The following is a 56,195-nucleotide window of genomic DNA, read 5'->3' as shown; positions in this document are numbered from 1 at the left end:
CTCACGTCTCACGTCTCGCGTCTCGTAGGGAGCACCCCCCATGCCCTCCGTACTCTTCGTCCTCACCGGTGCCGACCACTGGACCCTCAACGACGGCACCACCCACCCCACCGGCTTCTGGGCCGAGGAACTCGCCGCCCCGCACCGCGTCTTCACCCAGGCCGGCTTCGACATCACCGTCGCCACGCCCGGCGGGGTCGCCCCCACCGTGGACAACGCCAGCCTCGCCGCCGAGGCCAACGGGGGCCAGGAGCAGGCCGACGCCGTGGCCTCGTACCTCGCCGCGATCGACGAGACACTCCGCATCCCCGCCCGGCTCGAGGACGTCGTGCCCACGTCGTACGACATCGTCTTCTACCCCGGCGGCCACGGCCCCATGGAGGACCTGGCCGTCAGCGAGGTGTCCGGCCGGCTGCTCACCCAGGCTCTGGACTCCGGCACACAGGTGGCCGTCCTGTGCCACGCGCCTGCCGCCCTGCTGCCCGCCCGCCGTGCGGACGGCAGCTGGCCGTTCGCCGGCTACCGCATGACCGGCTTCAGCAACGCCGAGGAGACCCAGGCCGGCCTGGCAGCCAAGGCGCCCTGGCTGCTGGAGAACCGCCTCGTCGAGCTCGGCGCCGACTACGCCGCCGCCGAGCCGTGGGCAGTGCACACCGTGCACGACCGCAACCTGCACACCGGCCAGAACCCGGCCTCCTCCGAGCAGCTGGCCCGCGAGATCGTGGCGGCCCTGTGAGCTCCGGGACCGTGCGGGAAACCCCGGCCGACACCGTCGCCCGGCTCCGCGCCACCTTCCGCACCGGCCGCACCAGGGACGTCGCCTGGCGCACCAACCAGCTGACGCGGCTGCGCGCCCTGCTCACCGAGCGCGGCGACGAGCTGGCCGACGCACTCCGGGCCGACCTCGGCAAGAGCCGCAAGGAGGCCTACCGGACCGAGATCGACTTCACGGTCCGCGAGATCGACCACACCCTGGAGCGCCTGGAGGCGTGGCTGCGGCCCGAGCCCGCCCCCGTACCGGCGGTCCTCGCGGGGGCCACCGCCCACACCGTGCAGGACCCGCTCGGGGTCGTCCTCGTCATCGCTCCGTGGAACTACCCGGTGCAGCTGCTGCTCGCGCCCGTCGTGGGTGCGCTGGCCGCGGGCGACGCGGTCGTCGCCAAGCCCAGCGAGCTGGCGCCCGCGACCTCCGCCGCCGTGGCCCGGCTGCTGCCGCAGTATCTGGACACGGACGCCGTTGCCGTGGTGGAGGGTGCGGTCCCGGAGACCACCGCCCTGCTCGCCGAGCGCTTCGACCACATCTTCTACACCGGCAACGGCACGGTCGGCCGGATCGTGATGGCCGCCGCGGCGAAGCACCTCACGCCGGTGACGCTCGAACTGGGCGGCAAGTCGCCCGCGTTCGTGGACCGCGACACGGACCTGAAGACGGTGGCCTCCCGGCTGGTCTCAGGAAAGTTCCTCAACACCGGCCAGACGTGCGTCGCCCCCGACTACGTCCTGACCGACCCGGAGACCGCCCCGGTGCTGGCGGACGCGCTCGCCGCAGCGGTCGAGGAGCGGTTCGGGCAGGATCCGTCCACCAGCCCGGAGTACGGCAGGATCGTCAACGAGCGCCACTTCGACCGGCTGGTCGGCCTCCTGGACTCCGGCCGTACGGTGACGGGCGGCGCCCACGACCGGGACGAGAAGTACATCGCTCCGACCGTACTGGCCGATGTCGCCCCGGACTCCCCCGTGATGCGGGAGGAGATCTTCGGCCCCGTCCTGCCGATCCTCACCGTGGACGGACTCGACGAGGCCATCGGCTTCATCAACGACCGTGACAAGCCTCTGGCCCTGTACGCGTTCACCCACGACCCCTCCGTACGGGAGCGGCTGCTGTCCGAGACCTCGTCGGGCGGGGTGGGCATGGGGCTGCCCCTGGCCCATCTGACCGTGTCGGACCTGCCGTTCGGCGGCGTCGGCGAGAGCGGCATGGGCAACTACCACGGCCGCTACTCCCTGGAGACGTTCAGCCACCGCAAGGCGGTCCTGGACACCCCTCTGGGCTGACGCCCGTACATGCGCGAGGGCGCGACCGCACCGAAGCGGTCGCGCCCTCGCGGTGGTGCCGGTCAGACTCCGGCGTAGGAGTGCTTGCCGGTGACGAAGATGTTCACGCCGTAGTAGTTGAAGAGCCAGCAACCGAAGGCGGCCAGCGCCAGGTACGCCGCCTTGCGCCCCTTCCAGCCGGCCGTCGCGCGGGCGTGAAGGTAGGCGGCGTACGCGACCCAGGTGATGAAGGACCAGACTTCCTTGGGGTCCCAGCCCCAGTAGCGGCCCCAGGCGTCGCCCGCCCAGATCGCGCCCGCGATGATCGTGAACGTCCACAGCGGGAAGACGGCGGCGTTGATGCGGTACGAGAAGGTGTCCAGGGTTTTCGCGGCGGGCAGCCGCTCCAGGACGGAGGTCGCGAACTTTCCGGGCGTGATGCCGTTGGCCAGCTTGTTCTCGTAGCTGTCACGGAACAGGTAGAGCAGGGTGCCGACAGCACCGAGGTAGAAGACCGCGCCGCAGATGATGGCGGTGGAGACGTGGATCCACAGCCAGTAGGAGTGCAGCGCGGGCACCAGCTGGTCGCTGTCGGTGTACAGCGTGGTGGTCGCGATACCGAGGTCCAGCAGGACCGTGGTGACCAGCATCAGGCCGATCCAGCGGACGTTCTTCCTCAGCACCAGCAGGGTCAGGTAGGCGCCGACGGCCACCGTGGAGAAGGTGATCGAGAACTCGTACATGTTGCCCCAGGGGGCCCGCTGCACCGACAGGGCACGCGCGACGACTCCGGCCGCCTGGACGGCGAAGGCGACGACGGTCAGGGAGATCGCGATCCGCCCCCACAGGTCGCCCTTGAAGGTACCGCCCGCGGCACCGGGGCCGTCCGGGACGTCACGCGTCCCGGCGGCGGACCGGGTGATGACCTTGGGGCGCTCCAGCACGGCGGTGCCGCCCTGCTGTGCGACCTGCACCTTCACCGTGGAGCCGCCGGTGGCCGAGTCCTTCTTCAGCGCGGCGGCGGTGCGGCCGACCTTGCTGCGGCTGCCGAGCACCCACTCCGCGATGTGTGCGAAGAAAGCCAGGGTGTAGACGGCCATCGACGAATAGATCAGCGTGTTGCTGGCGTTCGCCAGGCTCTCGTTGGTTGCGGCGGCGAGATTCACTTCTCAGCCCCTTCGGCAGGCTCTTCGGCGGGTTGTTCGGGCTCGGGGTCGGGGTCGGGCGCGGTGGGCGCCACGGTGTTGAGCGCGATCGCGAGATCGGCCAGCTCCTCGGGGAGCTTCGCGGACTCGCTGCGGCCCAGACCGGACATCTCGACGACGGTGACCCCGTCCGGCCCCTTCACGGCCCGCATCCACACGCGGCGGCGCTGGATGAAGAGCGAACCGGCGAGCCCGGCGATGGCGGCGACGGCACCGGTGAGGGCCCAGCCGCTGGCGGGCTGGCGCGTGATCTGGAAGCTGGCCCATTCGTCGACGCTCTCGAAGGTGATCGAACCCGCGCCGTCGGGGAGCTTCATGGTCTCGCCGGGGCGCAGCCGCTTCTTGAGCTGGTCCCCGTTGCTGTCCTTGAATTCCTTCATCTTGGACGTGTCGAGCTGGTACACGTTCTGCGGCAGCCCGGAGTCGACGCCCAGGCTGCCGTGGTAGCCGTTGAGCGCGAGGACCGGATAGTCGAGACCGGGGTACTGCGAGAACATCGTGCCCTGTCCGTCACCGGCGAACGTCGGTACGAAGAAGGCCTGGAAGCCCAGCTGGCTCTTCTTGCCGCTCTTGTCCTTGTAGCCGTCCATCACCTTGATCGCACCGGTCGAGGTGACGTTGTTGTCGATGGGCAGCAGGGGCACGGAGGACCTGTAGACCTCCTTGCCGTTGCCGTCCTTGACCGAGATGACCGGGGCGTAGCCGTGGGCGTTGAGGTAGACCTTCGTGCCGTCGACGACGAGCGGCTTGTTGACCTCGATGACCTTCTTCTTCGCCGGCCCGTCCGCGCCCTCGGAGTACGTCACCCGGGCCTCGTAGGTCCGGGGCGTACCGCGCTGGGGACCGCTGCGCTCGTACGTACCGACGAAGTCCTGCAGATCGAAGCTGAAGGGGGCGAGCTCGTCGTTGTCGAAGAGCGTGCCGGACTTGAAGTCGTCGTACTGGGTGATCGTGTTGGCGAAACCGTCGCCCTCGACGACGAGTTTGCCGCCCTCGGACTTGAAGAGCTGCCCACCGGCGAAGGCGACCAGCATGACGATCAGCGCGATGTGGAACAGCAGGTTCCCGGTCTCGCGCAGGTAGCCCTTCTCCGCGGCCACCGCGTCACCGACCACGTGCGAGCGGAAGCGCCGCTTGCGCAGGATGGCGAGCGAGGCCTCACGGACCTGCTCGGGTTCGGCGTCGGTGCGCCAGGTGGTGTACGCGGGCAGCCGGGTCAGCTTCTTCGGGGCGCCGGGCGGGCGGCCGCGCAGCTGTCCGACGAACTGGGTGGTGCGCGGGACGATGCAGCCGATCAGCGAGACGAACAGCAGGATGTAGATCGCGGAGAACCACACCGAGCTGTAGACGTCGAAGAGCTGCAGCTTCTCGTAGACCGGGGTGACGGTGGTGTGGGCTTCCTTGAAGGTCTGCACCTTCAGTTCGTCCACGCTGTTCTGTGGGATCAGCGATCCGGGGATGGCGCCGAGCGACAGCATGAAGAGCAGGATCAGCGCGACCCGCATCGAGGTGAGCTGCCGCCAGAACCAGCGTGCCCAGCCGATGACGCCCATGGCCGGTACGGAGGCGGCGGACTCTTCGCGCGGAGCGGTGGAGAGCTGCTCCCCGGCCTGGCCGAGGTCGCGCTCGTCCGTGGTGTTCGTGTTGCTCATGAAAACTCAGATCCCCACAGTGAAGCCGTCGGACCAGACTCGCATCTCCTGCATGAGCATGTCCCAGGCGCCCGTCAGCAGGAGTATCCCGGTCACGATCATCATGCCGCCGCCGATCCGCATGACCCACGCGTAGTGGCGCTTGACCCAGCCGAAGGCGCCCAGCGCCTTGCGGAAGGCGACCGCTGCCAGGATGAAGGGGATGCCGAGTCCGAGACAGTACGCCACGGACAGCACCGCTCCTCGGCCGGCGGTCCCCTGGTCCACGGCGAGCATGCTGACGGCGGAGAGCGTGGGGCCGAGGCACGGCGTCCAGCCGATCCCGAAGAGCGCGCCGAGCAGCGGCGCGCCTGCCAGTCCGGTCACCGGCCGCTTGTGGATGCGGAATTCACGCTGCGTCATCCAGGGCATGAGGCCCATGAAGAAGACGCCCATCGAGATCATCAGCACACCGAGGACCTTGGACAGGACCCCGCTGTAGTCCTGGAGGGTCTGGCCGAAGTAGCCGAAGAGCGCCCCGCCGGAGACGAAGACGGCGGTGAAGCCCAGGACGAAGAGGGAGGCGCCCGTCACGGTTCTGCCCCGCCTGCCCTGGGCGAGGTCGGTGCCGCTGACGCCGGTGACGTAGCTCAGGTATCCGGGGACGAGCGGCAGGACGCACGGCGAGAAGAACGAGACCAGTCCGCCGAGCAGCGCGATGGGCAGAGCCACCAGCAGGGCGCCGTTGAAGACGGTGTCGTTGAAACCGGACGCCGCGGCCAGTTGGAGCACGGCGTCACTTCTCCGCGATCAGCGGGTCGATCATCTTCCGCAGCTTCTCCCCGTCGAGAGCGGCGAGCGTGCGGGCGGCGAGCTTCCCGTCCCGGTCGACGACCACGGTCGACGGGATGGCCTGAGGGTTCAGCGTGCCCTTGGGGAAGCGCAGGAGCAGCTTCCCGGTCGGGTCGTAGATGCTCGGGTAGGTGACCCCGAAGTCCTGCTCGAAGTTGACCGCGAGGGACTTCTGGGGGTCACGGGTGTTGACACCGACGAACTGGACGCCCTGGTCCTCGGTCTCCTGCGACACCTTCTGGAAGTGCTTGGCCTCGGCGCGGCAGGGGCCACACCAGGATCCCCAGAAGTTCAGGACGACGACCTTGCCCTTGTAGTCGGTGACATCGAGCGCCTTGCCGTCCAGGGTCGTGCCGTCGAGCTTCGGCGCGTCCGTGCGTTCGCCCCTGGCCACGGTGGAGATGCCACCGCTGCCGGTGACGAAGTTCGTGTTGCCGCCGCCGCCGGCCTTGGTGCCGCCACTGCATGCGGACAGGACCAGGACACCGGCCACGACTGTGGCGGCGAGCAGGGTGGAGCGGCTTCGGAGTGCGCGGCCAGAACTCATGTGAAAAGTTTCGCATGACAGTTCCAGGGATCTTGGGCACCCCCCTCGGTGCCCGTAAAGCCCCTTGTCAGGCCTGTTTAAAGAAGGTGTTCCAGCCGCCCTGGGGGGACTGTCCCACCTGGAGCGTACGGAGCTTCGCCAGCACCGCCGGATCCTGTACGTCGAGCCAGTCGACGAACTGCCGGAAGGAGACGAGGCGCACATCGGGCTTGCCCGCGATGTGTGTGAGCGCGTCCTCGACGGCGTCCATATAGATGCCGCCGTTCCACTCCTCGAAGTGGTTGCCGATATAGAAGGGCGCGCGATTCGTCTCGTACGCGCGGTCGAATCCGGCGACATACGCCTCAGTGGCCTGGGTGCGCCACCCCGGATAGCGGGACGGCATTCCTTTGGTCGAGTTCTTCGACTGGTTGGCGAGGATGTTGTAGTCCATGGAGAGGACTTCGAAGGTGTGACCGGGGAACGGAATACCCTGCAACGGAAGATCCCAGACGTCCTGGCGTTTCACGGGCCACACCTGACGGCCGCCCGGCGAACTCGCGTCGTAGCGCCAGCCCAGCTGCTTCGCGGTGGGCAGCAGATTGTCCTGGCCGAGCAGGCAGGGCGTGCGGCTCCCGACCAGTTCCTTCCGGTAGTCGAACGGCAGCGGGTCGAGATCCTCCCAGCCGGTGTTCGTCCGCCATTCGGTGACGAACGAGACCGCCTGATCGATCTCGCTCTGCCATTGCGCGGGCGTCCAGTCGCCGACCGAACCGGAACCGGCGCAGAAGTGTCCGTTGAAATGGGTGCCGATCTCGTGACCGTCGAGCCAGGCCTGGCGTACGTACGTGAGGGTCTGCTTGACGTGGTCATCGGTGAGATAGCCGATGTCGGAGGCGCCCCGGGGGTTGTTGGGCGGGCGGTAGAGGGACTTCTTCGACTCGGGAAGCACATAGACCCCGGAGAGGAAGAAAGTCATCGCCGCGTCGTGTTCCTCGGCGAGTTCGAGAAAGCGAGGGAAGAGCCCGTTGCCGACCTCCCCTGCCCCGTCCCAGGAAAAGATCACGAACTGCGGCGGCGTCTGGCCGGGTTCGAGCGGAACGGGGGCGGCGGGCTGATTCGGCTGCTTGCCGGTGTCCGCCGTGGAACCGTCGCCGATCAGTCTGATCTGTTTTCCGGGAGCGCCTCCGCCATTCCCGTGCGTCCCTTTACCGCCCTTGGAGCCCTTCTCGGGATCCGTCCTGCCGTTGTCCGAGGAGCCGAGGGAGCCGCAGCCGGTCATCGACAGTGCGGCTGCGGCTCCGAGTCCGGCCCCGAGCAGACCTCTTCGGTTGATTTCACGCATAGCTTCCCCATCTGCTGTCGTATTACCTCAATGCCATACAAACTGGCGATGGCCTAGATGAGGAAAACAACACGACGGTTCCACTGATAATCGCAAAAATTGTGACGTGCACAGCCCCTTGCAGGCGCTGCACACGACACACAGGACGGCGGGGCGCACGGGGCTCGATGCGCGGCGTACGGACGGCTACGCCCCGAACGCCTTGGACTTCCCCTTGGCCGGCTTCGCACCCGCGAGCAGATGCGCCGGCACCAGGTCCCGGGCGGGCTCGGTGTACCCGACGGACACGATCTCGTCGCCCTGGTACGTGAACGTCGTCAGCGAGGCCAGCGTGCACTGCCGCTTGCGCGGGTCGTGCCACAGCCTGCGCCGCTCCACGAAGCTCCGCACGATCCAGATCGGCAGCTGGTGGCTGACGCAGACCGCCTCGTGCCCGCGCGCGGCGTCGCGCGCCGCGTCCAGGGCGCCCATCATCCGTACGACCTGCTCGATGTACGGCTCCCCCCAGGACGGCTTGAAGGGGTTGGTGAGGTGCTTCCAGTTCTCGGGCCTGCGCAGCGCGCCGTCGCCGACCCCGAAGGTCTTGCCCTCGAAGACGTTGGCGGCCTCGATGAGGCGCCCGTCGGTGGCCAGGCCCACGCCGTGCGAGGTGGCGATCGGCGCGGCCGTCTCCTGGGCGCGCTCCAGCGGGGAGGCCACGACATACGTGATGTCGCGCTTCTCCAGGTGCTCGGCGACCCGGTCGGCCATCCGGCGGCCGAGGTCGGACAGGCTGTAGCCCGCGCGGCGTCCGTAGAGCACGCCGTCCGGGTTGTGCACCTCACCGTGGCGCATCAGGTGGACGACGGTGATGTCCTTCTCCGTGCTCTCGCTGGTCCCACTCATGCGACGGCCTCCGCCGCGGCACGGGCGGCGGTGGGCAGCGCCGCCGCGATCCGCTCCAGGGCCGTCGCGTCATGGGCCGTGGAGACGAACCAGGACTCGAAGGCGGACGGCGGCAGATACACGCCCTGTTCCAGCATCGAGTGGAAGAACGCGGTGAAGCGGAAAGCTTCCTGCTTCTTCGCGTCCTCGTAGTTCCGGACGGGCTCGCCGGTGAAGAAGACGGAGAACATGTTGCTCGCCGCCGACACCGTGTGCGCGACGCCCGCCTTGGCGAACGCCTCGCCGACCAGGGAGCGCAGCTCCGCGGAGACCGCGTCGACCTTCGCGTACGCCGTGTCGTCGAGCAGCCGCAACTGGGCGAGCCCGGCCGCGGTGGCGACCGGGTTCCCGGAGAGGGTGCCCGCCTGGTAGACGGGACCGGCGGGGGCCAGGTGAGCCATCACGTCGGCCCGGCCGCCGAAGGCCGCGGCAGGGAAGCCGCCGCCCATGACCTTGCCGAAGGTCATCAGGTCGGGCCGCACCCCGTCGATGCCGAACCAGCCGGCCTTCGACGTACGGAATCCGGTCATCACCTCGTCGGAGATGTACAGCGCGCCGTTGGCCGCGCAGATCTCCTTCAGCCCGGCGTTGAAGCCGTCCAGCGGCGGCACGACGCCCATGTTGCCCGGCGACGCCTCGGTGATCACGCAGGCGATCTCACCCGGCTGCGCGGCGAACGCGGCGCGCACGGCCTCCAGGTCGTTGTACGGCAACACGATCGTGTCGCCCGCCTGGGCGCCGGTCACGCCGGGCGTGTCGGGCAGGCCGAAGGTGGCGACCCCCGAGCCGGCCGCGGCCAGCAGCGCGTCGACGTGGCCGTGGTAGCACCCGGCGAACTTCACGACCTTGGCGCGCCCCGTGAAACCACGGGCGAGGCGGATCGCGGACATGGTCGCCTCGGTGCCGGACGACACCAGCCGCACCTGCTCCACGGGCTCGATCCGGGCCACGATCTCCTCGGCGAGCGCGACCTCGCCCTCACCCGGCGTACCGAACGAGGTACCCCGGGCGACGGCGTCATGGACGGCCGCGGTGACCTCAGGGTGCGCGTGGCCGAGGATCATCGGCCCCCACGAACACACGAGGTCGACATACTCACGGCCGTCGGCGTCGGTGAGGTACGGGCCCGTACCGGACACCATGAACCGGGGCGTACCGCCCACGGCCCGGAAGGCCCGCACGGGGGAGTTCACGCCGCCGGGCGTCACGAGGGACGCACGGTCGAAAAGCGTCTGCGAAACTGGGGCTTCGTATGAATACGCCACTTTGGTCCTGATCTGCGATTCGAGGTTCGAGGGGCCGGGCCGGACTTCCCGGCCGCCGGTGAGCAGGGAGCGCGCTCTTCCCGTATGAGGTGCGTACAACGAAAGGGCGTCAGTCTCCTCGCGTCTGCAAAACTGGGGCGTCATAGGGAAAGCTCACACATGCCATGGTGTCAGAGGCATCGGCGGTCTTGCGGACAGGTGTTTCACCGCACGCCCGTGGGGGAGGTCACTGACGATGATCGGGTTGCGCGGCGGGGCTGTGTCTCCTAAGAAGTAGTCGGGTGGATGAGATATGCATCGCGGTGGCGGAGTGGGCGAAGGGACCGACGACCTGGGGCCCGAGCCTGCCCGGCGAGGGCGGCACCGGCGCAGGGCGGAGCGCGAGGCCGAGCGTGCACGTGACGCGCGGGCCGGTGGGGCCGACGGTTCGGAGAGCAGGAGCAGTGGACGGGTGGGGGTGACCTACAAGTACTTCGGTGCCCCTGACGGGGCGACCGCCGCACGTGTGCCTATTTCCATGCGCCCCGAGGAACTGGGCGGCGACGAGCTGGGCATGGGCGGCATGTTCAGCAAGATCAAGCCCGAGACGGTGGCGGCCATGGTCCTCACCGGCATACAGGGCATACCCCTGAACAAGGTCCCTCCACTGGAGCTGGTCGTGCTCCACCCCGACTACGCGGTGGTCAAGCTGCCGATGACGGTGGTCGACCCGCTCCGGGACGTCGGCGAGGAATCGGTCGGCGCGGCGGCCTTCATCTGGTCCACGGTCCCGGACCGCGGCGGCCCGCGCGACGCGTTCAACGTCTACCAACTGCTCCACGAGTGGCAGGACTTCTCCCACCGGCTGCACGACGCGGGACACCAGGCGTACTGCCTGGTGTGGCCCTGACCCGGCGGCGAGGTGCTCCGGGCGGCGGCCCGGGCGGCGGGGGAGGACGGGGCCGCCCCGTAAGAGCTGGCACGTGTGCGCGTTCCACCCCTCCGTTCGGGTGCAGGAACGTATGGCACACGACGGCAAATGAACCGCGTGTGGTCGTGGTGGCCACGGAAGACGGTGTCGCCCGATCCGAGCCCGGGGGAGCCTGGACGGGTGGTCGGGGGGCTTTCGGACCGGTCGAGGCGCTGGAGGAGGCCGCCGGGAGCGGTGGACGGCGGACCGTGGCCGGCAGTTTCGCGCGGTGCGATGCACCGGACCAGGGAGCTCGCCCCACCACCCCCAGCCGGCGCGGACCGAGGAGTTCGCGCTGCCCCTGCGCACACACCTCGACCGGAGGCGGAGGGACATCCTTCGGCCATTCATTGACCGAAGAGTGATCTCCAGCCGCACCGCCGGGCCTGCCGATGCAAGGAGCACGGTATGCAAGGAGCACGACTCCCGAGGAGGCACCCGCATGGATGACCTGCTGCTGGCCCTGACCGTCCCGGCCGTGGTCGTCGCGAGCGGGGTGTACACCGTCGTCGACTGCCGGCGGCAGCGCCGGCACCCGCCGTCGCCGCACACCCGCCGGGCGGCCCGTCTCGCGGCGCGCGACGCACTGGTCCTGGCCGAGGCCGTCGTCGACAGCGCGTACGCCGCCCTCGGCAGGCTCTACGCCGACCCTGCCACCCCGCACCCGGCCGCGGACTCCCCCGCTGTCAGCCGCGAGGCGGACGCCGGCCCGGATCACGGCCCGTCGCGGGAGGCAGCCGCTCGAAGGCCGTAGCCCCGGGCGACACGGGGAACAGCTCGCCGAACACCTTCATCCCCGCGCCTGCGGGGCCGTCGCGGCCGGCCCCGGCTCCAGCTCCGCCACCACGACAGGGTCCGGCTCCGAGCCCTGGCCTGCCGCCCGGACCCAAGTGGGTCATCCTCCGCCAGCGCACCCACGAGGCGCTGCGGCACGCCGGGTCGGAGCCGGCGCCCGACCGGGCGGAACTCGCCGCCGATCTCGGCTACGGCGACCGGGCGCACCTGGTCAGGCACTTCGCGGCCACGGTCGGCGTGCCCTCGAAGGCCGCCGCGCGGCGCTGACCCCGGCCGCCGGCGGCCGGGCCGGCGCCCCTGGCCGCCACAGCCGGAAACCCCTCGCCGACGCGTCCCGCACAGTGGCATCCTGACCGGGTGAACGGACCCGAGATCACCCTCGAAGTAGCCCCGGAACTGCGGCTCTTCATCGCCCACGACCGCCGCCAAGGGCGCACCGCCGTCACCACGGACGGCTCCTCGACCCTCGGACACGTCGTGGAGTCCCTCGGTGTTCCGCTCACCGAGGCCGGACAGCTCCTCGTCGACGGCCGCCCCGTGCCCGTGTCGCACATCCCCGGCGCGGGCGAACTGGTCGAGGTGCGGGCGGTACGACGCCCCCAGCAGGTCCCGGGCGCACCGCTGCGTTTCCTGCTCGACGTACATCTGGGCACGCTCGCCCGGCGGTTGCGGCTCCTGGGTGTGGACGCCGCGTACGAGAGCGAGGACATCGGCGACCCGGCGCTCGCCGCCCTCTCGGCGGAGCAACGACGCGTCATGCTCTCCCGCGACCGGGGGCTGCTCAGGCGCAGGGAGATCTGGGCGGGGGCGTACGTCTACAGCGACCGGCCCGAGGAGCAGCTCCGCGACGTCCTGGGCCGCTTCGCCCCCGTGCTCGTGCCGTGGACCCGCTGCACCGCCTGCAACGGAGAGCTCGCGGAGGCGGACAAGGACTCCGTGCGCTCCCACCTGGAGCAGGGCACGCAGGCGGCCTACGACGTGTTCGCGCAGTGCACCGCCTGCGGCCGGGTGTACTGGCGGGGCGCCCACCACGCCCGCCTCGAAGCCGTCGTGGCGGAGGCCGTACGCGAATTCGGCGGGGCGGGAAGCCAGGCGCCCACGGCCTGAGAGGCCACCCGGCCCCGGACTCAGAAGACGGAGGCGTCACCTGTGGAGAGGGCCGGCACCTCGTGCGTGTCGTTCCGCCGGTTCCGGTCGCTCGCACCGCCGTTCCACACGGTGTCCACCCGCACCACGACCTCGGCCGGTCTGCCCACGAGGCGCAGGCCGAGGCTGATGCGCCGCGCCTCCCCGGCCACGCTCAGCGGACCGGTCCCGCACAGCACCGTCCGGCTGCCGCTGCGCAGACAGGCCTCGGGCAGTCGCTGCCCGGCCACGAGGGGGACGGAGAAGCGCAGCCGCACGGTGGCGTCCGCGAGTGGTGACGGCCCCCGGTTCCCGGTACGCAGCTGGACCTCGATCCGCTCCTCGCCGAGCGAGACGCGTCCGTGGTGGAACACGTCCGCCTCCGGCGCGATCCCCCGCGCTGCCGGTTCGGCCACGGCGGACAGCCCCGGGCCCCCCACGACAGCCACTGCCGCAGCGGCGGCCACCTTCAGCACTGCTCCACGCATCACTCGCATGCGCCGGAACATACCGATGACCCACGAGACGTCCCTGCATGACGGCTGGTTCGCACGCCTCCCCCACTCGCACGGCCCACCGCGCCCGCGTGGCACGCTGCCCCCATGCTCCTCGCCCGTTCCGTCGCCCTCTTCGTCGTAGCCGCCCTCTTCGAGATCGGGGGCGCCTGGCTCGTCTGGCAGGGGGTGCGCGAGCACCGCGGCTGGATCTGGATCGGCGCGGGCGTCATCGCCCTCGGCGCGTACGGCTTCGTGGCCACCCTCCAGCCGGACGGTGACTTCGGCCGCATCCTCGCGGCGTACGGCGGAGTGTTCGTCGCGGGTTCGATCGCCTGGGGCATGGTCGCCGACGGCTACCGCCCGGACCGCTGGGACGTGACCGGAGCGCTGATCTGCCTGGCCGGCATGGCGTTGATCATGTACGCACCCCGCAACCACTGAACCCACCCCGTCCGGAGCGACGGAGCGCCCGCCTATCCTGGCCACGTACCGATCAGCTGTCCGAGGAGTTCGCATGGCCGCCACCCCCATCGCCGTCATCACCGGTGCGAGCAGCGGCATCGGCGCCGCGACCGCCAGGCAGCTGGCCGCCGCCGGATACCGCGTGGTGCTCACCGCACGCCGCAAGGACCGCATAGAGGCCCTGGCCGCCGAGCTCGCCGAAGCGGGCCACCAGGCGACGGCCTACCCCCTGGACGTCACGGACCGCGCGGCGGTCGACGAGTTCGCCACCGCGTTCCGGTCCTTGGCCGTCCTGGTCAACAACGCCGGCGGAGCACTGGGCGCCGACCCCGTCGCCACGGGCGACCCGGCCGACTGGCGCCAGATGTACGAGACCAACGTCATCGGCACGCTCAACGTCACCCAGGCCCTGCTCCCCGCTCTCACCGCGAGCGGGGACGGCACGATCGTGATCCTCTCCTCGACGGCCGGCCTCTCCACCTACGAGGGCGGTGGCGGTTACGTCGCCGCCAAACACGGCGAGCACGTGCTGGCGGAGACCCTCCGGCTGGAGATCGTCGGCACGCCGGTCCGGGTGATCGAGGTCGCCCCCGGCATGGTCAGGACCGAGGAGTTCGCCACCACCCGCTTCCGCGGGGACACCGAGAAGGCCGCCAAGGTCTACGCGGGCGTCGACGCACCGCTCTCCGCCGACGACGTGGCCGACACGATCACCTGGGCCGTCACGCGCCCCAGCCACGTCAACATCGATCTCCTGGTGGTCCGCCCCCGCGCCCAGGCCTCCAACTCGAAGGTCCACCGCACCCTCTGAATCATCCGGTGGGACGGAGCCGACTCAGCCCTTCACGCACACGACCTGCTTGAGCTTCGCGACGACCTGGACGAGGTCCCGCTGCTGGTCGATGACCTGCTCGATCGGCTTGTACGCCGCAGGGATCTCGTCCACGACGCCGGAGTCCTTGCGGCACTCCACACCCCGCGTCTGGTCCTCCAGGTCCTGCGTCGAGAACTTCCGCTTGGCCGCGTTCCTGCTCATCCTCCGGCCCGCACCGTGCGAGGCGGAGTTGAACGACTTCGCGTTGCCGAGGCCCTTCACGATGTACGAGCCGGTCCCCATGGACCCGGGAATGATCCCGAACTCCCCCGACCCCGCCCGGATCGCGCCCTTGCGGGTGACCAGCAGGTCCATGCCGTCGTACCGCTCCTCCGCCACGTAGTTGTGGTGGCAGGAGATGACCGGCTCGAACGTGACCCTGGCCTTCTTGAATTCCTTGCGGACCACGTCCTGGAAGAGGCCCATCATGATCGAGCGGTTGTACCCGGCGTACTCCTGAGCCCAGAACAGGTCGTTGCGGTACGCCGCCATCTGCGGGGTGTCGGCGATGAAGACCGCCAGGTCACGGTCGACCAGCCCCTGGTTGTGCGGAAGCTTCTGAGCCTGCCCGATGTGGAAGTCGGCGAGTTCCTTGCCGATGTTCCGGGAGCCGGAGTGCAGCATCAGCCACGCCGATCCGGCCTCGTCGAGACAGAACTCGATGAAGTGGTTTCCGCTTCCCAGGGTCCCCATCTGCTTGGTGGCACGCTCCTGACGGAATTTGACCGCATCGGCGATCCCGTCGAACCGCGACCAGAAATCGTCCCAGCCGCTGGTCGGGAAGCCGTGGAGCTTCCCCGGGTCGACCGTGTCGTCGTGCATCCCCCGGCCCACCGGAATCGCCTGCTCGATCTTCGACCGGAGACGCGAGAGGTCGCCCGGCAGGTCGTCGGCCGTGAGCGACGTCCTCACCGCCGACATCCCGCAGCCGATGTCCACGCCCACCGCGGCCGGGCAGACGGCGCCGTGCATCGCGATCACCGAGCCGACGGTCGCACCCTTGCCGAAGTGGACGTCCGGCATGACCGCGAGGCCCTTGATCCAGGGCAGCGTGGACACGTTCCGCAGCTGCCGCATCGCGACGTCCTCGACCGACGCCGGATCCGCCCACATACGAATGGGAACCTGCGCACCCGGTATCTCTACATACGACATAACCCCTCGATTCCCCCGAAAAGACTGAAAGTGCAAAACCGGTGGCGAGGTCGGCATAAAGGTCGGCCGACCGGCATTCACAGCGGCACGTGCGATAGACATTGTGTCCATCGGCCGCTATCGAGCGGCAACCCGTTTTCGTACCGAAGGGAGCCTGGGACCGTGCGACACATGGCGTACGTACCCGGCGTCGCGCTTCTCGCAGCGGTCGTCGCCGGCTGCAGCGCCGGCTCCGACGCCGACGACCCCGCCGCCGACAGCAAGCCGGGCAGCCCGACGGTCACGGCCGCGCCTCCCGGGAAGTACCGGACGCTGCCCGAATCCTGCCGTGCCGTACCGCGTTCCACCCTCAAGGACCTGCTGCCCGGCACCGCCGACCTGCCGGAGGAGCAGCAGGAGAAGGTGTACGAGGGCACGGCCACCGTCACCTACGACACCGACCGCAAGGTCGGCTGCCGCTGGAAGTCGGACGCCCCGGACGCCTCCCGGAATCTGTCCATCGACTTCGAACGCGTCGTGTCGTACGACCCCGCGGTGAGCGACGACGACCGCGCCCAGGAGGTGTACACGAAGAGGGAGGACGCCGCTGCCCTCCCCACAGCGGCGGGGGCCACCCCCAGCGAGAAGCCCAGCGGATCGGCCTCCGCGTCGCCCGGTGCCACGCCGTCCGGCTCCCCGGGCGGCACAGCCTCCGCCACGTCCTCGGCCGACCCGTCCGGCAGCACCACGGCGGTCGACCCCGAAGAGGACCTCCGGCCGCGACTGCTCGACGAGCTCGGGGACGCCGCTTTCCTGGACGATGCGCTCACCCGGGCGGGCTCCACCGCACAGCACCGCACCGTGAGCGTGGTATTCCGCACATCGAACGTCATCGTGACCGTCCGGTACACCGAGCAGCCGGCCCGCGTCACCGAGGTCCCGGACAGCAGGGAACTGCAGGAGAAGGCCCAGGCCCTGGCACGGAAACTGGCCGAGACCCTCAGCGACTAGCCGGCCCCCGAGGGGGCACGGCCGGGACCTCTGGCACACCTCGGGGCTTCCGGCCGAAGGCGGCATACGGTCGCGGTCCGTCGTACCGTGGCCCCCGACCGACGTACCGACCGCTGCACCGCCCGACCGTCCGCACGACCGAGACCGCCGTGCCGTCCGAGTGAAGGAATCATGCACCGATCAGCCCCGCGACTGTCCCGCATACTCGCCTGCGCCGCCGTTCCGGTGATGCTCGTCGTCGCCGGCTGCTCGTCGGACTCCGGCGACGCGAAGGCCTCGGACTCCTCGGCCTCCCCGAGTGCGAAGAAGACCGAGCCGACCGTCGAGCCCGCGAAGTTCGACGCGCTGCCCGACGCCTGTACGTCGATCGGCAAGAAGACGATCGAGGACCTGGTCCCGAAGACCAAGAACAAGGGCGGCACCCCCGGCAAGTCCAGCGACTCCGCGAGCCGCGGCGGCTGCTCCTGGAACGGCCTGGACGACAACGGCGTGAAGGGCTCGCAGTACCGCTGGCTCGACGTCGGCTTCACCCGCTTCGACTCGGACCAGTCCATGGGCAGCGGTGCGAAGCGCGCGACCGACGAGTACACGAAGCAGGTCGCCAAGGCGCAGGCGGCCGAGGGCGCCGAAAAAGCCGCGGCCAAGCCCGCCACCGGTCTCGGTGAGCAGGCCACGTCCGTCACGTACGGCCTCGCCAAATCGAGCGAGGACTTCGAGTACGCGACGATCGTGGCCCGCACGGAGAACGTCGTCGTCAACGTCACCTACAACGGGGCCGGGTTCGCGGGCGCCAGGACGCCCTCCGCCGCGGACATCCTCAAGGGTGCCCAGAAGGCCGCCGAGGAAGCCGTCGCCGCGGTCGGCGCCGACAAGTCCTCGGCCTCCCCTTCCGCCAAGGCGTCGTCCTCCGCGTCGTCCTCCGCGTCGGACAAGGCGTCGGACACGTCGTCCGCCAAGTCGTCCGCGAAGGCCGGCGCCGAGTCCTGACCCGATGCCGGCGGGAGCGTGAACTCCCCGGCCCGGAAACGCCTTACCGAAGCCCGGTGCTCCCACGAGTACCGGGTTTCGGCCCCTCCCCACGCAACACACCCGGCCGGCATGTGCCAGGCTGTGCCCGCGCCGGGTGCCGAAGTGGAGCCGGTTCGTCGAAGTCGGGAGGGGATCGCGGGTGGCCGCAATGCAGCTGACACGCACACACCGCGTACTCATCGGGGTCGTCGTCGCCGGCGCCGTGCTCATCGCGGCGATCGGTTTCGCGGGATCGTACGCAGCCGTGCGTGAACTCGCGGAGGAGAAGGGCTTCGGCGAGTTCTCGGTCGTCTTCCCGATCGGCATCGACGCGGGCATCTGCGTCCTGCTCGCGCTGGACCTGCTGCTGACCTGGATGCGGATACCCTTCCCGCTGCTGCGTCAGACCGCATGGCTGCTGACCGCGGCGACGATCGCCTTCAACGGCGCCGCCGCCTGGCCCGACCCGCTGGGCACCGGCATGCACGCGGTGATCCCCATCCTGTTCGTCGTCGCCGTCGAGGCGGCACGGCACGCGGTGGGCCGGATCGCGGACATCACCGCCGACAAGCACATGGAGGGCGTCCGCCTCACCCGCTGGCTTCTCTCCCCCATCCCCACGTTCAAGCTGTGGCGCCGGATGAAGCTGTGGGAGCTGCGCAGTTACGAGCAGGTCATCAAGCTCGAACAGGACCGGCTGATCTACCAGGCCCGCCTCCAGGCCCGCTTCGGCCGCAACTGGCGCCGCAAGGCGCCCGTCGAGTCGATGATGCCGCTGCGTCTGGCGAAGTACGGTGTCCCGCTCGCGGAGACCGCCCCGGCCGGCCTCGCCGCCGCGGGCATCGAGCCGGCCCTGCTGCCGCCGGCCCCCGCAGCCGTGAAGACCGAGCAGCACCCCCAACTCCCGTACGTCCCGCAGCCGCAGGAACAGCAGGAGCAGCAGGAGCAGGAGCAGCAGGAGCAGGACCCGCAGCGGGAACAGACCGCCCCGTACGACCAGCGGCAGCACCAGCAGCGAAACGCTCAGCAGCAGTACCCCGAGGAAGGCCCCGGCTCGCACGTCAGCCCCTGGTTCGCGTCCCCCAAGGTGCCGGACGAGGCGTACGAGGGCTCGTACGACCCGGCGTACGACCCGGCGTACGACCCGGCGTACGACGAGGGCACGGAGCACCCCCCGGTGATGATCCCGTCCGGCCCGGGCGGCCGGACCCGCCCGCTCGGCAACGTGGGCACGATCGACGGGTTCCCCCACCCGCGCAACGGTTCACCGGCGCCCGACGAGCAGCAGGAGCCGGAACCCGACGGGCAGCAGGAGGCCGAATGGGCCGAGGACGAGGCCCGGTTCAGCAAGCTCGCGTACGCGGCGTACGCCGAGTACACACACCAGCACCAGACCCACCCGAGTGCCGAGGCGCTCGACATCACCCTCTCGGACGTCCACAACGTCCACCACCCGCGCAGCACCGCTCTGCTCCGCCGGCTGCTGCCCGGCTTCAAGCAGCGCTTCGACAGCGAGATGGCCGCGGACCACATCGCCTAGGGCGGAGTCGCAGACGGACAGAGGAAACGGGCGGGCCGCTGGGCGGCCCGCCCGTTCTCGCCCTGGTGGTGCTACGCCCCGAGCAGCGTCCGCACCCGGTCCGCCCCGACCGCCAGGAGCAGCGTGGGCAGGCGGGGCCCGGTGTCCCGGCCGACGAGCAGCCGGTACAGCAGCGCGAAGAAGGAGCGCTGGGCCACCTTCAGCTCGGGCGTCGGCTTGGCGTCGGGCTCCAGGCCCTCCAGCACCTTCGGTACGCCGTAGACGAGCGTGGTCAGCCCGTCCAGCGACCAGTGCGAGTCGAGCCCTTCCAGCAGCAGCCGTAGCGACTCGCGGCCCCGCTCGTCCAGGGAGCCGAGCAGCTCCTTGTCCGGCTCGTCGCGGACGATGGTGCGGGCCTCGGCCGGGACCTGGGTGGTGATCCAGCTCTCGGCGCGGTCGAGCCGGGGCCGCGCCTCGTCGAGCGAGGTCAGCGGGTTCTCCGGGTCCAGCTCGCTGAGGATGCGCAGCGTCTGGTCCTCCGCACCGGCCGTGATGTCGGCGACCGAGGCGAGCGTGCGGTAGGGCAGCGGACGCGCGGTGCCGGGCAGCTCACCGGCGGCCGTGCCGACGGCCCGCGCGTAGGCGGCGGCGTCGGCGGACAGCACCGACCCGTCGGCGACCTTGCGGGCCAGAGAGTCCCACTCGTCGTACAGCCGCTGGATCTCCTGGTCGAAGGCGATCTTGAAGGACTGGTTGGGCTTGCGGCGCGCGTACAGCCAGCGCAGCAGCGGCACCTCCATGATCTTGAGGGCGTCGGCCGGGGTCGGCACGCCGCCCTTGCTGGAGGACATCTTCGCCATGCCGGAGATCCCGACGAACGCGTACATCGGCCCGATCGGCTGGACACCGTCGAAGATCTCGCGCACGATCTGGCCGCCGACGACGAACGAGGAGCCGGGCGAGGAGTGGTCCACGCCGCTGGGCTCGAAGATCACGCCCTCGTAGGCCCAGCGCATCGGCCAGTCGACCTTCCAGACGAGCTTGCCGCGGTTGAACTCGTTGAGGCGGACCGTTTCGGCGAAGCCACAGGCCGAGCAGGTGTAGTTCAGCTCGGTCGAGTCGTCGTCGTAGGACGTGACGACGGTGAAATCCTTCTCGCAGTTGCCGCAGTAGGGCTTGTACGGGAAGTAGCCCGCGGAGCCGCTGCTGCCGTCGTCCTCGTCGGCAGCGCCGGAGCCCTCCGCGGCCTCCAGCTCGGCCTCGTCGACCTTCTTCTGCTGCGGCTTCCCGCCCTTGGGGCCCGCCGCCCCGTCCTTCTTGGTGCGGTAGCGGTCCAGGACGTCGTCGATGTCGCCGCGGTGCTTCATCGCGTGCAGGATCTGCTCGCGATACGTACCCGCCAGGTACTGCTCGGTCTGGCTGATCCCGTCGTACTCCACGCCGAGCTCGTCCAGCGCCTGGGTCATCGCGGCCTTGAAGTGCTCGGCCCAGTTCGGATACGCCGACCCGGCCGGGGCGGGCACGGACGTCAGCGGCTTGCCGATGTGCGCCTCCCAGGCCTTCTTGTCGACGCCCTCGATGCCCTCCGGCACCTTGCGGTAGCGGTCGTAGTCGTCCCAGGAGATCAGGTGCCGCACGGTGTGACCGCGGCGGCGGATCTCGTCGGCGACGAGGTGCGGGGTCATGACCTCGCGGAGGTTGCCCAGGTGGATCGGGCCCGACGGGGACAGGCCGGAGGCGACGACGACCGGTTTGCCAGGCGCACGTCGCTCCGATTCGGCGATGACATCGTCCGCGAAGCGGGAGACCCAGTCGGTCTCGGTGCTGCTCTGACTCGAAGCCACGGTCGGCACGTCCTTCTCTCGTGTAGGACTCGCAGGGGACGCCCACGGGGGGCACGCCCATTCTCCCAGGTACCGACCGCAGCGCGAAAACGGCTTTACGCCCCGTGGGATACTGGGGTGATCCTTGTCCTCTACCGAAACGGCAGCCGGCTCATGGCTTCGGTCCCTTCCCTCGCTTCCACGCTCCAGCAGCAGCTGGCGGACGCCCTGACGGCAGCTCTGCCGGAGGCCGGCACCGCGGACCCGCTGCTGCGCCGAAGCGACCGGGCCGACTTCCAGGCCAACGGCATCCTCGCCCTCGCCAAGAAGCTCAAGGGCAACCCGCGCGACCTGGCATCCAAGGTCACTGCGGCCCTTCCGGCGGGTGACCTGATCAAGGACATCGAGGTGTCCGGCCCCGGCTTCCTGAACGTCACGCTCACCGACGGGGCGATCATCCGGACGCTCGCCGAGCGGGCCGCCGACGCCGACCGGCTCGGTGTCCCGTTGAAGTCCGCCGCGGGCACGACCGTCATCGACTACGCCCAGCCGAATGTGGCCAAGGAGATGCACGTCGGCCACCTGCGGTCGGCGGTCATCGGTGACGCGATGGTCCAGATCCTCGAATTCACCGGGGAGACCGTCGTCCGGCGCCACCACATCGGCGACTGGGGCACCCAGTTCGGCATGCTCATCCAGTACCTCTTCGAGCACCCGGGCGAGCTGCAGCACGAAGGCGGGGAAGCGGACGGCGAGGCGGCGATGTCGTCGCTGAACCGCGTCTACAAGGCGTCACGGGTCCTGTTCGACTCCGACGAGGAGTTCAAGGCACGCTCCCGTGACCGGGTCGTCGCCCTCCAGGCCGGTGACCCGGAGACGCTGGCGCACTGGCAGCGCTTCGTCGACGAGTCGAAGATCTACTTCTACTCCGTCTTCAACAAGCTCGACATGGAGATCGACGACCCCGACATCGTCGGCGAGTCCGGGTACAACGACATGCTCGAGGAGACCTGCCGGATCCTGGAGGAGACGGGCGTCGCCGTCCGCTCCGAGGGCGCGCTGTGCGTGTTCTTCGACGATGTGAAGGGCCCGGACGGCAACCCGGTCCCGCTGATCGTCAAGAAGACGAACGGCGGCTACGGCTACGCGGCGACCGACCTCTCCGCGATCCGCGACCGCGTCCAGAACCTCAAGGCCGACACCCTGCTCTACGTCGTGGACGCCCGGCAGTCCCTGCACTTCAAGATGGTCTTCGAGACCGCCCGCCGCGCCGGCTGGCTGAACGAGGACGTCAAGGCGCACCAGCTGGCCTTCGGCACGGTCCTCGGCAAGGACGGCAAGCCGTTCAAGACCCGTGAGGGCACCACCGTCCGGCTGGAGGACCTCCTGGACGAGGCGGTCGAGCGGGCCACCGCGGTGGTCCGGGGAAAGGCCGAGAAGGTGGGCCTGACCGAGGACGAGATCGTCGGGAACGGCCGGTACGTCGGCGTCGGCGCCGTGAAGTACGCGGACCTGTCGACCTCCGCCGTGCGGGACTACAAGTTCGACCTGGACCAGATGGTGGCGCTGCACGGCGACACGTCGGTCTACCTCCAGTACGCGTACGCGCGGATCCGGTCGATCATGCGCAACGCGGGCGACGCGAAGCCCGCCGCGCATCCGGAACTGGACCTGGCCCCGGCCGAGCGCGCGCTGGGCCTGCACCTGGACCAGTTCGGCGAGGTCCTGGCCGAGGTCGCCGAAGGGTACGAGCCGCACAAGCTGGCCGCGTACCTCTACCAGCTGGCCTCGCACCTGACCACGTTCTACGACCAGTGCCAGGTGCTCAGCCCGGACAACGCGCCAGAGGTCGTCGAGAACCGGCTGTTCCTCGTCGAGCTCACCGCCCGCACCCTGCACCAGGGCATGAAACTGCTCGGCATCAGGACGCCCGAGCGGCTCTGACCTTTCACGGACGGCGGACGGCCCCGCATCACACCTCATCGGTGGGTTGCGGGGCCGTCCGCGACACGGTCATCCGGCGACACGAACCCGGACGCCGGCCAGGGCGGTGAACCGGACACCGGTCGCCGTCAGATACGTCGGCCGAGGGCGGTTTTCGGCCAACAGGGGCGCCGACGGGGCTGTCCCGTCCGGCGGTTGATCAATAGCCTGGAGCGGTAGATCAGCTGCTGATCCGAGGGAGTCCCATGTCCACCGCGCAGCACGTGCCCGATATTCTTTCGCCCGAGTTCGCAGCGGATCCCTATGCGGCCTACCGTGCGATGCGCGAAACCGCGCCCCTCGTCTGGCACGAAGCCACACAGAGTTACATCATCTCGCGCTACGAGGACGTCGAGCGCGTCTTCAAGGACAAGAGCAGCGAGTTCACCACCGACAACTACGACTGGCAGCTCGAGCCCGTGCACGGGAAGACGATCCTCCAGCTCAGCGGCCGTGACCACGCCGTGCGCCGCGCCCTCGTCGCCCCCGCCTTCCGCGGCAGCGACCTGCGGGAGAAGTTCCTGCCGGTCATCGAGCGCAACTCGCGCGAACTCGTCGACACCTTCCGGCACACCGGCTCCGCCGACCTGGTCGCTGACTATGCCACCCGCTTCCCGGTCAACGTCATCGCCGACATGCTGGGCCTCGACAAGGCCGACCACACCCGCTTCCACCGCTGGTACACGGTTGTCATCGCCTTCCTCGGCAATCTCTCGGGCGATCCCGCGGTGGCCTCGGCAGGAGAACGGACCCGCGTCGAGTTCGCCGAGTACATGCTGCCGATCATCCGTGCACGCCGTGAGAACCCGGGCGATGACCTGCTGTCCACGCTGTGCGCCGCCGAGGTCGACGGCGTGCGGATGAGCGACGAGGACATCAAGGCGTTCTGCAGCCTGCTGCTCGCCGCCGGCGGCGAGACCACCGACAAGGCGATCGCCGGCATCTTCACGAACCTGCTGCTCCACCCCGACCAGCTCGCCGCCGTCCGCGCGGACCGCAGTCTGATCCCGCGGGCCTTCGCCGAGACCCTGCGCTACACCCCGCCCGTTCATATGATCATGCGGCAGTCCGCGACCGAGGTGACGCTCAGCAGCGGCACCATCCCCCCGGGCGCCACCGTCACCTGCCTGATCGGCGCCGCCAACCGGGACGAGAACCGCTACCTCGACCCCGACCGATTCGACATCTTCCGCGACGACCTCACCACCACGACCGCCTTCTCCGCCGCCGCCGACCACCTCGCCTTCGCGCTCGGCCGCCATTTCTGCGTCGGCGCCCTGCTCGCCAAGGCCGAGGTCGAGACCGGCGTCAACCATCTGCTCGACGCCATGCCCGACGTGCGCCTCGCCGACGGCTTCGACCCCGTCGAGGAGGGCGTCTTCACCCGCGGACCGCAGGCCCTGCCGGTGCGCTTCACCCCCGCGACAGCCTGACCACGCCACGGCCGAGGTGGTGGGCCCCCGCCGGGGGCCCACGTGCCCGGCCTACTGCACCACCGGCGTGAACTGCACCGGGAGCGCTGTCAGCCCTCGCATCCAGATCGACGGACGCCAGGTCAGCTCCTCCGGCTCCACCGCCAGCACCAGGTCCGGCAGCCGCTCCAGCAGCGTCTCGACCGCCGTCCGCGCCATCACGTCCGCCAGCAGCGGGGCCGGATAGGGGCAGCGGTGCTCGCCGTTGCTGAACGACAGGTGCGCGGCGTTCTCCGCGCCCACGTGTGCCTCCGGCCAGATCTGCGGATCGGTGTTGGCCCCGGCCAGCCCCAGCACCAGGCAGTCACCGGCCCGGATCTGCCGCCCGCCGAGCTGAGTGTCCCGCACGGCCCAGCGCCCTATGTAATTCTGCGTCGGCGTGTCCAGCCACAGCGTCTCGTTGAGCGCCTCACCCACGCTGAGCCGGCCGCCCGACACGTTCAGGGCGAACCGCTCGTCCGTCAGCAGCAGCCGCAGCGTGTTGCAGATCCAGTTCGCCGTCGGCTGCTGTGCCGCGGCGATCACCGCGGTCAGGTCCTGGACGACCTCCTCGTCCGTCAGCCCCGCCGGGTGCAGCAGCATGTGTGACGTGATGTCCGGACCGGGGTTGGCCCGCTTGTCCTTCACCAGCTGCCGCAGCCGCTCGCCCACGCGCGCGTACGCAGCCACCGGGTCGTCGCCCGCCGCCGCGTCCAGCGAGATCCGCAGGTCGTCGACGAGCTGAAGGGTGTCCGCGCCCGAGGTGGGCATCCCGCACAGCTGCACCACGGCCCGCATCGGCAGGGCGTGCGCGAAACCGGACATGAGCTCCGCCCGGCCGCTGCCCGCGAAATCGGCGATGAGCTGGTCGGCGATCAGGTGGCAGTCACGGGCCAGCTCGAACTGGTCGACCTCCTCCAGCGCCTGAGTGATCACCCCGGCGCGCCGCCGGTGCTCGTCGCCCTCGGTGAACAGCACCGACGGCTGGTACCCGACGAACGGCAGCAGCGGCCAGTCCGGCGGGATGTTCTCCCACTGGTGCCAGCGCCGGGAGTCCCGAGCGAACAGCTCGTCGTGGTCGGTCACGTACGTGACCTCGGCATAGCCGAGCACCAGCCAGGCCGGGATGTCCCCGTCGAGCAGCACCGGCGCGACCGCGCCGTGCTCCCGGCGCAGCGCGCGGTACAGCTGCGACGGGGTCTGCTGGTACTCGAGCCCTCCCAGGCGCAACACGTCGGCGGCGTGAGCGGGGCAGCCCGGCGGAGCCGGGTTCGCGGAAGAGGAACCGGGGTCGGTCACGGTGTCGCCTCCTGGGCCATGGCCATTTCGTAGAGGTGGTCCACGAGGGTGATCAGCACGTCCTTGCCGGACTCCCTGACCCGCGCGTCGCAGTCGACCATCGGTACGTGCTCAGGCAGCGCGAGCGCCTGTCGGATCTCGTCCAGGGAGTGCCGGGTGGCGGCGTCGTCGAAGCGGTTGACGGCCACCACGAACGGCGTCCGGTGGTGCTCCAGCCGGTCTATCGCGTACCAGGAGTCGTTCATCCGGCGCGTGTCCACGAGCACCACCGCGCCCAGGGTGCCGGAGAAGAGCCTGTCCCACAGGAACCAGAAGCGTTCCTGGCCCGGCGCGCCGAACATGTACAGCACCATGCGTTCGTTGAGACTGATCCGCCCGAAGTCGAACGCCACCGTCGTGGTCGTCTTCGCCGCCACGCCGCCGGTCTCGTCGACGCCGACGCCTGCCTGCGTCATCACCTCCTCGGTGTTCAGCGGCCGGATCTCGCTCACCGAACGGACCAGGGTTGTCTTGCCGACACCGAATCCGCCCACGACGACGATCTTCAGGCCGGTCTCCGCCGCGTCGGCCAGGGGCGTGCGGTGGGAGGGCAGCTCAGAGATTGCGGAGCCCATGGAGCACCTCCTTGAGAAGGTCGGAATCGGGGAGCGAGGCGGCGGACCGCGCCGCAGGCGGGTGGCGGGCGGTGATGCGGCCCATGTCGAGCAGGTCGCCGAGCAGGATCCGCACCACCGTGATCGGCAGTTTCAGCTCCGCGGCGATCTCGACCACAGCCGTCGGGTGCTGGCACAACTCCAGAGTCCGGGCGTGCTCCGACTGCATTCCCGACGTGGGCCGGCACTCGCTGACGACGAGGGTGACCAGGTCGAAGAAGTCGTCGGCGCGACTCCGCCCGCCCGTGACCGTGTAGAGCCGGTCGGGGTCACCGGTGTCCACGGGCTTGCGTATCACGATGCGGGACTTTCTCGGACGAGGTGTCGGGGCTCGGCTCGCAGATGCTCGCCGATCTGCTCGACCAGCTCCGTCATCTGATGGCCCACCACGCCGGGGTCGGCGTCCTCCTCGGCGACGACCGCCAGGTGCGCCCCTTCGCCGGCTCCCACGATGAACAGCAGGCCGCCGTGGAACTCGGTCATGGAGTGCCGGACGCCGCCGGTCCCGTCGCCGAACTCCATGGACGCGCCCTGGGCGAGGGCCTGGATGCCGGAGCAGATCGCCGCCAGCTGGTCGGCCCGGTCGAGCGTCAGGTGCTCGGTCCAGCACAACTTCAGGCCGTCCCGCGACAGGACCAAGGCGTGCCGTGTGCCGGGTGTGCGCTCCACAAGGCTCTGCAGGAGCCAGGTGAGGGTGTTGTCGGTGGTCTGCATGCTGGGTGACGGGACGGTGGTGCCCGGCTGACCGGTCACCGGCCCGTTCCTCCAATCTCACGAACTCGAGCGGGAAAGTGTGCGCCCAGGACCTCGGGCGCATACGGGAAGCACGTCGGGCTACGGGGCGGCCGGCGGTTCGGACCCGGGCCGGGCACCAGGGCCGGCGGTGCCGCTTCCGGACTGGCGTCCGCGATGGAAGGCGCCGAACCGCGAACCCGCGTCGCGTGCCTGGCGCTGCTTCGGCGGGCCGCTGTCCGCCGCCTCGGACGCCAGCCGACGCTGCTCGCGCTCCTGCTCCGCCTCGGCCATGGTGCGGCCGGGGGGACGGACGGGCAGTCCGTTCGGCGTGGAGACGGCGGGTTTGCGGTCCCGTCCCTGTTCGGGCAGCTCCGGCCGGACGGCGGGACGCTCCGCGACGGCGGGGTGCGGGGCGACGCCGGTCGTCGGAACCGGGGCCGCCGGCGCGGCGGGGGCGGGGCCTGGCGTGGTCACGGCCACGGCGGCCGGGCGGCGGGACGCCTCGCGTGGTGCCGAGTCACGCTGCTGAGCGAGCAGTTGCGGGGGCAACAGGACGACGACGCCGGTACCACCGTGTGACGAGGGGCGGTAGTTGACGCTGATGCCGTGCTTCACCGCGAGTCGTCCGACCACGGTGAGGCCGAGCCGGGTGCCCTGCAGCGACGCAAGGTCGGTCATGCGGCCGGCCACGGCCTCCTCGGCGCGGCGCATCGCCGCGCCGGCCATCTTCAGACCGCTGTCCTCGATGGTGACGACGATGCCTGCGCTGCGCTGCTCGACGTAGACGTTCACCACGTCGATGGGCGGGGAGAAGTTCGCGGCGTTGTCCATCAGCTCGGCGAGCAGGTGCATGACGCCTTCGGCGGCGAAGCCGGCGATCGCGGCGGTGGTGGAGCAGTGCAGTCGCACCCGCTGGTAGGCGGCGATGCGGCCGACGGCGCCGCGCAGGATGCTTTCCATCACGATCGGCTTGTTCCAGGCACGGCTGGACCGGCCGCCCATGAGCAGCGCCAGCCGGTCGGTCATCAGGCCGAGCTGGGAGGTGCCGTGGTCCAGCTTCAGCAGGTCGCCGAAGACCTCCTCGCCGTGACGTTCCTGCATCTCCCGTAGGTCGGCGAGCATGCTGACGGCCTTGGCCTGGACACGGCCGAGCGCCTTGGCCGAGGCGGCTTGCGCAGCGGCGGCGCGCCGCTCGCTGCGGGCGAGTTCGCGGATGACGGTTTCGGCCGGGGTGCGGATCAGGGGCAGCAGCGGCATGTCGAGTCCGGAGAGCACCGTGGCGGCGGACCGGCCCTCGCGCAGTTGGGCGACCGCGGCGGGCAGCACCTCCTGCGCGACCCGTTCCATCTCGGTCTTCATCTGGCTCAGCTCGTGCCGGGCCTGTCGGAGCTCGCCGTCCAGGGCGGCCGCGTGCTGCGCGCCCTCCTCGAGTGCGGTGGCGAAGGTGTGCGTGAGCCGGCGCAGCTGCGGGTCTGCCGGCACCGGGGCGCTGCCCAGCGCGTCGGCGACGCTCGTGCCGTCCTGCAGCCGCTTGGCCACGGCGGGCAGCGTCACGTTGACCAGGTGCGCGGTCTCCGCGGACAGCCACGCCGCCTGCGTCTTGAGACCGCCGTTCTCCACCTCCTGCGCGGCGACTGTGCGCCCCGCACGCTGGACGAGCCGACGGGCGGCAAGGACGGCGACGGCCACGCACACCCAGGCGGCGGCGGTCACGGTCAGCGTCCAGATACGGGCGTCGGACGGCGCCAGGGCGACCGCTGCACCGGCAGCCGCAGCACTCACCGCCAACGCGGTCAAGGGGACGGCCGGCGAGGTGTGCGGCACCTTCGGCGATCGGTGCTGACTGGGCGGTGCAGGCACTGGCATTCCGCGGTCCCTCGGTCCGTAACAACAGGAGAAACAGGACGGCCGACACACGACGGCCGCAGGTCGTGAAGGCCGTCGCCGAAGGGGACGGTGATCTTCCAACCGAGTACTGGCTCATGCTAACCATCAAGCCTGGCAAGAAAATATGACTGACTGCGCAGTCAGCTCATGACCCGAATTTGGCGCGAATCCCGTACGTGCGGAAACCGCCGTGGTAAACGGTGCGTCATTCACCGCCCAGCACAGCCGAATGCGCAGATTTGGAAAAGATGGGGCATCAATATGACGGAGACGCACACCCTTTAACGCATCAACACTTCACGCCGCCCGCCAGTTTTCAGCCAGCTCAACCACCGGCGACCTATGAGTGAGACGCCCAAAAGTCCGATACCGGACGGCTCGAAGCAGCACGCCGCGTGTGACCGGCGAACGGACGGGCCGCCGCGTCATCCCCTCCGTCACTGCTCCCGCAGCTCCCACTGCGCCGTGTCCCACTGATAGGAGTACGACGGCCGGCCGGAGAGGCTGCTCGTACGGAAGGGCCGGCCCCCGTCGTCGATGCGCAGCACCCCGCTCTGCTCGCCGCTGGTCCACTGCAGTTCCAGGTACCAGGCCACGTCGTGTTCCTCCACGTGAGCGTCGATGCGGAACACCTCCACGTCCGTGGAACTCACCTGGTACGGGAATGCCGTCGCCGGGACCACCGTATCGCCCTGCTTCCCCGCGACGGGCTTCGCCAGGGGCAAGCCGTCGTCGAGGTCGATCGCGAAGGACTGCGGGGTGATTCCGCTCCCGCACCCCTCGCCCATCGAGTACGCGCTCCGGTCGAGCGCCGGGTTGCGGCCCACGATCCGGACGTTCAGTTCCTTCAGCACGACGGCCTCGGCCGAAAGGCCCTGGACGGTGACTTCCAGCTTCAGGTCTCCACCGTCCACCCCGCCGCGCGCCCGCGCCCAGCTCCGCGAGTCCTGCGGGTCCGGGGGCTTCGGGACGTCGTCCGGGTCCTGGTGGAGCAGGTAGTACTGCCCGCAGGGCGATTCCCAGTTGTATGAACTGATGGTCGCGCTCACGGGCACGGCGCTGCCGCTCACCGGCCCCTTGGCGGACGGCGAGGGCTTGGCGGTGGAGCCGCTCCCCGCCGACGCCGAAGCCCCTGCCGACGCCGACGCCGATGCCGATGCCGAAGCACTGGCACTGGCCCTCCTGCTCGGCTTCCCGGTCCCGTGCCCACTCACTCGGCCGCTGGGGACAGCCTGCGCGTGACTGGGTGCCGCGTCCGTCCGCCCGTCGCCGTCAGCCGGCCCGTCGTCGCCGAGGACATGTACGGCGAGGGCCGCGGGCACGGTGAGGGCCACCACCGCCACGGCGGTGAGCAGGACGCGCAGCCGCCCGGTGATACGGCGGCGGGGAGGAGAAACGGCACCTGACCGGGAGCCCTCGGGAGTCACGTCCTCGGTGACGGGCCCCGTCGCAGGGCCCGTCGCGGAGCCCGCTCCAGTCCCTTCCGGGGACTCCGCTTCTGCTCGTGCCCGCGCTTCCGCTTCGGTCTGCTCGGGTGTGGGGGGCAGGGCAGGGGTCGCAGGGGCGCCCGGCGCTTTTGATGTGGTCGGAGCTTCGAACACTTCAGGCTCTTCAGGCGCGGCTGGATCAGGGGCGGCGACCGCTTGACCCGCCTCCGGCTTCCGCGCCGCCCGCCTCTTCGCCTCGTCGGCCAGGATCCACTTGCGGTGCAGGGCCATCAACTCGTCGGACGACGCCCGGCACACCCGCGCGAAACGCTCGACGGGTGCGTAGTCGTGGGGAACGGCATCGCCGTTGCAGTAGCGGTGCACGGTCGAGGTGCTCATGTGCAGCTTCTGGGCGAGCGCCCCGTAGCTGAGACCGGACCGGTCCTTCAGCCCTCTCAGCAGCGCCGCGAAGTCCTGGATCTCTGTACCCACCCCGACCGTTCCCTTCTGTTCCTTCCCGGAACGGCGTCCCAGGCAGGTGATATTCGCGCAGGTCAGAGGGCATATGAGCGTTCCAGCGTCCCGCATGCCCTGGCAGCCGTTGCCACGGAAATCCGGGTCGGGAATGGTTGTGAACACACCGCGGCGATTCCCCGCGACTCGTACATCCCACCCTTACCCGTCCCGGGAGCCGCCGTGCGTACTCGACCTGAACTCAGCCTGACCGACGCGGTCGCCACGGGAGTGCTGATCGCCTGCATCGCAGTCGTCATCACCCTCCTGTAGCGCCTCTGATCGCACGTCAGTGACCAGTACACCCGCCCGCACCGCAGGGCGCCAAACGGCGCCCCGGGCACCGACCACTTCCAACGGGGAGAAACTCTCATGCGTAACCTTCGCTTCCGCCGCGCCGCCCGCACCTCCGTCCTCGGCACCGCCGCGCTGATCGCCGCCCTGTCCCTCACCGCCTGCCAGAGCGGTGAGCCCGCCCCGGCGGCGTTCGACGGGGAGGCCGCTGCCGCCCAGGAGCCGGCCTCCGGCACGTCGGAGGCCCCGGCGTCCGACACGGGCAAGGAGACGGCCGGTGGCGCCGGCACCGCTGGTACCACCGGTTCCGGATCGGGCACCGCCAAGGATTCCGGTTCCACCGATGCGAAGCCTGCGTCGAAGCAGCAGAAGCCGGTCAGCGACGCCTGCACCGATGCGAACACCGAGCTCGCGATCACGAGCGTCCCGCGCCCCGTCAACCACATGCTGCTCACGGTGACCAACACCGGTTCGACGGCCTGCAACGCCTACTACTACCCGACCCTGCGCTTCGGCGAGGCGCAGTCCGTCCCGCCGGTCATCGAGGAGAGCCAGCCCCAGGCCGTCGTCACCCTGTCCCCCGGCCAGTCCGCCTACGCCGGCATCAGGACCTCGTCCGCCGACGGCAGCGGCACCGACGGCTACTCCACCACCGACCTGGAGGTCGGCTTCCAGAACGTGGACGCGGGATCGGCGGGCGGCACCGTGAGCGTGCCGCTGGGCGAGGAGGTCTACGTGGACAGCACGCTGGCCGTCACGTACTGGCAGACCGAGATGGATGACGCTCTCATGCACTGACGGTTCGTGTACTGACCTACGCATCGGGCGTGGCACCGGAAGGCCGGTGCCGCGCCCGATCGTGCGTTTACCGACGGGATGGGTCCGGTTCCGTGTGGAGGACGTCTCGGGCCTGATCTGCGGCGCGCATGATGCTCTCGGTGACGAACGCCATGAAGCGGGCGATGTTCTCGAGGCGGGTGGCGGCCGGGGTCCCGGAGCCCAGGATGCCGACACCCTGCTCCGCGGTCTCGACTGTCTGGGCGCTGGACCGGGCGCCGGCGCCCATGGACTGGTACCAGACGTCGTTGTCGACGATGTAGCGATCGCGGCGGCGTTCGTCCCTCTCCCGCCGGATGAAGGCCTGCTCCTCCAGGTATGCGACCGCCTTGGAGACGGAAGCCGGGCTGACCTGGAGGCGTTGGGTCAGCGCGTGCGCAGCTCCCCGAACCAGCGGACGATCGCCGACGTGGCCGCGACATTGGACCCCAGGTGACGGGACCCCTGGTGGTCGACCGCGCCGAGGTCGACCACCGGGGCGTCCACGCCGTTCCGGTGCAGGGCCGCTCTGCAGTGCTCGGTGTTGGCGGTGACGGCCTGCTCGTCCCCGGAGGCCATGTACAGCCGGACCGGGGCTTCCGGCACCCAGTCGGTGCACACGGCGTCCGTCGTGCGCAGGGCGTCGGCCAGAGCCCCTGCCGGATGTTCGAGCAGTGCGCGGCCCCGATCGGTCAGGAGCTCGTCCAGGGTGTCCGGAAGGCCCGCCATCAGCTGCTGCCCCGTGTGCACGCTGTCGAACAGTTTCTCGATGTCCTCGGCCTCGTCGAAGACCTCGCCGGGGCTGTCGTAGACGGGGTGCAGCCGGTCGAAGGCCACCAGCGTGTACGCCGCGTAGATCACGGCGGCCTTCGGGCCGACGTCGCCGCCTGCGAACAGCGCGGGCAGCTCCGTGCCGCCGAAGTCGTACGCGCCGCTGACCGGCGCCAGCGCGCCCAGCCTGAACCACGAGTCCTCACCCGCCTCCAGCGCCCTGCCGAGCCCCAGGGCCGCCGACGCGCCCTGCGAGAAGCCGGTCACCAGTACGTCCCGCGCCAACGTGTGCCCGGTGCGGGGAGCGAAGGCGCGGGCCGCACGCAGCAGGTCCAGGGAAGCCGTGGTCTCCGAGTCGATGTCCATCCAGGGGTGCAGGCCGGGCCCCGTGCCCATCCCCAGGTAGTCGGGGGCGACTCCCACCGCCCCCGCCGCGGCGTGCGCGATGACCGGGGCGGCCACGAACGCGGCGCGCTGCATGGACGGGGAGTCGATCTTGTGGCTGCCGGTGCCGTGCGCGAAGGAGACCGCGCGTAACCGTCGCTCGTCCGTGAGCGGCAGCACGAACAGCCCGCTCGCTGTGGTGGGCCGGTTGTGCGCGTCGACGGTCCGGTAGACCAGCCTGTAGGCGACCACGCCGTGCCGGGCGGCGGCTCCGTCGAACCCGGCCGCCGCCAGTTCGTCGGCAACGTCCCCAGGAGTGGCGAGGGTGTACAACTTGTCGGCGGAGATCAGCGTGCCCCGCCCCTGGTGCTGGGCCTGCTCGTGGGCGAGGGGCGGCGCGGCCACGGCGGCGGTCGCCGCCGACCCGCCCAGCAGGAGCGCACAGCAGAGTGCGGCGAGGGACGCCCTCAGTCGGCGGGACCGAGGCCGGACGGCCGGAGGGGCCGGCACTGCGAAGACGGTCATGGTGCTCCCGGGTGAGTACGGATACCTGCCCGTTCAGCCTCACAAGAGGTACGCGGATCCACAGTGCGGCGGGCCCCCGGGCTGTCCCTGGGGCTGTCCCCCGAACCGGCGCCTCTTCTGAGTACGCCCACTCATGTGCCCCCGCACGGGCCGGAGTTGACTGTGACGCATGTCGGACGACCTCCTGAATCCCCGCGCCCCGCACGCCTGGGCCGGGCCGCTGATCTCCACGCTCGTCACGGTGCCCGCAGCGGTCCTCGCCCTGTTCTTCGGCGGCCTCTCACCCATGGCGTGCGACTCCTGCAACGGCGCGCGGGCGGACCTCTTCACCGACTCGTGGAACATGGGATGGGCCGTCCTCTGCACCGGACTCGTCCTGGCCCTCGTCTTCCTCGTGGCGAGCTGGGCCCTGCCCTGGCGGCAGCGTCAGGCCGCGACCCGGGTGCTGCTCTGCACGGCCGCGCCCGGCGTCGTCGTCGTCGCTGTCGTGGCGTTCATGGTCTTGGTCGACTGGCCGTGACGCGGCCGACCGATTCGTTCAAGTCGATGACACCGGTGGTCGGCTAGCGTCGCCGCCATGACCCCTTCCGATACCGAATCCCGCCACCTCGGCATCCGTATCGACCGCCCCGTCGGGGAGGTCTACGCCTACGCGTCGGACCCCTCCCACCTGCCGGAGTGGGCGGCGGGCCTGGGCAGGTCGATCGAGGAGATCGACGGACGATGGATCGCCGACTCACCCATGGGGCGGGTCGTGGTCGCCTTCGCGCCCAAAAACGGCTACGGCGTACTCGACCACGACGTGACCCTGCCGTCGGGCGAGACCGTCCACAACCCGGTCCGGGTGATCGCCGACGGCCCCGGCTGCGAGGTGGTGTTCACCCTGCGCCGCCGGCCGGGCATGAGCGCCGAGGAGTTCGAGCGCGACGCCGCCGCCGTGTCGGCCGACCTCGCGACGCTGAAGCGCCTCGCGGAAGAGCGCTGACGATCCGGGCCGCCCCAGGCGGTACCCCGACCCCGGGACGGCGCTCCGTGAACCCGCCGCGGGGTGACCGATGAGTCCCGGCACCACACGAAGTCTGACGGGGGTGGGGAGATGTCTCCCCACCCGAGAGAGAGACGGTGCGCGATGAGATTGGTACTGCAGGAGTTCCTGTCGCTGGACGGCGTCTCCCAGGGACCCGGGTCACCGGACGAGGACACCAGCGACGGGTTCACCCGGGGCGGCTGGTTCGTGCCACACCTGGACGAGGCGTTCGAGCGGGTGGCCACCGGCTGGCTCAGCCAGGCGGACGCGTTCCTGTTCGGCCGTCGTACGTACGAGAACTTCGCCCGCGACTGGCCCACGATGACCGACCACCCGAACGCCGCCCTTCTGAACGGCGCGCCGAAGTACGTCGCCTCCCGGAGCCTGACCGAGGCGGGCTGGGACCCGACGACGATCCTGTCCGGCGACGTCCCCGCCCAGGTCGCCGAGGTGAAGCGGCTCCCCGGCCGCGAGCTCCAGATCCACGGCAGCGCCCGGCTCGGCCAGTCCCTGCTGGCCGCCGGCCTGGTCGACGAGTTGCGTCTCGCGATCGCCCCGGTGGTCGTGGGCAGCGGACGCCGCCTGTTCCCCGACGGCGGCACCCCGGCCGGTCTGCGCCTGCTGCGCAGCGAGACGACACCCGGCGGGATCGCGGTGCACGTCTACGAGTCGACGGGCCTCCCGCAGTACGGAACGTACGGGGCCGACGCGTAGGGCCAATCATTCGGATCATGCCGGGCTCGCGGGGCCTGGTGCCGGTCACCGGACTCCTGGACGTGTCAGAGGAAACGTGAACTGGCCACCGGGCCCGAGGACGTCAGCCGGTCCCGGTCGCCCCGGAGCCAGGTGCCCCGTACGGCCGAGACGAAGTCCGTGAGCCTCTCGACGGGGTCGGCGGGCGTCTCCCCGTCCCCGGCGTCCGGTGCCGGGTCGGCGCCCACGATCTCGGCGGCGATCTCCGCCTCCGGCCGCCTCCGTCGAGGCGCTCCCAGGCCGGAGCCAGTTCGGGGGACGTCGGCCGGAGCCTCCTGCGCGAGAACATGCCGGTGATCATCGCCGCAACCGGAGCCACCCACAACCGAATCGAACCGGCTCATGGGGCCGTCTGTCCCCCACGCGAGCTACGGCCAGGTGTCCACCGTGAGGTGACGATTCCCGGACGCCGTCTCCGTAGCGTTCGAGGCACCGCGGCACCCCGGCCGCGGCCCCGGAGAAGGAGTGTTCATGAGGTTCGTCCGGCAGTTGCTGGCCGTCGTGGTGGTCACCATGATCGGCGGTCTGGTCGTCGCCGCCCTGGAGGGCAACCCCTGGATCCAGCTCGTCCTCGGACTCCTGACCTCCGTGCTCGCCGTATTCGTCTACAGATGGGTGGTGCGGAAGACCGAGCACCGCCCGTCGACCGAAGTGGCCCGCAAGGGGGCCGGGTCCGCGATCGGCCGGGGGATGCTGATCGGCGTCGCCATGTTCGGCGCCGTCATCACGAACATCTACGTCAACGCGCACTACGAGATCAACGGTCTGGGCTCGGTCACCGGCGCCCTGGGGCTGGTCGGCTTCATGGCGGCCGCCGCCGTGACGGAGGAACTGCTCTTCCGAGGCGTCCTGTTCCGCATCATCGAGGAGTACACCGGCACCTGGATCGCGCTGACGCTGACCGCGGTCGTGTTCGGCGCCTCGCACCTGCTGAACCCCCATGCCAGCCTGTGGGGCGCCCTCGCCATCGCGATCGAGGCCGGCGGCATGCTCGCCGCCGCCTACGCCGCGACCCGCACCCTGTGGTTGCCGATCGGCCTGCACTTCGGCTGGAACTTCGCGGCAGCCGGCATCTTCAGCGCCGAGGTCTCCGGCAACGACACCCCGCAGGGACTGCTGGACACCATGACGTCGGGCCCGACATGGGTCACCGGCGGCGACTTCGGGCCGGAAGGCAGCGTGTACGCGGTGCTGTTCGGCGTGCTGGCGACGATCGGATTCATGTGGCTGGCCCGCAAGCGCGGCAACCTGGTGCCCCGTCGGCGCGCCGACCGGGTCGCCGCCCCCACTACACTTCCCCGATGATCGGACGTTCGCGGATCCAGGAACTGTGGCGCCGGTCAGGTGCCACAGTCTGGTACGTCCCGCTCGCGGCGGTCCTGTTCGCCGCCTCGCTGGTGTACCACGACAACGGGACGGAGCTCGGCGGCCTGCCGACCCGCCCCTTCGACTTCTTGGCCTTAGCGGCGATCGCCCTCCAGTGCCTCCCGCTCGCCGGTCGCCGCCGGTGGCCCGTCCTCTGCTTCGCCCTGGTGGCGGCCGGCTTCGCCGTCGACCAGCTCCGCGGCTACCACTCGCTCGCGGGCATGGCGCTGCCCATCGCGCTGTTCAGCGTGGGCTCCCACCTGGAACACCACAGGCGCACCACCGCGATCGCCGTCTCCGTGGCGTACGTTCCACTGGCGGTCGCGCTCCACCGGATCGGACCGGGCGAACCACCGAGCGAGTTCGTGACGTTCTACCTTGCCGTGGCACTCGCCTGGGGCGTCGGGACATGGGTCCGTCACACCCGGGCCCTGGAGGCCGAGCACCGCCGCCGCGTCGCCGAGGACACCCGCACCGCCGAACGCGCCCGCATCGCACGCGAACTCCACGACGTGGTGACCCACCACGTGACGGCGATGGTCGTCCAGGCCGAGGCGGCCCGCTATCTGACCGCCCACCCCGAGCGCCTCGACCAGAGCCTGACAGCCGTCACCGACACCGGCCGCCGGGCCATCACGGATCTGCGGCACCTGCTCGACCTGCTCAACCCCGACCACGGCACCGAGCCCAGGACCCCGGCCGCCGGCCGCTTCCTCACGCTCGTCGAGCAGACACGCCGGGCCGGGCAGCTCGTGGAGTTCACCGAGGAGGGCACCCCGGCCGAGTCGACCGGCAGCGCCGGCCTCGTGGCCTACCGGGTGGTGCAGGAATCCCTGACGAACGCCCTCAAGTACGCTCATGGCAGCCGCACTTCGGTCCGGGTGCACCACCGCGAGAAGGAGATCACCGTGGAGGTAGGCACGGACGGCTCCGGCTCGAAGGCCACGCTCACCGGTGGAAGCGGGCGCGGCCTGGCCGGCCTCCGCGAACGGGTCGGCGTCCTGGGCGGCGACTTCAGCGCGGACCGGCAGCCGGACGGCGGCTTCACCGTCCGGGCCCGCATACCCTCCGGGAGCCCCTCGTGACCACGCCGATCCGGGTCCTGATCTGCGACGACCAGGTACTGATCCGCACCGGGCTCGCGACGATCATCGACGCCCAGCCCGACCTCGAGGTCGCGGGCGAGTGCGGAGACGGACAGGCCGCGGTCGACCTCGCCGCGAAGGTGCGCCCGGACGTCGTGGTGATGGACATCCGCATGCCGGTGCTGGACGGCATCGCGGCCACCCGCCTGCTGGCCGGCGCCGGAGTACCGCACCCGGTCAAGGTGCTCGTGGTCACGACGTTCAACCTGGACGAGTACGTCTACGAGGCGCTCCGCGCGGGCGCCGGCGGCTTCCTCCTCAAGGACGCCCCACCGGACCGGCTCCTGCACGGCATCCGGACCGTGGCGGCGGGCGCGGCCCTGCTGGACCCCGAGGTGACACGCCAGCTCGTGGGCCGCTACGCCGCCCGGATCCGCCCCACCGAGGACAACGGCCCCGACATCCCGCTGACCCCCCGCGAACTGGAGGTCCTGCTCCTCATCGCGGACGGCCTCTCCAACAGCGAGATCGCCGGAACCCTCGTGATCAGCCGGGAGACGGTCAAGACCTTCGTCTCCCGCATCCTCACGAAACTCGGCCTCCGCGACCGCGTCCAGGCGGTCGTCTACGCCTACCGCCAGGGCCTGGTGTCCTGAGCGGGCCCCGGTCCGCCTCAGCGCCCCAGCTTCCGCGCGACCTCCGTCGCCCAGTACGTCAGGATCATCCGCGCACCCGCGCGCCGGATGCCCATGAGGCTCTCCAGGATCGCCGCGTCCCGGTCGATCCAGCCCTTCTCCGCGGCGGCCTCGATCATCGCGTACTCGCCGCTGATCTGGTACGCCGCGACCGGCACGTCCACCGACTCGGCGACCTTGGCCAGGATGTCCAGGTAGGGGCCGGCCGGCTTGACCATGACCATGTCGGCGCCCTCCTCCAGGTCCAGCGCCAGCTCGCGCAGCGACTCGCGGATGTTCGCCGGATCCTGCTGGTACGTCTTGCGGTCGCCCTTGAGCGACGAGCCCACCGCCTCGCGGAACGGGCCGTAGAAGGCCGAGGAGTACTTCGCGGTGTAGGCGAGGATCGACACGTCCTCGTGGCCCGTCTGGTCCAGGGCGTCACGGATCACGCCGACCTGGCCGTCCATCATGCCGCTGGGACCGACCACGTGCGCGCCCGCGTCCGCCTGCACCTGGGCCATCTCGGCGTACCGCTCCAGCGTGGCGTCGTTGTCGACGCGGCCGTCCTCGGTCAGCACCCCGCAGTGGCCATGGTCGGTGTACTCGTCCAGACAGAGGTCGGACATGATCACGAGGTCGTCCCCGACCTCTTCCCGCACCGCCCGCAGACCGGCCTGGAGAATACCGCCCGGGTCGGTCCCCGCCGTGCCCCGCGCGTCCTTCTTCTCGTCCAGCGGGACGCCGAAGAGCATGATCCCCGAAACACCCGCCGCGACCGCGTCGACAGCGGCCTTCCGCAGCGTGTCCATGGTGTGCTGCTGCACACCCGGCATGGCGGAGATGGCGACCGGCGCGTCGATGCCCTCGCGTACGAACGCGGGCAGGATCAGGTTCGCCGGGTCGAGCCGGGTCTCGGCGACCATACGCCGCATGACGGGGGTCGTCCGCAGCCGGCGGGGCCGCGAGCCGGGGAAGTTAGCGTACTCAGTCATCCTTCGAGACTAGACCCGCACACATCACCGGTTTACCGACAGCCGAGCCGGAAAAAAACGGCCTCCGGGGACGACCGCACAGGCCGGAGGTCACCGCCACAGACGAAGGGCCCGGCCGCTTCCCACCGGAAACAGCCAGGCCCATACATCCGTTGCCGACCCTCAGGTCGTCGTCCGGCGGCGCCGCGCACCCGGACGCCGCTCGCTCGGCCGCGTCACCGGGTCGCCGGCCTCCTTGGCCGCGTCCCGGCGCTGCGCGCCGAAGTCCGCCAGCGCCTGGGCCAGCTTGTGGACCGACGGCTCCGGGGACAGGACGTCGACCCGCAGACCGTGCTCCTCGGCGGTCTTCGCCGTGGCCGGGCCGATGCACGCGATCACCGTCACGTTGTGCGGCTTGCCCGCGATACCGACCAGGTTGCGGACGGTCGAGGAAGAGGTGAACAGCACCGCGTCGAACCCGCCGCCCTTGATCGCCTCCCGGGTCTCGGCCGGCGGCGGCGACGCGCGGACCGTGCGGTAGGCGGTGACGTCGTCGACCTCCCAGCCCAGCTCGATGAGGCCGGCCACCAGGGTCTCCGTGGCGATGTCGGCACGCGGCAGGAACACCCGGTCGATCGGGTCGAAGACCGGGTCGTACGGCGGCCAGTCCTCCAGCAGACCGGCGGCGGACTGCTCACCGGACGGCACAAGATCCGGCTTCACACCGAAGTCGATCAGCGCGGCGGCGGTCTGCTCGCCGACGGCCGCGACCTTGATCCCGGCAAAGGCACGGGCATCGAGCCCGTACTCCTCGAACTTCTCCCGTACGGCCTTCACCGCGTTCACCGAGGTGAAGGCGATCCACTCGTAGCGGCCCGTGACCAGGCCCTTGACCGCGCGCTCCATCTGCTGGGGCGTACGCGGCGGCTCGACGGCGATCGTCGGAACCTCGTGGGGCACGGCACCGTACGAACGCAGTTGGTCGGAGAGCGACGCCGCCTGCTCCTTCGTACGCGGCACGAGCACCTTCCAGCCGAACATCGGCTTGGACTCGAACCACGCGAGCTGGTCGCGCTGGGCGGCGGAACTGCGCTCCCCGACCACGGCTATCACGGGCAGGTGCCCGTCCGGCGACGGAAGGACCTTGGCCTGCTTCAGGACCTGGGCGATCGTCCCGAGGGTCGCCGTCCAGGTGCGCTGACGCGTCGTCGTCCCGGCGATCGTGACCGTGAGCGGGGTGTCAGGCTTACGGCCCGCCGAGACCAGCTCACCGGCGGCCGCGGCCACCGAGTCCAGCGACGCGGACACGACGGCCGTCGCATCGCTCGCACCGACCTCGGACCAGCATCGGTCCGACGCGGTACGCGCGTCCACGAAGCGCACATCGGCGCCCTGCGCGTCACGCAGCGGAACACCGGCGTACGCGGGCACACCGACCGCGTACGCGATGCCGGGCACGACCTCGAAAGGCACCCCCGCGGCAGCGCAGGCGAGCATCTCGGCGCCGGTGTTGCCGTCCAGGCCGGGGTCGCCCGTGACGGCACGCACCACCCGCCTCCCGCCCTTCGCTGCCTCCATGACAAGATTGGCGGCATCCCTGAGGACGGGTACCCCGGCGGGTGTTGACGACATGCCAACAACCGTCATCTCAGGCGTGCTTACCCCTGCTCGCGCATGGCAGCGAACGACGTCGAGAACCTCGGGTTCAGCGACAAGAACGTCCGCGCTCGCGAGCGCCTCGACGGCGCGCAGCGTCAGCAGTCCCGGGTCGCCGGGACCGGCGCCGAGGAAGGTGACATGCCCTGCGGACAGGACAGGGAAGTCGGATACGACAGGGCCGGTGGGGCTCAAAGTGCTCGCTCCCCCATAAGACCGGCCGCACCCTTGGCAAGCATCTCGGACGCGAGCTCGCGACCGAGGGCCGCCGCGTCGTCGTGCGACGTGGGGACGGGACCGGTGATGGACAGCTGCACCAGGGAAGTACCGTCGGCCGTACCGACGACACCGCGCAGGCGCAGTTCGTTGACAACCTGCCCGTCGGCCAGGAGATCGGCCAGCGCACCCACAGGTGCGGAACAGCCGGCCTCCAGGGCGTTGAGCAGGGCGCGCTCGGCGGTCACGGCGACCCGGGTGTACGGGTCGTCGAGCTCGGCGAGAGCTGCGGCGAGGTCCGCGCTGCTTTCAGCGCATTCGACCGCCAGTGCTCCCTGGCCGGGAGCGGGCAGGACGGTGTCGACCGGCAGGAAGCCGGTGACCTCGTCCGTGCGTCCGAGGCGGCTGAGCCCGGCGGCGGCAAGTACCACCGCGTCCAGCTCCCCGCTCCGTACAAAACCAATGCGCGTATCGACGTTCCCACGTATCGCGACCGTCTCTATCTCGAGGCCGTGCGAGCGGGCGTACGCGTTGAGCTGCGCCATGCGGCGCGGCGAACCGGTGCCGATGCGGGCACCGGGCGGCAACTGCTCGAAGGTCAGCCCGTCCCGCGCCACCAGTGCGTCGCGCGGGTCCTCGCGCGGCGGCACGGCGGCCAGGACGAGCCCCTCGGGCTGCGTGGTCGGCAGGTCCTTGAGCGAGTGGACGGCGAAGTCCACCTCGCCGCGCAGCAGCGCCTCGCGCAGGGCCGCGACGAACACGCCGGTCCCTCCGATCTGCGCCAGCTGCTCCCGGGAGACGTCCCCGTACGTGGTGATCTCGACGAGCTCGACGGCACGCCCGGTCACCTCACGGACCGCGTCGGCGACCATGCCGGACTGCGCCATGGCGAGCTTGCTGCGCCGGGTGCCTAGCCGGAGCGGCCTGGTGGTCTCCCCGCCCAGGGGTGAGTTGTCGGTCATGACCGCCCTCTATTCGGGTCGTTCAGGTCTGCCCGGGAGACGGCGGCCACCGTCTGCGGGTCGAGGTCGAAGAGTTCCCGCAGCGCATCGGCGTACCCGGCGCCGCCGGGCTCGCTGGCGAGCTGCTTGACCCGCACGGTGGGCGCGTGCAGGAGTTTGTCGACGACGCGGCGCACGGTCTGCGTGATCTCGGCGCGCTGCTTCTCGTCCAGGTCGGGGAGGCGTCCGTCGAGCCGTGCGATCTCGCCGGCCACCACGTCGGCGGCCATGGTGCGCAGGGCTACGACGGTCGGGGTGATGTGGGCGGCGCGCTGCGCCGCTCCGAAGGCGGCGACCTCGTCGGCGACGATGGTGCGCACCTGGTCCACATCGGCGGCCATCGGAGCGTCCGCGGACGCCTCGGCGAGCGACTCGATGTCGACGAGACGCACACCGGCGACGCGGTGGGCCGCTCCGTCGATGTCGCGCGGCATCGCGAGGTCGAGCAGGTGGAGCCGGGCGGGGCCGGTGACAGCCGGCCGTACCGGCACCCGGCGCACGGCCCGGTCCTGCGCGGCAGCGGTGGCGGAGCCGTTCTCCACCCACGCGGCATGCTGATCCAGTGCGTCGGGCGCGGCGACGGCCAGGGCCTCGGGCGCCTGACCCGCGGTGTCGAATTCGACGCCCAGCGCACCGGCGACGGCCTCCGCGGTCAGCACGAGACCGGTCGCGCCGGTACAGGACACGACGACATCGGCACGTGTCAGTTCGTCCCCGACCGCAGCCATCTCCACGGCGCGGGCCGTCGGGACCCCGGCCTGGCCGAGGATCTCGACGAGCCGGTCGGCACGGGCCCGGGTCCGGTTGGCGACGACGATCTCCTCGACGCCGGCACGGGCCAGGGTGGCAGCGGCGAGCGAGGACATCGAGCCCGCGCCGATCACCAGGGCGCGCTTACCGGCCGCCCACGCGGTGACCTCGGCGCCCTCGGCCAGCTGCTCCAGACCGAAGGTGACGAGCGACTGCCCAGCCCGGTCGATCCCGGTCTCGCTGTGGGCGCGCTTGCCCACCCGCAGAGCCTGCTGGAAGAGGTCGTTCAGCAGACGGCCTGCGGTGTGGATCTCCTGCCCCAGCGCCAGCGCGTCCTTGATCTGGCCGAGGATCTGGCCCTCGCCGACGACCATCGAGTCCAGCCCGCACGCCACCGAGAAGAGGTGGTGGACGGCACGGTCCTCGTAGTGCACATAAAGATAAGGAGTGAGCTCGTCCAGCCCGACCCCGCTGTGCTGCGCGAGGAGGGTGGACAGCTCGGCCACACCCGCGTGGAACTTGTCCACATCCGCGTACAGCTCGATGCGGTTGCAGGTGGCCAGGACGGCCGCCTCGGTCGCGGGCTCCGCGGCGAGGGTGTCCTGAAGCAGCTTCGTCCGGGCGTCGACCGTCAGGGATGCCCGCTCCAGCACGGAGACGGGTGCACTGCGGTGGCTCAGACCTACGACGAGGAGACTCATGCCGGCATCACGGCGGGCATGTCCCCGTCAGGTCCCTTCCGGCCGGCGGGAGTGGCGCGCATCGGCGGCGCCCCCTCTTCGTCGGTGTCCACGGCCGTCCTGCTGTCGGCAGCGGCCCCCTCGCCTGCCTTGCGCTGCTCGTGGAAGGCGAGGATCTGCAGCTCGATCGAGAGATCGACCTTGCGCACGTCGACTCCGTCGGGCACGGACAGCACCGTCGGCGCGAAGTTCAGGATGGAGGTCACACCCGCGGCCACGAGCCGGTCGCAGACCTGCTGGGCCGCGCCGGGCGGAGTGGTGATGACACCGATGGACACACCGTTGTCGCTGATGATGCGGTCCAGGTCATCGGTGTGCTGGACGGCGATCCCGGCCACGGGCGTGCCTGCCATGGCGGGGTCGGCGTCGATCAGGGCGGCGACCCGGAAACCGCGTGAGGCGAAACCGCCGTAATTGGCGAGCGCGGCGCCGAGGTTACCGATACCGACGATCGCGACCGGCCAGTCCTGGGTGAGCCCCAGCTCGCGGGAGATCTGGTAGACCAGGTACTCGACGTCGTACCCGACACCGCGGGTGCCGTAGGAGCCCAGGTAGCTGAAGTCCTTGCGCAGCTTCGCGGAATTGACCCCCGCCGCCGCGGCGAGTTCCTCGGAGGAAACCGTGGGAACCGAGCGCTCGGAGAGCGCCGTCAGTGCGCGGAGATACAGCGGAAGCCGGGCGACGGTAGCCTCGGGAATTCCTCGGCTACGGGTCGCCGGTCGGTGAGTTCGGCCAGTTGCCACGGTGCTCCTGCGGGATGAGCGGGGCTGCAGGCGGCCGTATGTCCTAAGACCGCCCCGTCGACAGCAGGCTATGTCTTTGTGAACGCGTGCACAAAGATAGTGTCCGTTTTGTCTGGTCAAAGTGACCGGGGTCACGCATATTCCCTGCGCGGTCCCGGAACCCGGGACGCCATCAGTCCGTTGCGGGCCCGAAGGGGGCAAGACGGTACACACTCCTCATGTCCACGCCCCCGAGACCACTCAAATCGCCCATGATGTTAACCGGGTTTCGACTTACAGACCCCCTCACGTACGCAACGCCGTGCGCAGCCGCGCCGGGTCCACCCGCCAGAAGGTGTGCTGCTCGTCATCGATCAGGACCACCGGGATCTGCTCCCAGTACTCCTTGTACAGCGCCTCGTCCTGCGTGATGTCCTTCTCCACCCAGGACGCGCCGGTCTCCTCGCAGACCGCGCTCACCACGAGCCGCGCATCGTCACAGAGATGACACCCCGGCTTCCCCATGAGGGTCACCACCCGGTCCACGGGCTTCTTCTTCGTACGACGCAGCAGAGCACTCATGTCTTCATTCTGCGCCTGCGGCGGGCCTCGCAGGGCCCGGCGGGTGCACGGAATCACCCGTTCAACGACCCGGTCGGGGAGAGTTCACACCATCGCTTCCCGCCGCGTCGGGAAGAGCCGAACGGAATGGCTATGCTCACGACATGGCCGCTCTTGGATGGCTCACCCCCCGCAGGCGCCCCGCCACGGCACGCAGCGTGCTCGCAGGCGAGGCCGCAGCCGAGGCCGCGCAGAAGTCGGCGCGCATCGCCGAGGCCGAAGCACTGCCGGCCACCCTGGAAGAGGAGCGGGAACCGGCGTTCCCGGTAGCCGGGGACACCCGGGCCGCCGCCTTCTTCGACCTCGACAACACCGTGATGCAGGGCGCCGCGATCTTCCACTTCGGCCGCGGCCTGTACAAGCGGAAGTTCTTCCAGCGCCGCGAACTGACCAGGTTCGCCTGGCAGCAGGCCTGGTTCAGGCTGGCCGGTGTCGAGGACCCGGAGCACATGCAGGACGCCCGCGACAGCGCCCTGTCCATCGTCAAGGGCCACCGCGTCTCCGAGCTGATGTCCATCGGCGAGGAGATCTACGACGAGTACATGGCCGACCGCATCTGGCCCGGCACCCGCGCACTGGCCCAGGCCCACCTCGACGCGGGCCAGAAGGTCTGGCTGGTCACCGCCGCCCCGGTGGAGACCGCCACGATCATCGCCCGCCGCCTGGGCCTCACCGGCGCACTCGGCACGGTCGCCGAGTCGGTCGACGGCGTCTACACCGGCCGGCTGGTCGGCGAACCCCTGCACGGTCCGGCGAAAGCCGAGGCGGTACGCGCACTGGCGACAGCCGAGGGCCTGGACCTGGAGCGCTGCGCGGCCTACAGCGACTCGCACAACGACATCCCCATGCTGTCCCTGGTCGGCCACCCGTACGCGATCAACCCGGATTCCAAGCTGCGCAAGCACGCCCGCTCCCTGGACTGGCGGCTGCGCGACTACCGCACCGGACGCAAGGCCGCCAAGGTCGGCATCCCGGCCGCGGCGGGCGTCGGAGCCCTGGCCGGGGGCACGGCTGCCGCCGTGGCACTCCACCGCCGCCGCCGCTGACCCCGTGCCCCGGCCCCTCCCCGAGGACGGAAGCGGCACGCCCGGGGACGTACGCCCGATCGGGATCGGAACAACGGACAGGGACGCCACCGCTCCGGCCAGTCGCATTGCGCCCCGGTGACCACAACCCGTCGCCACCACAGGCAGTTCTCGAAGCTATCCGATCAATAACTGGTCACGATGCGCTGCCTGACCCGTCACTTAGAGGTCACGTAAGCGACGCAACCGGTGATTTGAGCAACTGGGTGTAGCAACGCCTGTACGAAGCGTTATTCTCCTCAGACGCACAACGAGCCGCCGCCCGCTACCACGAGTGACGGTTTTCGAACTGCACGTGATGGAAGCTCTGCCTCTGGGAGTCCCGTGTACCCACACGTCGGGGTTGACACCTCGGGCCTGGCTACGCTGCGCGCAACGGTCCTCGACCTCTTGCGCGGCTTCGTCCCCACCGCGTACGCCGCCCCCCAATTTGCCACCCCTGCACCTGCCGGCCCTTGCTACGCGCTGGCCGAACGCAGCGCGGCCGTCGGAAGACGCGGTAACCGCGGCGCCGCGACCACACCCGCCGTCCGCCGGCCCACAGCCGACAGCGACAGCGCGCGCATGATGGATCTCGTCGAGCGCGCGCAGGCCGGTGAGGCCGAGGCCTTCGGCCGCCTGTACGACCAGTACAGCGACACTGTGTACCGATACATCTACTACCGCGTGGGAGGCAAGGCGACAGCGGAGGACCTCACCAGCGAGACGTTCCTGCGCGCACTCCGCCGCATCTCCACCTTCACCTGGCAGGGCCGCGACTTCGGCGCCTGGCTGGTCACGATCGCCCGGAATCTGGTCGCCGACCACTTCAAATCCAGTCGCTTCCGACTGGAAGTGACCACTGGCGAAATGCTCGACGCCAACGAGGTCGCACGGAGCCCGGAGGACTCCGTCCTGGAATCCCTCTCCAACGCCGCCCTGCTGCAAGCCGTACGCCGGCTCAACCCGCAGCAGCAGGAGTGCGTGACCCTGAGATTCCTGCAAGGTCTCTCGGTCGCCGAGACTGCCAGAGTCATGGGAAAAAACGAAGGCGCGATCAAGACTTTGCAGTACCGAGCCGTGCGTACGCTCGCGCGACTACTGCCGGACGACGCCCGCTGACGTCACCATAAGTGACGTGCTCGTGACACACCGCTCGACTCACTCTCGGTCCGTAACCCATCTGCCGCGCCACTCGTTGTGCCGAATGCAGGCCCCCTGTCGCCAACGCCTGACCGTTTCCACTCGCTCGATCGTGTGGAAACGTCTCCGGCAGGCAACCTTCCGGACCCTCAGGGGAGTCGACCGTCATGACGAGAGGAGGTGCCGCCAGTGATTCCCAACGTTTCGGCACACCGGCGGGCGAACGCCTTCGCCCAGGCCCTGGAGGAGCAGTCCCCCCAGGGTGCGGCGGCCGTACAGCCCGAGGAACCGGCCCAACAGGCCGACCACGGAACGCTGTTGGCCCTGGCGAACGGCCTCGGTGAGCTACCGGAGCCGGCATTCGATCCCGAGGTCAAAGTGGTGCAGCGAGCCCAGCTCGTCGCGGCCATGGAGACCATGTTCGCCGAAGGCGGTGCGTCCACGGGCCCTTCGGTGCCCGAACAGCGGAACAAGGGAGCCCACGCCTCCCCGATCCGGAGGCTGCGTCCCCGCTCCCGCTGGGCGAAAGGCCTCACCGCGGGCGGGCTCACGGTCGGTGTCGCCGCGGGAGCATTCGGCGGAGTGGCCGCTGCCAGTTCCGACGCCCTGCCGGGTGATTCCCTCTACCCGCTCAAGCGCGGCATGGAGGACATCAGCCTCGGCCTGGCCGACGGCGACGCCGACCGGGGCGAGGCCTACCTCGACCAAGCCTCGACGCGCCTCAGCGAGGCCCGCAGGCTGATGGAGCGAGGCCGCGCGGGCGATATGGACCATGAATCGATCGGTGAGGTCAGACGCGCACTCGACAGCGTGACGCACGACGCCACCAAGGGGCACCGACTGCTCCACACCGCCTATGAGCGCGACGGTTCCCTCGGCCCCATCCAGACACTGGACTCCTTCTCCCGCTCGCACCGCGCGAGCTGGAGCGGCCTCCGTGACCGGCTGCCCGTGCAGCTGACCGACACCGGCAACAAGGTCACTTCCGTCTTCGAGGCCATGGACCAGGACCTCGCACCGCTGAAGTCCTTGCTGCCCCGCACCCCGGGCACCGAAAGGGAAGCACTGCCCACCAGTTCCCCGCAGGAGGACCGGGGCTCCGCGGCCCCGGACCGCACGGCTCCCTCCTCCTCCGCGGCCCCGGAGGAGAGCGTGTCCACCCTCAGCACCACGCCGAAGCCCTCCGGCTCCGACAGCCCGGCCGACGGGCTGCTCGGCGGCGGCACGGACGGCCTGCTGGGCGACCTCCCGACGGACGGCACCACCCCGTCGTCCCCGCGCGGCACATCCGGCGCGTCCCCCGCACCGGACGTCACCCTGCCGCCGCTCCTCCCGGGCCTGCTGCCCGGCCTGGGCCTCGACAACGAGGATGTCGAGCGCTAGGAGCAACCGCACGTCGTGAGGGGGCTGTCCCGACAGGACGGCCCCCTCGTTCGTACGTACTCGTCACCCGCACGTACTCCCACGGTCAGAAGAAGACCGACCGGCGCTGCACCAGCAGCTTGTACAGCGTGTGCTGGATCTGCTCCCGTACCTGGTCCGTGAGGTTGAACATCAGCATCGGGTCATCCGCCGCCTCCGGGGGGTACCCGTCCGTCGGAATCGGCTCCCCGAACTGGATCGTCCACTTCGTCGGCAACGGCAGCGCACCGAGCGGTCCCAGCCATGGAAAAGTCGGCGTGATCGGGAAGTACGGGACCCCCAGGACTCGGGCCAGCGTCTTCGAGTTGCCGATCATCGGGTAAATCTCCTCCGCGCCCACGATCGAGCACGGCACGATCGGCACCCCGGCCCGCAGCGCCGTCGACACGAATCCGCCCCGCCCGAAGCGCTGCAGCTTGTACCGCTCACCGAACGGCTTCCCGATGCCCTTGAAGCCCTCCGGCATCACGCCGACGACCTCACCGCGCTGCAGCAGCCGCTCCGCGTCCTCCGCGCACGCGAGGGTGTGCCCGGCCTTCCTCGCCAGCTCGTTGACCACCGGGAGCATGAAGACGAGATCGGCCGCGAGCAGCCGCAGATGCCGCTCGGCCGGGTGGTTGTCGTGCACTGCGACCTGGAGCATCAGCCCGTCCAGCGGCAACGTCCCGGAGTGGTTGGCCACGATGAGCGCCCCGCCGTCGGACGGGATGTTCTCGATGCCCTTCACCTCGACCCGGAAGTACGTGTCGGCGAGCGGCCTCAGCACCGACATGAGGACCTGGTCGGTCAGTTCCTCGTCATAGCCGAACTCGTCGACGTCGTAATCACCCGTGAGCCGGCGCCGCAGAAACGCGAGCCCGCCGGCGATCCGCCGGTCCCAGCCACTTCCGGAACCCTCCCCTCCGCCCTCGGAGACGGCACCGGCGGCCTCGGACGCCCCTTCGGGCACCTGACCCCCCGGCAGGGCGCTCACCGGCGCAGGACCGGCCGCCACGGGCCCCTGGCCCCGGCTGCCGCCCGGCAACGCTCCTCTGCGCCGCCCCGCGCCTGAGCGCGAACGGTCGTCATCGAAGGGAATGACCTTGGCGTCCGCCATCGTCGGTCGCGCTCCTCTACCTGGCGCCATGCGTCGAATGTGTCCTGCCGGCCGCTCCCCCGCCGAGCGGCAGCTCGGCCAGCCGGCCGACCGCCCTGCCCACCCGCTCAGGAGGCAGCAGCCCCGGCCCCCGGCTCCGCGCGAACTCCGCGAACGTCCCGGCCGTGGTGAACTTCGGCCGGAAACCCAGCGTCTCGCGCATCTGCACGGTCGAGACCACCCTGCCGTGGGTGAGCAGCCGGATCTGCTCCGGCGAGAAGTCCGTCATACCGATCGTACGGAGCGCCGTTCCCACCCAGGTGACGGCCGGCAGCAGCACCGGCACGGTCGGCCGCCCCAGCCTCCGCGAGCACTGCGAGAGCAGCAGCACACCGTCGCCCGCGATGTTGAACGTGCCGCTGTTCAGCGTGCCGCGCCGGGGCTCGCGGGCGGCGATCTCCAGTACGTCGACGACGTCGTCCTCATGGACGAACTGCAGCCGGGGGTCGTACCCGAAGACCGTCGGCAACACCGGCAGCGTCAGATAATCGGCGAGCGGCGAGTCCGGCTCCGGGCCCAGGATGTTCGCAAACCTCAGCACGCAGACAGCGACGTCCGGCCTTCGGCGCGCGAACCCCCGAACGTACCCCTCGACCTCCACCGCGTCCTTGGCGAAGCCCCCGCTGGGCAGGGACTTGGGCGGCGTCGTCTCCGTGAAGACCGCGGGGTCGCGGGGGGCGGAGCCGTACACGTTGGTGCTCGACTTGACCACGAGCCGCTGCACCGACGGGGATTTCTGGCAGGCGCCGAGCAGCTGCATGGTGCCGATGACGTTGGTCTCCTTGACCGTCGTCCGGCCGCCCGTACCGAGCGCCTTCGCGGACACGTCCAGATGGACGACCGTGTCGACGGAATGCTCGGCGAGGACCCTGGCGATCGCCGACTGCCGGATGTCCGCCAGGACGAATTCGGCGTCGCCGAGCTGATGTCCGGGCGTGACCGCGTCCACGGCGATCACCCGGTCCACGCCGGGGTCGCGCTGGATGCGCCGTACGAAACGGCCGCCCAGCTGCCGGGCCGCGCCTGTGACGAGCACGATCTTCCCCAAGATCAGCGCCTTCCGTCGATCGTTCACTTTCACCGAGCGGGGTCTTCCCCTGGCCGTCACCGTAGTCGGTGGATGTTGCCCTGTGATGACCCCAGGCCAGCTTTAGCGAACCGATGGCGGGAATACCACCGGATCCGCCGCACGGCGTGCACCCCGAACAGCGGCCCCGCAACGCACCGAGGCCCTCCCGCCAGAACGGCGGAAGGGCCTCGGACTCACGAACTGCGTGCGCTTACTTCTTGTTGCGACGCTGAACGCGCGTGCGCTTGAGCAGCTTGCGGTGCTTCTTCTTGGCCATCCGCTTACGCCGCTTCTTGATAACAGAGCCCACGACTACCCTCGCTCACTTCTTCTTCACTGGTGCGGGGCGTCTGGGCCCACACGACCTACGTCGGCCTAGCCTACCCGCCACCGGGTGAGGGACGTAATCCGAGGGCAACGTCAGGCTGACTCCACCCCCACGAAGGACTCGCGAAGATACTCGTGAACCGCTTGCTCCGGCACCCGGAAGGACCTTCCCACCCTGATCGCCGGCAGATGACCGCTGTGCACCAAGCGGTACACGGTCATCTTCGACACCCTCATGACCGAGGCGACTTCCGCCACGGTCAGAAATTTGACCTCGTTGAGAGGCCTCTCACTGTCAGCAGCCATGACCCACCTGTACCTTCCGCACGAGACGCGCACCGGCTTCCCCTCCGGTGACTCTTCGTCGTTGTGCGCTCACTCCCCAGATTAGGGGCGGGTGATGCGAGTGGGGAAGAGGTGAGACGATCGGCCGCCTACCGTGACAGACACGCCTGATTGAGTACATACCGAGTAAGGGGCCGGTAGTAGTCCGACTCCACGCCGTCATCAAGCGGAACGGCGACGGACACTCGCCCCTCGGCCTCACCCACGAACAGCGCGGGGTCATCCGTATCCGCCAGCCCGATGGCCTCGATGCCCAGCTGACCTGCCCCGCAGACCCATCCGTGGTCCCCGACCACCAGCTCGGGCAGCACTCCTCGGGCCTTCACGATCTCCTCCAGCACGGCCCTAACCGGCAGCGGAGAGTGGGTATGTGCGCCGGTGGCACTCCCGGGGGTCCGCACACCCGGTTCGCGCACCAGGGCGACACCTTGTACGTAATCAAGGGTGCACGTGCGTACGCCGAACCGGGTCGTTATGTCGACACATCGGCCCTGCGCGGGGGTGAGCACCGCACACCCCGCCGCCGACAAAGCGTCTGCCAGACCGGCGTAGAACCCGAGCAGCCGATGCGGATGCCCCGTGCCGAACAGCACCGGCGCCCGTCTTTCCACAGCCCCGGCGAGCCGATCCGCGAACGCGTCCAGGGCTGCCAGGGTCCGCTCCGGATCGATCACATCCAGACCTGACACATGACCGGGATCGTCCGAGACCCCGCACTTGTCGGCCATCAGCCGCAGCAGATCACCCTCTCCCCAGGCACGGACCGGATCGAGCCCGAGCAGCACACGAGGGTCTCTCGCCGAGAAAAGCCGATAACTCCGCAGACTGGTCTCCCGCGGCGTGGCCACGGGCCCGGCCAGCCGGGCCGCCAGCAGGTGAGCGCGCAGCGCTCCGGTGCTCAACACCCTCCCGATGCTCCCGCACCGGAAGCACCCACGGGCCGGAACCCGGGTACGGCCCCACCGTTGGCGTAACGACCTCGGCCGCGGCCGCGGGTCAGGTCGTGTCCCTTCCTCAGGCCAGCAGCCCGCGCAGCGGGAACGCCGACCGCCGGGTCGCCAGCACCGCCTGGTCCAGCCGGTCCGCCGGGTCGTACCCGTCCTCCCAGGACTTCCACGAGGGCGTGCGACCGTCCGTCATCCGCGCCGGACCCAACTGCCGCGTACGGGCGTAGACCTCGTCCCGCCACGAGGCCGGAATGACCGACTCCGGATCCACCGGTGCATGTGCGGCGATCCCCACGAGATGGGTCCAGGACCGTGGCACCACATCCACCACCGCGTAACCACCCCCGCCCAGCGCCACCCAACGTCCGTCCTCCGCGTAGGTGTGGGCGAGATCATGACAGGCCGTCATGACGGCCCGCTGGGCGTCCAGCGACACCGCGAGATGGGCCAGCGGGTCCTCGAAATGCGTATCGGCACCGTGCTGGGTCACCAGCACCTGCGGCCGGAACTCCTCCAGCAGCTCGGGCACCACCGCGTGGAAGGCCCGCAGCCACCCGGCGTCGCCCGTACCCGCCGGCAGCGCCACATTCACCGCACCGCCCTCAGCCGCCCCGGCGCCGGTCTCCTCCGGCCACCCTGTCTGCGGGAACAGCGTGCGCGGATGCTCGTGCATCGACACCGTCAGCACCCGGGGGTCCTCCCAGAACGCCGTCTGCACCCCGTCCCCGTGGTGGACGTCCACATCGACGTACGCCACCCGCTCCGCACCCAGCTCCAGCAGCCGTGCGATGGCGAGCGCCGGATCGTTGTACACACAGAAGCCCGAGGCCGCCCCGGGCATCGCGTGGTGCAGCCCGCCGGTGAAGTTCACGGCGTGCGAGGCCTCTCCACGCCATACCGCCTCCGCGGCCCCCACCGAGAGCCCGGCGATGAGCGCGGACGCCTCGTGCATCCCCGCGAAGGCGGGATCGTCGACGGTCCCGAGCCCGTACGCCTGATCGGCGCTCCCGGGATCCGCGGACGCGGCACGTACGGCCGCCACGTAGTCCTCACGGTGCACGAGCCGCAGCGTGGAGTCCCCGGCGGACCTGGCCGAGCGGACCTCCACCGACTGGTCCAGCCCGAACGCCCGCACCAGCCCCATCGTCAGGGCGAGTCTGACCGGATCCATGGGGTGACTGGACCCGAAGTCGTATCCCGTTACTGCCTCATCCCACATCAGCTGCGCGCGCCCGGTCATGCCCGCCACCGTATCGGGCGGGTTCCGTGCCGAACGACCTGGCGTACACGAGCGTCGCGAGGACCAGCACCATGGGCACGAGCATCGCACCGCGGTAGCTCCAGGCGTCGCCGAGCGCCCCCACCAGCGGCGACCCGACGAGAAAACCGACGTAGTTGAAGACGTTCAGCCGGGCAACCGCCACATCACTCGCCCCGGGGAACATCCTGCCCGCAGCGGCGAAGGTCTGCGGCACGATCACACAGAGCCCCAGCCCCAGCAGCGTGAAGCCCAGCATCCCCCACCAGGCGCCGGGCGCAACCGCCACCACCGCGAACCCGACGGCGGCCAGCACGCTGCCACCCCGCACCACGGCCACCGCCCCGAACCGGCGCACCCCGAGGTCACCCACGGCCCGCCCCAGCAGCGTCGTCACCATGTAGACGTTGTACGGAACCGTCGCCAACTGCTCCGAGCCGCCCAGCACGTCCTGCAGATACTTCGCGCTCCAATTGGAGACCGTCGAGTCCCCGATGTACGCGAACGCCATCACCAGGCAGAGCGGCAACAGCAGCCTGAACGGCACGGACGCACCCTGGCCGGGCTCCACCGCTGCCTGCTCCCCGCCGGCCCTCCCCTCCGCGTACCACCGGCTCCCGATCAGAGCCGCGGGCAGCAGGACGACCACCGCCGGCAGATAGGACACCAGCAGCGACAGATCCCCGTGCGCCCCCGCCCAGGCCATCGACGCCCCGGCGATGCCGCCCAGGCTGTAGGCGGCGTGGAAGCCGAGCATGATGCTGCGCCCGTAAGCCCGCTGAAGGCTGACACCCATCATGTTCATCGAGGCGTCCAGAGCCCCGACTGCCAGCCCGAAGAGGCCCAGCGCGAGGGCCACCTGCCAGACCTGACTGCCGGCACCCACACCGAGCAGGGCCAGCAGCACGACGGGCTGCGCCCACCTGAGCACGACCCCCGGCCGCACCCGCGCGACCACCTTCTCGGTGGCCACACTGGCGACCCCCGCCAGAACAGGCACCGCTGCCAGGAAGACGGGCAGCAGCCCGTCGGAGATCCCGTACCGGTCCTGAACGGCGGGGATGCGCGTCACCAGCAGAGCGAAGGTCACCCCTTGCACCAGGAAGCTGAGCGCCAGGGAGACTCTGCCGTGCCGCAACCGCGCATCCGTCATGGCCGCGAGCGTAGAGCGGCGGACTACCGCTGGGTAGATCGGTCAGGCGAGCAGTTTCGGAAGTTGCGACATGTCGGAGAAGTGCCCGGTGACGCCGACGAGCCGGTCCGCCGGCATCATCGAGGTGAATCCGTACACCTCCATCCCGGCCGCCCTGGCCGCCTCGACCCCGAGCGGGCTGTCCTCGATCACTACACACCGGTCGGGGGCGACACCCATCCGCTCGGCGGCGTGGAGGAACAGGTCCGGGGCCGGCTTCCCACGCCCCACGTCCTCCGAGCTGAAGATCCACTCCTCCTCGAACCACTGGTCGAGCCCGGCCTTCCGGTGCCCGGCCGCGATCTTCTGGTGGCTCCCGGACGAGGCGACGCAGTAAGCCACCCCCTCGGCGACGAGCTCGCCCAGCAGCTCCTGGACGCCGTCCACGGCGGCGAGCTGCTCCGCCTCGAACGCGGCGAGAGTGCGGCGGTGCAGCTCCTCGTCGAACTCCGCGGGGAGCTTCTGGCTTGTCCTCTCGTCCACCAGGTCGTGCACCCGGTGGATGGCGGCCCCCATGTAGTCACGGAGGGACTCCTCGTACGAGGTGGGGTGACCGAGCTCCGTGAGGTAGCCGGCCAGGACCGTGTTGGAGATCGGCTCACTGTCGACGAGCACGCCGTCGTTGTCGAAGATGACCAGTTCGTAGCGCATGGTTCGACCCTAGACGCTCAGAACGCAGAAAAGCCCCGTGCCACAAGGGCACGGGGCTTTCCCGGAATAATTGTTCGGCGGCGTCCTACTCTCCCACAGGGTCCCCCCTGCAGTACCATCGGCGCTGAAAGGCTTAGCTTCCGGGTTCGGAATGTAACCGGGCGTTTCCCTAACGCAATGACCACCGAAACACTATGAAATTAACCAACACCGGAAATAAACACGGCCGTTCGTTATTTCAGAACTAACACAGTGGACGCGAGCAACTGAGGACAAGCCCTCGGCCTATTAGTACCAGTCAGCTCCACCCGTTACCGGGCTTCCACATCTGGCCTATCAAC

Annotated in this window: 54 protein-coding genes, 2 rRNA genes and 1 pseudogene; 22 read left to right on the top strand and 35 right to left on the bottom strand. The window is 70.1% G+C overall.

All coding sequences use genetic code 11. From position 1 onward, the window contains the following. Positions 1-40 precede the first annotated feature (40 nt). Both ACWD04_RS11710 and ACWD04_RS11705 read left to right on the top strand, forming a co-directional pair. Positions 41-736: a type 1 glutamine amidotransferase domain-containing protein gene (locus ACWD04_RS11710; protein WP_451130664.1), complete on the top strand. Its 696-nt coding sequence runs from the start codon at positions 41-43 to the stop codon at positions 734-736. Next, entirely contained in the window at positions 733-2,055 is a 1,323-nt protein-coding gene (locus tag ACWD04_RS11705) for an aldehyde dehydrogenase family protein (RefSeq protein WP_451130662.1), read from the top strand. The genes ACWD04_RS11710 and ACWD04_RS11705 overlap by 4 nt, the downstream gene beginning before the upstream one ends. Positions 2,056-2,117: 62 nt before the next feature. Here ACWD04_RS11705 and ccsB read toward each other — a convergent pair whose 3' ends face one another. From ccsB to hemL, 7 genes are all read right to left on the bottom strand, one after another. Continuing rightward, on the bottom strand, positions 2,118-3,200 hold the full coding sequence (gene ccsB, locus ACWD04_RS11700; protein WP_451130660.1) for a c-type cytochrome biogenesis protein CcsB: 1,083 nt from the start codon (positions 3,198-3,200) through the stop codon (positions 2,118-2,120). After that, positions 3,197-4,891, bottom strand: a complete 1,695-nt coding sequence (resB, locus tag ACWD04_RS11695) for a cytochrome c biogenesis protein ResB (protein ID WP_451130658.1) — start codon at positions 4,889-4,891, stop codon at positions 3,197-3,199. The genes ccsB and resB overlap by 4 nt, the downstream gene beginning before the upstream one ends. Before the next feature lie 6 nt (positions 4,892-4,897). Beyond that, the gene (locus ACWD04_RS11690; RefSeq protein WP_451130656.1) at positions 4,898-5,662 is read right to left on the bottom strand and encodes a cytochrome c biogenesis CcdA family protein; all 765 of its coding nucleotides are present in this window, start codon (positions 5,660-5,662) and stop codon (positions 4,898-4,900) included. A gap of 4 nt (positions 5,663-5,666) precedes the next feature. After that, the gene (locus tag ACWD04_RS11685) at positions 5,667-6,269 is read right to left on the bottom strand and encodes a TlpA family protein disulfide reductase (protein ID WP_451130654.1); all 603 of its coding nucleotides are present in this window, start codon (positions 6,267-6,269) and stop codon (positions 5,667-5,669) included. A gap of 67 nt (positions 6,270-6,336) precedes the next feature. Beyond that, positions 6,337-7,593 (bottom strand): hypothetical protein, encoded by a 1,257-nt coding sequence (locus ACWD04_RS11680; RefSeq protein ID WP_451130652.1) that lies wholly within the window; start codon positions 7,591-7,593, stop codon positions 6,337-6,339. A gap of 186 nt (positions 7,594-7,779) precedes the next feature. Beyond that, on the bottom strand, positions 7,780-8,478 hold the full coding sequence (locus tag ACWD04_RS11675) for a histidine phosphatase family protein (RefSeq protein ID WP_451130650.1): 699 nt from the start codon (positions 8,476-8,478) through the stop codon (positions 7,780-7,782). Continuing rightward, entirely contained in the window at positions 8,475-9,782 is a 1,308-nt protein-coding gene (hemL, locus tag ACWD04_RS11670) for a glutamate-1-semialdehyde 2,1-aminomutase (RefSeq protein WP_451130648.1), read from the bottom strand. The genes ACWD04_RS11675 and hemL overlap by 4 nt, the downstream gene beginning before the upstream one ends. A gap of 292 nt (positions 9,783-10,074) precedes the next feature. On the opposite strand from hemL, the gene ACWD04_RS11665 reads away from it, so the two are divergent. The 3 genes from ACWD04_RS11665 (at position 10,075) to ACWD04_RS11655 (ending at position 12,633) form a co-directional block, all read left to right on the top strand. Further along, on the top strand, positions 10,075-10,671 hold the full coding sequence (locus ACWD04_RS11665; RefSeq protein WP_451130646.1) for a hypothetical protein: 597 nt from the start codon (positions 10,075-10,077) through the stop codon (positions 10,669-10,671). A gap of 502 nt (positions 10,672-11,173) precedes the next feature. Beyond that, positions 11,174-11,485: a hypothetical protein gene (locus tag ACWD04_RS11660; RefSeq protein WP_451130644.1), complete on the top strand. Its 312-nt coding sequence runs from the start codon at positions 11,174-11,176 to the stop codon at positions 11,483-11,485. Positions 11,486-11,883: 398 nt separating this feature from the next. Next, positions 11,884-12,633 (top strand): Mut7-C RNAse domain-containing protein, encoded by a 750-nt coding sequence (locus ACWD04_RS11655; RefSeq protein ID WP_451130642.1) that lies wholly within the window; start codon positions 11,884-11,886, stop codon positions 12,631-12,633. A gap of 20 nt (positions 12,634-12,653) precedes the next feature. Here ACWD04_RS11655 and ACWD04_RS11650 read toward each other — a convergent pair whose 3' ends face one another. Next, positions 12,654-13,148 (bottom strand): hypothetical protein, encoded by a 495-nt coding sequence (locus tag ACWD04_RS11650; protein WP_451130640.1) that lies wholly within the window; start codon positions 13,146-13,148, stop codon positions 12,654-12,656. Positions 13,149-13,253: 105 nt separating this feature from the next. On the opposite strand from ACWD04_RS11650, the gene ACWD04_RS11645 reads away from it, so the two are divergent. Both ACWD04_RS11645 and ACWD04_RS11640 read left to right on the top strand, forming a co-directional pair. Then, complete coding sequence (locus ACWD04_RS11645) at positions 13,254-13,589, top strand: YnfA family protein (RefSeq protein WP_451130638.1); 336 nt, start codon at positions 13,254-13,256, stop codon at positions 13,587-13,589. 73 nt (positions 13,590-13,662) lie between these two features. Next, positions 13,663-14,421, top strand: a complete 759-nt coding sequence (locus tag ACWD04_RS11640) for an SDR family NAD(P)-dependent oxidoreductase (RefSeq protein WP_451130636.1) — start codon at positions 13,663-13,665, stop codon at positions 14,419-14,421. Positions 14,422-14,445: 24 nt separating this feature from the next. Here the strand turns inward: ACWD04_RS11640 and ACWD04_RS11635 are convergent, their stop codons facing one another. Next, positions 14,446-15,639 (bottom strand): RtcB family protein, encoded by a 1,194-nt coding sequence (locus ACWD04_RS11635; protein ID WP_451130634.1) that lies wholly within the window; start codon positions 15,637-15,639, stop codon positions 14,446-14,448. Positions 15,640-15,810: 171 nt separating this feature from the next. Between ACWD04_RS11635 and ACWD04_RS11630 the strand changes: the two genes are divergently transcribed. The 3 genes from ACWD04_RS11630 to ACWD04_RS11620 all read left to right on the top strand — a co-directional run bounded on the left by ACWD04_RS11630 (position 15,811) and on the right by ACWD04_RS11620 (position 19,177). After that, positions 15,811-16,629, top strand: coding sequence for a DUF3558 domain-containing protein (locus tag ACWD04_RS11630; RefSeq protein WP_451130632.1), 819 nt, complete (start codon positions 15,811-15,813; stop codon positions 16,627-16,629). Positions 16,630-16,800: 171 nt separating this feature from the next. Further along, the gene (locus tag ACWD04_RS11625; RefSeq protein WP_451130630.1) at positions 16,801-17,616 is read left to right on the top strand and encodes a DUF3558 domain-containing protein; all 816 of its coding nucleotides are present in this window, start codon (positions 16,801-16,803) and stop codon (positions 17,614-17,616) included. Positions 17,617-17,797: 181 nt separating this feature from the next. Further along, on the top strand, positions 17,798-19,177 hold the full coding sequence (locus ACWD04_RS11620; RefSeq protein ID WP_451130628.1) for a DUF2637 domain-containing protein: 1,380 nt from the start codon (positions 17,798-17,800) through the stop codon (positions 19,175-19,177). Between the two features lie 71 nt (positions 19,178-19,248). Here ACWD04_RS11620 and lysS read toward each other — a convergent pair whose 3' ends face one another. After that, positions 19,249-21,009: a lysine--tRNA ligase gene (lysS, locus tag ACWD04_RS11615; RefSeq protein ID WP_451130626.1), complete on the bottom strand. Its 1,761-nt coding sequence runs from the start codon at positions 21,007-21,009 to the stop codon at positions 19,249-19,251. Positions 21,010-21,153: 144 nt separating this feature from the next. On the opposite strand from lysS, the gene argS reads away from it, so the two are divergent. Together argS and ACWD04_RS11605 are read left to right on the top strand one after the other, a co-directional pair. Then, a complete protein-coding gene (gene argS / locus ACWD04_RS11610) occupies positions 21,154-22,923 on the top strand; it encodes an arginine--tRNA ligase (protein WP_451130624.1) in 1,770 nt (589 codons plus the stop codon). 245 nt (positions 22,924-23,168) lie between these two features. Then, positions 23,169-24,395: a cytochrome P450 gene (locus tag ACWD04_RS11605; protein ID WP_451130622.1), complete on the top strand. Its 1,227-nt coding sequence runs from the start codon at positions 23,169-23,171 to the stop codon at positions 24,393-24,395. A 51-nt stretch (positions 24,396-24,446) separates the two neighbouring features. Here the strand turns inward: ACWD04_RS11605 and ACWD04_RS11600 are convergent, their stop codons facing one another. The 6 genes from ACWD04_RS11600 to ACWD04_RS11575 all read right to left on the bottom strand — a co-directional run bounded on the left by ACWD04_RS11600 (position 24,447) and on the right by ACWD04_RS11575 (position 30,906). Continuing rightward, on the bottom strand, positions 24,447-25,712 hold the full coding sequence (locus ACWD04_RS11600) for a cytochrome P450 (RefSeq protein ID WP_451130620.1): 1,266 nt from the start codon (positions 25,710-25,712) through the stop codon (positions 24,447-24,449). Then, complete coding sequence (locus tag ACWD04_RS11595; protein ID WP_451130618.1) at positions 25,709-26,326, bottom strand: GTP-binding protein; 618 nt, start codon at positions 26,324-26,326, stop codon at positions 25,709-25,711. The genes ACWD04_RS11600 and ACWD04_RS11595 overlap by 4 nt, the downstream gene beginning before the upstream one ends. Next, positions 26,307-26,663: a DUF742 domain-containing protein gene (locus tag ACWD04_RS11590; RefSeq protein ID WP_451130616.1), complete on the bottom strand. Its 357-nt coding sequence runs from the start codon at positions 26,661-26,663 to the stop codon at positions 26,307-26,309. The genes ACWD04_RS11595 and ACWD04_RS11590 overlap by 20 nt, the downstream gene beginning before the upstream one ends. Further along, entirely contained in the window at positions 26,660-27,079 is a 420-nt protein-coding gene (locus ACWD04_RS11585; protein WP_451131114.1) for a roadblock/LC7 domain-containing protein, read from the bottom strand. The genes ACWD04_RS11590 and ACWD04_RS11585 overlap by 4 nt, the downstream gene beginning before the upstream one ends. A 120-nt stretch (positions 27,080-27,199) precedes the next feature. Further along, a complete protein-coding gene (locus ACWD04_RS11580) occupies positions 27,200-28,966 on the bottom strand; it encodes an ATP-binding protein (RefSeq protein WP_451130614.1) in 1,767 nt (588 codons plus the stop codon). Positions 28,967-29,424: 458 nt separating this feature from the next. Continuing rightward, complete coding sequence (locus tag ACWD04_RS11575) at positions 29,425-30,906, bottom strand: helix-turn-helix domain-containing protein (RefSeq protein ID WP_451130612.1); 1,482 nt, start codon at positions 30,904-30,906, stop codon at positions 29,425-29,427. 393 nt (positions 30,907-31,299) lie between these two features. Between ACWD04_RS11575 and ACWD04_RS11570 the strand changes: the two genes are divergently transcribed. Continuing rightward, on the top strand, positions 31,300-32,019 hold the full coding sequence (locus ACWD04_RS11570) for a DUF4232 domain-containing protein (RefSeq protein WP_451130610.1): 720 nt from the start codon (positions 31,300-31,302) through the stop codon (positions 32,017-32,019). A 67-nt stretch (positions 32,020-32,086) separates the two neighbouring features. On the opposite strand, the pseudogene ACWD04_RS11565 reads toward ACWD04_RS11570, so the two are convergent. Both ACWD04_RS11565 and ACWD04_RS11560 read right to left on the bottom strand, forming a co-directional pair. After that, positions 32,087-32,431 (bottom strand): annotated as a pseudogene (locus ACWD04_RS11565) (MarR family transcriptional regulator); the annotation flags it as partial. Next, complete coding sequence (locus tag ACWD04_RS11560) at positions 32,425-33,717, bottom strand: lipase (protein WP_451130608.1); 1,293 nt, start codon at positions 33,715-33,717, stop codon at positions 32,425-32,427. The pseudogene ACWD04_RS11565 and the gene ACWD04_RS11560, both read right to left, overlap by 7 nt. 169 nt (positions 33,718-33,886) lie before the next feature. Here ACWD04_RS11560 and ACWD04_RS11555 point away from each other — a divergent pair, with 169 nt between their 5' ends. From ACWD04_RS11555 to ACWD04_RS11545, 3 genes are all read left to right on the top strand, one after another. Beyond that, positions 33,887-34,237, top strand: coding sequence for a hypothetical protein (locus ACWD04_RS11555; protein ID WP_451130606.1), 351 nt, complete (start codon positions 33,887-33,889; stop codon positions 34,235-34,237). Positions 34,238-34,294: 57 nt separating this feature from the next. Then, the gene (locus ACWD04_RS11550; RefSeq protein WP_451130604.1) at positions 34,295-34,702 is read left to right on the top strand and encodes an SRPBCC family protein; all 408 of its coding nucleotides are present in this window, start codon (positions 34,295-34,297) and stop codon (positions 34,700-34,702) included. Positions 34,703-34,846: 144 nt separating this feature from the next. Continuing rightward, entirely contained in the window at positions 34,847-35,458 is a 612-nt protein-coding gene (locus ACWD04_RS11545) for a dihydrofolate reductase family protein (RefSeq protein ID WP_351270615.1), read from the top strand. 65 nt (positions 35,459-35,523) lie between these two features. On the opposite strand, the gene ACWD04_RS11540 is transcribed toward ACWD04_RS11545, so the two are convergent. Beyond that, positions 35,524-35,841, bottom strand: a complete 318-nt coding sequence (locus ACWD04_RS11540) for a hypothetical protein (protein ID WP_451130602.1) — start codon at positions 35,839-35,841, stop codon at positions 35,524-35,526. Positions 35,842-35,968: 127 nt separating this feature from the next. On the opposite strand from ACWD04_RS11540, the gene ACWD04_RS11535 reads away from it, so the two are divergent. The 3 genes from ACWD04_RS11535 to ACWD04_RS11525 are packed head-to-tail and all read left to right on the top strand — an operon-like array spanning position 35,969 to position 38,603. After that, positions 35,969-36,802 carry a CPBP family intramembrane glutamic endopeptidase gene (locus ACWD04_RS11535; RefSeq protein ID WP_451130600.1) on the top strand — a complete coding sequence of 278 codons (834 nt, stop codon included), beginning with the start codon at positions 35,969-35,971 and terminating at the stop codon, positions 36,800-36,802. Then, positions 36,799-37,947 carry a sensor histidine kinase gene (locus ACWD04_RS11530; RefSeq protein WP_451130598.1) on the top strand — a complete coding sequence of 383 codons (1,149 nt, stop codon included), beginning with the start codon at positions 36,799-36,801 and terminating at the stop codon, positions 37,945-37,947. Before ACWD04_RS11535 ends, ACWD04_RS11530 begins: the two co-directional genes overlap by 4 nt. Continuing rightward, positions 37,944-38,603, top strand: a complete 660-nt coding sequence (locus ACWD04_RS11525) for a response regulator (protein ID WP_451130596.1) — start codon at positions 37,944-37,946, stop codon at positions 38,601-38,603. Before ACWD04_RS11530 ends, ACWD04_RS11525 begins: the two co-directional genes overlap by 4 nt. Positions 38,604-38,620: 17 nt before the next feature. Here the strand turns inward: ACWD04_RS11525 and hemB are convergent, their stop codons facing one another. The 6 genes from hemB to ACWD04_RS11495 form a co-directional block, all read right to left on the bottom strand. Beyond that, the gene (hemB, locus tag ACWD04_RS11520) at positions 38,621-39,616 is read right to left on the bottom strand and encodes a porphobilinogen synthase (RefSeq protein WP_451130594.1); all 996 of its coding nucleotides are present in this window, start codon (positions 39,614-39,616) and stop codon (positions 38,621-38,623) included. A 162-nt stretch (positions 39,617-39,778) separates the two neighbouring features. Next, on the bottom strand, positions 39,779-41,446 hold the full coding sequence (locus ACWD04_RS11515) for a uroporphyrinogen-III synthase (RefSeq protein ID WP_451130592.1): 1,668 nt from the start codon (positions 41,444-41,446) through the stop codon (positions 39,779-39,781). Further along, entirely contained in the window at positions 41,443-42,429 is a 987-nt protein-coding gene (gene hemC / locus ACWD04_RS11510; RefSeq protein ID WP_451130590.1) for a hydroxymethylbilane synthase, read from the bottom strand. Before hemC ends, ACWD04_RS11515 begins: the two co-directional genes overlap by 4 nt. Further along, positions 42,426-43,919, bottom strand: a complete 1,494-nt coding sequence (locus ACWD04_RS11505; RefSeq protein ID WP_451130588.1) for a glutamyl-tRNA reductase — start codon at positions 43,917-43,919, stop codon at positions 42,426-42,428. The genes hemC and ACWD04_RS11505 overlap by 4 nt, the downstream gene beginning before the upstream one ends. Then, a complete protein-coding gene (locus tag ACWD04_RS11500) occupies positions 43,916-44,701 on the bottom strand; it encodes a redox-sensing transcriptional repressor Rex (protein WP_451130586.1) in 786 nt (261 codons plus the stop codon). Before ACWD04_RS11500 ends, ACWD04_RS11505 begins: the two co-directional genes overlap by 4 nt. A gap of 285 nt (positions 44,702-44,986) precedes the next feature. Beyond that, positions 44,987-45,262 carry a glutaredoxin family protein gene (locus tag ACWD04_RS11495; RefSeq protein WP_451130584.1) on the bottom strand — a complete coding sequence of 92 codons (276 nt, stop codon included), beginning with the start codon at positions 45,260-45,262 and terminating at the stop codon, positions 44,987-44,989. A gap of 143 nt (positions 45,263-45,405) precedes the next feature. Between ACWD04_RS11495 and ACWD04_RS11490 the strand changes: the two genes are divergently transcribed. From ACWD04_RS11490 to ACWD04_RS11480, 3 genes are all read left to right on the top strand, one after another. Next, positions 45,406-46,347 carry an HAD family hydrolase gene (locus tag ACWD04_RS11490; protein ID WP_451130582.1) on the top strand — a complete coding sequence of 314 codons (942 nt, stop codon included), beginning with the start codon at positions 45,406-45,408 and terminating at the stop codon, positions 46,345-46,347. A 363-nt stretch (positions 46,348-46,710) separates the two neighbouring features. Further along, a complete protein-coding gene (locus tag ACWD04_RS11485; RefSeq protein ID WP_451130580.1) occupies positions 46,711-47,487 on the top strand; it encodes an ECF subfamily RNA polymerase sigma factor, BldN family in 777 nt (258 codons plus the stop codon). Positions 47,488-47,697: 210 nt separating this feature from the next. Continuing rightward, complete coding sequence (locus tag ACWD04_RS11480; protein ID WP_451130578.1) at positions 47,698-48,891, top strand: DUF5667 domain-containing protein; 1,194 nt, start codon at positions 47,698-47,700, stop codon at positions 48,889-48,891. A gap of 85 nt (positions 48,892-48,976) precedes the next feature. On the opposite strand, the gene ACWD04_RS11475 is transcribed toward ACWD04_RS11480, so the two are convergent. The 10 genes from ACWD04_RS11475 to ACWD04_RS11430 form a co-directional block, all read right to left on the bottom strand. Then, positions 48,977-50,026: a lysophospholipid acyltransferase family protein gene (locus ACWD04_RS11475; protein WP_451130576.1), complete on the bottom strand. Its 1,050-nt coding sequence runs from the start codon at positions 50,024-50,026 to the stop codon at positions 48,977-48,979. Between the two features lie 16 nt (positions 50,027-50,042). After that, entirely contained in the window at positions 50,043-51,113 is a 1,071-nt protein-coding gene (locus ACWD04_RS11470; protein ID WP_451130574.1) for an NAD-dependent epimerase/dehydratase family protein, read from the bottom strand. A 232-nt stretch (positions 51,114-51,345) separates the two neighbouring features. Further along, on the bottom strand, positions 51,346-51,444 hold the full coding sequence (locus ACWD04_RS11465) for a 30S ribosomal protein bS22 (protein ID WP_003948845.1): 99 nt from the start codon (positions 51,442-51,444) through the stop codon (positions 51,346-51,348). Positions 51,445-51,554: 110 nt separating this feature from the next. Continuing rightward, on the bottom strand, positions 51,555-51,767 hold the full coding sequence (locus tag ACWD04_RS11460; protein ID WP_158070919.1) for a helix-turn-helix domain-containing protein: 213 nt from the start codon (positions 51,765-51,767) through the stop codon (positions 51,555-51,557). 128 nt (positions 51,768-51,895) lie between these two features. Beyond that, positions 51,896-52,711, bottom strand: a complete 816-nt coding sequence (locus tag ACWD04_RS11455) for a phosphatase (protein WP_451130572.1) — start codon at positions 52,709-52,711, stop codon at positions 51,896-51,898. A 109-nt stretch (positions 52,712-52,820) separates the two neighbouring features. After that, the gene (locus ACWD04_RS11450) at positions 52,821-53,993 is read right to left on the bottom strand and encodes an acetoin utilization protein AcuC (RefSeq protein WP_451130570.1); all 1,173 of its coding nucleotides are present in this window, start codon (positions 53,991-53,993) and stop codon (positions 52,821-52,823) included. Next, positions 53,962-55,164, bottom strand: a complete 1,203-nt coding sequence (locus ACWD04_RS11445; protein WP_451130568.1) for an MFS transporter — start codon at positions 55,162-55,164, stop codon at positions 53,962-53,964. Before ACWD04_RS11445 ends, ACWD04_RS11450 begins: the two co-directional genes overlap by 32 nt. 42 nt (positions 55,165-55,206) lie before the next feature. After that, on the bottom strand, positions 55,207-55,854 hold the full coding sequence (locus ACWD04_RS11440) for an HAD family hydrolase (RefSeq protein WP_451130566.1): 648 nt from the start codon (positions 55,852-55,854) through the stop codon (positions 55,207-55,209). Between the two features lie 72 nt (positions 55,855-55,926). After that, a 5S ribosomal RNA gene (rrf, locus tag ACWD04_RS11435) occupies positions 55,927-56,043 on the bottom strand. A 79-nt stretch (positions 56,044-56,122) separates the two neighbouring features. Further along, positions 56,123-56,195: ribosomal RNA gene (locus ACWD04_RS11430) — 23S ribosomal RNA — on the bottom strand; the annotation flags it as partial.

The sequence above is a fragment of the Streptomyces sp. NPDC002911 genome (assembly GCF_053591835.1).
This window is presented reverse-complemented; position numbering and strand designations above follow the sequence as displayed.

Excerpts from the sequence above, each read along its gene's own strand:
- ACWD04_RS11710 (WP_451130664.1), top strand. The coding sequence starts at position 41 with ATGCCCTCCGTACTCTTCGTCCTCACCGGTGCCGACCACTGGACCCTC.
- resB (WP_451130658.1), bottom strand. The coding sequence starts at position 4,891 with ATGAGCAACACGAACACCACGGACGAGCGCGACCTCGGCCAGGCCGGG.
- ACWD04_RS11685 (WP_451130654.1), bottom strand. The coding sequence starts at position 6,269 with ATGAGTTCTGGCCGCGCACTCCGAAGCCGCTCCACCCTGCTCGCCGCC.
- ACWD04_RS11680 (WP_451130652.1), bottom strand. The coding sequence starts at position 7,593 with ATGCGTGAAATCAACCGAAGAGGTCTGCTCGGGGCCGGACTCGGAGCC.
- ACWD04_RS11675 (WP_451130650.1), bottom strand. The coding sequence starts at position 8,478 with ATGAGTGGGACCAGCGAGAGCACGGAGAAGGACATCACCGTCGTCCAC.
- ACWD04_RS11665 (WP_451130646.1), top strand. The coding sequence starts at position 10,075 with ATGCATCGCGGTGGCGGAGTGGGCGAAGGGACCGACGACCTGGGGCCC.
- ACWD04_RS11660 (WP_451130644.1), top strand. The coding sequence starts at position 11,174 with ATGGATGACCTGCTGCTGGCCCTGACCGTCCCGGCCGTGGTCGTCGCG.
- ACWD04_RS11650 (WP_451130640.1), bottom strand. The coding sequence starts at position 13,148 with ATGCGAGTGATGCGTGGAGCAGTGCTGAAGGTGGCCGCCGCTGCGGCA.
- ACWD04_RS11645 (WP_451130638.1), top strand. The coding sequence starts at position 13,254 with ATGCTCCTCGCCCGTTCCGTCGCCCTCTTCGTCGTAGCCGCCCTCTTC.
- ACWD04_RS11640 (WP_451130636.1), top strand. The coding sequence starts at position 13,663 with ATGGCCGCCACCCCCATCGCCGTCATCACCGGTGCGAGCAGCGGCATC.
- ACWD04_RS11635 (WP_451130634.1), bottom strand. The coding sequence starts at position 15,639 with ATGTCGTATGTAGAGATACCGGGTGCGCAGGTTCCCATTCGTATGTGG.
- ACWD04_RS11630 (WP_451130632.1), top strand. The coding sequence starts at position 15,811 with ATGGCGTACGTACCCGGCGTCGCGCTTCTCGCAGCGGTCGTCGCCGGC.
- ACWD04_RS11625 (WP_451130630.1), top strand. The coding sequence starts at position 16,801 with ATGCACCGATCAGCCCCGCGACTGTCCCGCATACTCGCCTGCGCCGCC.
- argS (WP_451130624.1), top strand. The coding sequence starts at position 21,154 with ATGGCTTCGGTCCCTTCCCTCGCTTCCACGCTCCAGCAGCAGCTGGCG.
- ACWD04_RS11605 (WP_451130622.1), top strand. The coding sequence starts at position 23,169 with ATGTCCACCGCGCAGCACGTGCCCGATATTCTTTCGCCCGAGTTCGCA.
- ACWD04_RS11595 (WP_451130618.1), bottom strand. The coding sequence starts at position 26,326 with ATGGGCTCCGCAATCTCTGAGCTGCCCTCCCACCGCACGCCCCTGGCC.
- ACWD04_RS11585 (WP_451131114.1), bottom strand. The coding sequence starts at position 27,079 with ATGCAGACCACCGACAACACCCTCACCTGGCTCCTGCAGAGCCTTGTG.
- ACWD04_RS11580 (WP_451130614.1), bottom strand. The coding sequence starts at position 28,966 with ATGCCAGTGCCTGCACCGCCCAGTCAGCACCGATCGCCGAAGGTGCCG.
- ACWD04_RS11570 (WP_451130610.1), top strand. The coding sequence starts at position 31,300 with ATGCGTAACCTTCGCTTCCGCCGCGCCGCCCGCACCTCCGTCCTCGGC.
- ACWD04_RS11560 (WP_451130608.1), bottom strand. The coding sequence starts at position 33,717 with ATGACCGTCTTCGCAGTGCCGGCCCCTCCGGCCGTCCGGCCTCGGTCC.
- ACWD04_RS11555 (WP_451130606.1), top strand. The coding sequence starts at position 33,887 with ATGTCGGACGACCTCCTGAATCCCCGCGCCCCGCACGCCTGGGCCGGG.
- ACWD04_RS11550 (WP_451130604.1), top strand. The coding sequence starts at position 34,295 with ATGACCCCTTCCGATACCGAATCCCGCCACCTCGGCATCCGTATCGAC.
- ACWD04_RS11545 (WP_351270615.1), top strand. The coding sequence starts at position 34,847 with ATGAGATTGGTACTGCAGGAGTTCCTGTCGCTGGACGGCGTCTCCCAG.
- ACWD04_RS11540 (WP_451130602.1), bottom strand. The coding sequence starts at position 35,841 with ATGAGCCGGTTCGATTCGGTTGTGGGTGGCTCCGGTTGCGGCGATGAT.
- ACWD04_RS11535 (WP_451130600.1), top strand. The coding sequence starts at position 35,969 with ATGAGGTTCGTCCGGCAGTTGCTGGCCGTCGTGGTGGTCACCATGATC.
- ACWD04_RS11530 (WP_451130598.1), top strand. The coding sequence starts at position 36,799 with ATGATCGGACGTTCGCGGATCCAGGAACTGTGGCGCCGGTCAGGTGCC.
- hemB (WP_451130594.1), bottom strand. The coding sequence starts at position 39,616 with ATGACTGAGTACGCTAACTTCCCCGGCTCGCGGCCCCGCCGGCTGCGG.
- hemC (WP_451130590.1), bottom strand. The coding sequence starts at position 42,429 with ATGACCGACAACTCACCCCTGGGCGGGGAGACCACCAGGCCGCTCCGG.
- ACWD04_RS11505 (WP_451130588.1), bottom strand. The coding sequence starts at position 43,919 with ATGAGTCTCCTCGTCGTAGGTCTGAGCCACCGCAGTGCACCCGTCTCC.
- ACWD04_RS11495 (WP_451130584.1), bottom strand. The coding sequence starts at position 45,262 with ATGAGTGCTCTGCTGCGTCGTACGAAGAAGAAGCCCGTGGACCGGGTG.
- ACWD04_RS11490 (WP_451130582.1), top strand. The coding sequence starts at position 45,406 with ATGGCCGCTCTTGGATGGCTCACCCCCCGCAGGCGCCCCGCCACGGCA.
- ACWD04_RS11475 (WP_451130576.1), bottom strand. The coding sequence starts at position 50,026 with ATGGCGGACGCCAAGGTCATTCCCTTCGATGACGACCGTTCGCGCTCA.
- ACWD04_RS11460 (WP_158070919.1), bottom strand. The coding sequence starts at position 51,767 with ATGGCTGCTGACAGTGAGAGGCCTCTCAACGAGGTCAAATTTCTGACC.
- ACWD04_RS11450 (WP_451130570.1), bottom strand. The coding sequence starts at position 53,993 with ATGACCGGGCGCGCGCAGCTGATGTGGGATGAGGCAGTAACGGGATAC.
- ACWD04_RS11445 (WP_451130568.1), bottom strand. The coding sequence starts at position 55,164 with ATGACGGATGCGCGGTTGCGGCACGGCAGAGTCTCCCTGGCGCTCAGC.
- ACWD04_RS11440 (WP_451130566.1), bottom strand. The coding sequence starts at position 55,854 with ATGCGCTACGAACTGGTCATCTTCGACAACGACGGCGTGCTCGTCGAC.